This is a genomic window from Massilia sp. Root133, assembly GCF_001426525.1.
Taxonomy (GTDB): Bacteria; Pseudomonadota; Gammaproteobacteria; order Burkholderiales; family Burkholderiaceae_D; genus Telluria; species Telluria orientalis.
Genome location: NZ_LMEW01000014.1, coordinates 57,672 through 103,209 on the forward strand (window position 1 = coordinate 57,672; position 45,538 = coordinate 103,209).

Annotated in this window: 34 protein-coding genes (1 of these 34 running past the window's edge); 14 read left to right on the forward strand and 20 right to left on the reverse strand. The window is 67.2% G+C overall.

Annotation, left to right across the window (positions count from 1 at the left end; genetic code table 11):
- From ASD28_RS14170 to ASD28_RS14185, 4 genes are all read left to right on the forward strand, one after another.
- Window positions 1-514 carry the 3' end of a TonB-dependent receptor gene (locus ASD28_RS14170; RefSeq protein ID WP_056128846.1) on the forward strand. The gene continues 2,513 nt to the left of window position 1, outside the view, so only the last 514 of its 3,027 coding nucleotides appear in the window; its start codon lies off the left edge, out of view; its stop codon occupies window positions 512-514.
- 167 nt (window positions 515-681) lie between these two features.
- Window positions 682-3,012, forward strand: a complete 2,331-nt coding sequence (locus tag ASD28_RS14175) for a sialidase family protein (RefSeq protein WP_056128848.1) — start codon at window positions 682-684, stop codon at window positions 3,010-3,012.
- Between the two features lie 297 nt (window positions 3,013-3,309).
- A complete protein-coding gene (locus ASD28_RS14180; RefSeq protein WP_056128851.1) occupies window positions 3,310-5,652 on the forward strand; it encodes a hypothetical protein in 2,343 nt (780 codons plus the stop codon).
- Window positions 5,653-5,711: 59 nt separating this feature from the next.
- Window positions 5,712-7,622 (forward strand): sialate O-acetylesterase, encoded by a 1,911-nt coding sequence (locus ASD28_RS14185; protein WP_056128853.1) that lies wholly within the window; start codon window positions 5,712-5,714, stop codon window positions 7,620-7,622.
- 13 nt (window positions 7,623-7,635) lie between these two features.
- On the opposite strand, the gene ASD28_RS14190 is transcribed toward ASD28_RS14185, so the two are convergent.
- Both ASD28_RS14190 and ASD28_RS14195 read right to left on the reverse strand, forming a co-directional pair.
- Window positions 7,636-8,436: a LytTR family DNA-binding domain-containing protein gene (locus ASD28_RS14190; protein ID WP_056128949.1), complete on the reverse strand. Its 801-nt coding sequence runs from the start codon at window positions 8,434-8,436 to the stop codon at window positions 7,636-7,638.
- A 2-nt stretch (window positions 8,437-8,438) separates the two neighbouring features.
- Window positions 8,439-9,551: a sensor histidine kinase gene (locus ASD28_RS14195; RefSeq protein ID WP_056128856.1), complete on the reverse strand. Its 1,113-nt coding sequence runs from the start codon at window positions 9,549-9,551 to the stop codon at window positions 8,439-8,441.
- Between the two features lie 114 nt (window positions 9,552-9,665).
- On the opposite strand from ASD28_RS14195, the gene ASD28_RS14200 reads away from it, so the two are divergent.
- From ASD28_RS14200 to ASD28_RS14210, 3 genes are all read left to right on the forward strand, one after another.
- Entirely contained in the window at window positions 9,666-10,631 is a 966-nt protein-coding gene (locus tag ASD28_RS14200) for a ribonuclease Z (RefSeq protein WP_056128860.1), read from the forward strand.
- Window positions 10,632-10,894: 263 nt separating this feature from the next.
- Entirely contained in the window at window positions 10,895-13,237 is a 2,343-nt protein-coding gene (locus ASD28_RS33190) for a family 43 glycosylhydrolase (protein ID WP_056128861.1), read from the forward strand.
- Between the two features lie 11 nt (window positions 13,238-13,248).
- Window positions 13,249-13,803 (forward strand): PEP-CTERM sorting domain-containing protein, encoded by a 555-nt coding sequence (locus ASD28_RS14210; RefSeq protein ID WP_162252937.1) that lies wholly within the window; start codon window positions 13,249-13,251, stop codon window positions 13,801-13,803.
- A gap of 5 nt (window positions 13,804-13,808) precedes the next feature.
- Here ASD28_RS14210 and ASD28_RS14215 read toward each other — a convergent pair whose 3' ends face one another.
- Window positions 13,809-14,534 carry a siderophore-interacting protein gene (locus tag ASD28_RS14215; protein ID WP_056128867.1) on the reverse strand — a complete coding sequence of 242 codons (726 nt, stop codon included), beginning with the start codon at window positions 14,532-14,534 and terminating at the stop codon, window positions 13,809-13,811.
- A gap of 95 nt (window positions 14,535-14,629) precedes the next feature.
- Here ASD28_RS14215 and ASD28_RS14220 point away from each other — a divergent pair, with 95 nt between their 5' ends.
- Complete coding sequence (locus ASD28_RS14220; RefSeq protein ID WP_229412094.1) at window positions 14,630-15,049, forward strand: MarR family transcriptional regulator; 420 nt, start codon at window positions 14,630-14,632, stop codon at window positions 15,047-15,049.
- On the opposite strand, the gene ASD28_RS14225 is transcribed toward ASD28_RS14220, so the two are convergent.
- Both ASD28_RS14225 and ASD28_RS14230 read right to left on the reverse strand, forming a co-directional pair.
- Window positions 15,046-16,110, reverse strand: coding sequence for an oxidoreductase (locus ASD28_RS14225; protein ID WP_056128873.1), 1,065 nt, complete (start codon window positions 16,108-16,110; stop codon window positions 15,046-15,048). The two genes, ASD28_RS14220 and ASD28_RS14225, sit on opposite strands and share 4 nt — an antisense overlap.
- A gap of 22 nt (window positions 16,111-16,132) precedes the next feature.
- Window positions 16,133-17,392 (reverse strand): ROK family transcriptional regulator, encoded by a 1,260-nt coding sequence (locus tag ASD28_RS14230; RefSeq protein ID WP_082577233.1) that lies wholly within the window; start codon window positions 17,390-17,392, stop codon window positions 16,133-16,135.
- Between the two features lie 453 nt (window positions 17,393-17,845).
- Between ASD28_RS14230 and ASD28_RS14235 the strand changes: the two genes are divergently transcribed.
- Complete coding sequence (locus tag ASD28_RS14235) at window positions 17,846-20,878, forward strand: TonB-dependent receptor (protein ID WP_229412093.1); 3,033 nt, start codon at window positions 17,846-17,848, stop codon at window positions 20,876-20,878.
- A 544-nt stretch (window positions 20,879-21,422) separates the two neighbouring features.
- Window positions 21,423-23,765 carry a glycoside hydrolase family 31 protein gene (locus ASD28_RS14240; protein WP_056128878.1) on the forward strand — a complete coding sequence of 781 codons (2,343 nt, stop codon included), beginning with the start codon at window positions 21,423-21,425 and terminating at the stop codon, window positions 23,763-23,765.
- Window positions 23,766-23,822: 57 nt separating this feature from the next.
- Here the strand turns inward: ASD28_RS14240 and ASD28_RS14245 are convergent, their stop codons facing one another.
- The 6 genes from ASD28_RS14245 to ASD28_RS14270 all read right to left on the reverse strand — a co-directional run bounded on the left by ASD28_RS14245 (window position 23,823) and on the right by ASD28_RS14270 (window position 27,270).
- Entirely contained in the window at window positions 23,823-24,269 is a 447-nt protein-coding gene (locus tag ASD28_RS14245; protein ID WP_229412092.1) for a DoxX family protein, read from the reverse strand.
- An 11-nt stretch (window positions 24,270-24,280) separates the two neighbouring features.
- Complete coding sequence (locus ASD28_RS14250) at window positions 24,281-25,039, reverse strand: DNA-binding domain-containing protein (protein WP_056128883.1); 759 nt, start codon at window positions 25,037-25,039, stop codon at window positions 24,281-24,283.
- A complete protein-coding gene (locus tag ASD28_RS14255; protein WP_056128886.1) occupies window positions 25,036-25,872 on the reverse strand; it encodes a DUF692 domain-containing protein in 837 nt (278 codons plus the stop codon). Before ASD28_RS14255 ends, ASD28_RS14250 begins: the two co-directional genes overlap by 4 nt.
- Window positions 25,873-25,933: 61 nt before the next feature.
- Complete coding sequence (locus ASD28_RS14260) at window positions 25,934-26,209, reverse strand: hypothetical protein (RefSeq protein WP_056128887.1); 276 nt, start codon at window positions 26,207-26,209, stop codon at window positions 25,934-25,936.
- Between the two features lie 26 nt (window positions 26,210-26,235).
- Complete coding sequence (locus tag ASD28_RS14265) at window positions 26,236-26,988, reverse strand: alpha/beta hydrolase (protein WP_056128890.1); 753 nt, start codon at window positions 26,986-26,988, stop codon at window positions 26,236-26,238.
- Window positions 26,989-27,003: 15 nt separating this feature from the next.
- A complete protein-coding gene (locus ASD28_RS14270) occupies window positions 27,004-27,270 on the reverse strand; it encodes a DUF2282 domain-containing protein (protein ID WP_056128893.1) in 267 nt (88 codons plus the stop codon).
- Between the two features lie 570 nt (window positions 27,271-27,840).
- Between ASD28_RS14270 and ASD28_RS14275 the strand changes: the two genes are divergently transcribed.
- Complete coding sequence (locus ASD28_RS14275; RefSeq protein ID WP_056128898.1) at window positions 27,841-30,957, forward strand: TonB-dependent receptor; 3,117 nt, start codon at window positions 27,841-27,843, stop codon at window positions 30,955-30,957.
- A 117-nt stretch (window positions 30,958-31,074) separates the two neighbouring features.
- Here ASD28_RS14275 and ASD28_RS14280 read toward each other — a convergent pair whose 3' ends face one another.
- A complete protein-coding gene (locus ASD28_RS14280) occupies window positions 31,075-32,232 on the reverse strand; it encodes an alkene reductase (protein ID WP_056128903.1) in 1,158 nt (385 codons plus the stop codon).
- 86 nt (window positions 32,233-32,318) lie between these two features.
- On the opposite strand from ASD28_RS14280, the gene ASD28_RS14285 reads away from it, so the two are divergent.
- Window positions 32,319-32,696: a helix-turn-helix domain-containing protein gene (locus tag ASD28_RS14285; protein WP_056128905.1), complete on the forward strand. Its 378-nt coding sequence runs from the start codon at window positions 32,319-32,321 to the stop codon at window positions 32,694-32,696.
- A gap of 40 nt (window positions 32,697-32,736) precedes the next feature.
- Here ASD28_RS14285 and ASD28_RS14290 read toward each other — a convergent pair whose 3' ends face one another.
- Entirely contained in the window at window positions 32,737-34,797 is a 2,061-nt protein-coding gene (locus ASD28_RS14290) for a glycoside hydrolase 43 family protein (protein ID WP_082577232.1), read from the reverse strand.
- A 292-nt stretch (window positions 34,798-35,089) separates the two neighbouring features.
- Between ASD28_RS14290 and ASD28_RS14295 the strand changes: the two genes are divergently transcribed.
- Complete coding sequence (locus ASD28_RS14295) at window positions 35,090-36,079, forward strand: GlxA family transcriptional regulator (RefSeq protein WP_056128910.1); 990 nt, start codon at window positions 35,090-35,092, stop codon at window positions 36,077-36,079.
- On the opposite strand, the gene ASD28_RS14300 is transcribed toward ASD28_RS14295, so the two are convergent.
- The 4 genes from ASD28_RS14300 to ASD28_RS14315 all read right to left on the reverse strand — a co-directional run bounded on the left by ASD28_RS14300 (window position 36,052) and on the right by ASD28_RS14315 (window position 39,243).
- Entirely contained in the window at window positions 36,052-36,816 is a 765-nt protein-coding gene (locus tag ASD28_RS14300) for an SDR family oxidoreductase (RefSeq protein WP_056128913.1), read from the reverse strand. The genes ASD28_RS14295 and ASD28_RS14300 overlap by 28 nt on opposite strands.
- Window positions 36,817-36,829: 13 nt before the next feature.
- Window positions 36,830-37,309, reverse strand: coding sequence for a carboxymuconolactone decarboxylase family protein (locus ASD28_RS14305; RefSeq protein WP_056128915.1), 480 nt, complete (start codon window positions 37,307-37,309; stop codon window positions 36,830-36,832).
- A gap of 126 nt (window positions 37,310-37,435) precedes the next feature.
- A complete protein-coding gene (locus ASD28_RS14310; protein WP_056128918.1) occupies window positions 37,436-38,248 on the reverse strand; it encodes a DMT family transporter in 813 nt (270 codons plus the stop codon).
- The gene (locus tag ASD28_RS14315) at window positions 38,245-39,243 is read right to left on the reverse strand and encodes a LysR family transcriptional regulator (RefSeq protein ID WP_056128921.1); all 999 of its coding nucleotides are present in this window, start codon (window positions 39,241-39,243) and stop codon (window positions 38,245-38,247) included. The genes ASD28_RS14310 and ASD28_RS14315 overlap by 4 nt, the downstream gene beginning before the upstream one ends.
- Window positions 39,244-39,444: 201 nt before the next feature.
- On the opposite strand from ASD28_RS14315, the gene ASD28_RS14320 reads away from it, so the two are divergent.
- The gene (locus ASD28_RS14320; RefSeq protein WP_056128923.1) at window positions 39,445-39,840 is read left to right on the forward strand and encodes a cupin domain-containing protein; all 396 of its coding nucleotides are present in this window, start codon (window positions 39,445-39,447) and stop codon (window positions 39,838-39,840) included.
- On the opposite strand, the gene ASD28_RS32275 is transcribed toward ASD28_RS14320, so the two are convergent.
- The 3 genes from ASD28_RS32275 to ASD28_RS14335 form a co-directional block, all read right to left on the reverse strand.
- A complete protein-coding gene (locus tag ASD28_RS32275; RefSeq protein ID WP_056128926.1) occupies window positions 39,818-41,725 on the reverse strand; it encodes a response regulator in 1,908 nt (635 codons plus the stop codon). The two genes, ASD28_RS14320 and ASD28_RS32275, sit on opposite strands and share 23 nt — an antisense overlap.
- Complete coding sequence (locus tag ASD28_RS14330) at window positions 41,722-43,224, reverse strand: ATP-binding protein (RefSeq protein ID WP_056128928.1); 1,503 nt, start codon at window positions 43,222-43,224, stop codon at window positions 41,722-41,724. The genes ASD28_RS32275 and ASD28_RS14330 overlap by 4 nt, the downstream gene beginning before the upstream one ends.
- A gap of 69 nt (window positions 43,225-43,293) precedes the next feature.
- The gene (locus tag ASD28_RS14335) at window positions 43,294-45,087 is read right to left on the reverse strand and encodes an ATP-binding protein (protein WP_056128933.1); all 1,794 of its coding nucleotides are present in this window, start codon (window positions 45,085-45,087) and stop codon (window positions 43,294-43,296) included.
- Window positions 45,088-45,538 lie beyond the last annotated feature (451 nt).

Genomic DNA, 45,538 nt, shown 5'->3' on the forward strand with positions numbered 1-45,538 from the left:
CCAGGACCTGTTCCACCCGGTGTACCAGGCGTACTGCTCGGGCGGCAGCGGCGCGGACAACCTGAACCTGAACCTGAACGGTTGCGACGTGGACGGCAAGACCTTCGGCAACCTGCCGCTCAACGGCCTGTCGAAGAACTCGTACAACCTGGCGCTGCTGTTCGACCGTGGTCCGATCTCGGCCCGCGTGGCGTACAGCTGGCGTTCGAAGTCGCTGCAGGCGATCAACGCCAACGGCACGAACGGCGGCGACGGCACCGACACCAACCCGGCCAGCCCGACGTTCGGCCAGCACAACGTGCAGTACGCGCTGCCGACGTGGTCGGATGCCTACGGCCAGGTGGATGCGTCGATCTTCTACAAGATCACCGAGAACCTGTCGTTCGGCCTCGAGGCGCAGAACCTGAACAACGCCATGTACAAGCAGTTGATGCAGCAGGGCGTCGGCTTCAAGGTCCGCGGCGCGTACGTGACGGGTCCGCGCTACACGGCCCAGATGCGTTATTCGTTCTGACGCGGACCAGGTCTCTCTCCTCTGCTGACGGCAGATGTTTCAGGCGGCTTCGGCCGCCTTTTTTATTTCTGTTGACAGTGGAAAAGTGTGAGTATTAGACTGCGTTAAGGTTTATTAACTCTTTTGTGCAAAGCGTTAATGTACCGTCTAATAACACTGGAGATATCATGAAACGGAAACCGAACATCATCATCATCCCGGCCTTGCTCGCAGCACTCCTCGCCGGCTGCAGCGGCGGCAGCACGACCCCGGGCGCGACGGGCACGGCCGCCCCGGTCCTCGCCGCGACCGTCGGCTCGGCCACCAGCTGGACGAGCGTGAAGTGGGGCGGCGGCGGCTACGTCACCGGCCTGGTCTACCACCCGCGCAATGCGAGCCTGCTGTACGCCCGCACCGACGTGGGCGGCGCCTACCGCTGGGATGCGGCCACGGCGAAGTGGATCCCCATCACCGACGGCATCGGCTGGGGCGGCGGCGAAGGCCGGTTCCACGGCGTCGAAAGCCTGGCCCTCGATCCGAACAACGACCAGCTCGTCTACATGATGACCGGCGACAGCGTGAACAACGACACGCCCGGCCGCATCTACATCTCCAGCGACCGCGGCAACACCTGGACGCACTACGACCTGCCGTTCTCGATCGGCGGAAACGACGACGCCCGGGCCTATGGCGAACGCCTGGCGGTCGACCCGCAGAATCCGACGACGCTGATGTACGGTTCGCGCAAGTCCGGCATCTGGAAGAGCACGGACTCGGGCCATACCTGGAACCAGGTCACGGGGTTTGCGACCAAAATGGTGCTCCAGGGGCCGAACCTGTACGGCGTCGAGCAGATCATCTTCGATACCCCGTTCGTGCAGAGCCAGAACGCGTCGCCGACCCAGATCGTCTGGGCCACCGTCGCCTCCGACTACGCGCAGGCCGCGGGCCTGGGCTCGACCCTGTACAAGTCCACCAACGGCGGCGCCACATGGGCGCCCGTCGCGGTCCCGTCCAACGTGGCCGGCTACGATATTCCCCACGTCGTGCGTTCGGCCGACGGCAACTTCTACATGGCGTTCCGCGCGCACCCGAATACGGCCGCGGGCGCCCAGGCCCAGGGTGCCGGCGGCCCCAGCTATCTCTACAAGTTCGGCGCCAGCAACAATGGCATTTGGAACCAGCTCAAGTTCGACGCCAACGTCGGCTTCGCCGGCCTGTCCGTGTCCGGCACCGGCCCGACGACCCGCATCGCCCTGGGCGTGACCGGCTGGGCCGACTCGAACCAGCTCATCCAGTTGTCCGATAACGACGGCCTCGCCTGGCACGAAGCCGAAGCCAACATGCCGCATACCGGCATCGCCGCGGGCGACTGCGCCGGCTGGGTCGAGGGCGTCGCGATCGACCCCGCCAACCGCGACCACATCATGCACATCCACGGCGGCGGCATCTGCGAAACCACGAATGCCTCGGCCAGCACGCCCACCTGGAGTCCCAAGGTCGCCAACCTCGAGGAGACCGTCACGCTGTCCCTCGTCACGGCGCCGGCCGGCGCGCCTTACAAGTTCATCAATAGTGCGGGCGACATCGGCACCTGGGCGCAGACCGACCTCGCGACGCGGCCGACGCGCGGCCCCATGAACTGGTGGAGCAGCGGTAACGCGGCCGACCTGGCGTGGTCCGACCCGACCTACATCGCCGCCTCCGGCGTCGACAACAAGAACGGCCACGTCGTCAAGGCATTCTGGTCGGGCGACGCCGGCAGCAGCTGGAACCCGTTCGCGTCCCTGCCCACCGGCGCCGCGGCCAGCCAGAGCCACGTGCAGAGCATCGCGGTCACGTCGCGCAACAACCTGGTCTGGGCACCGCCCGATGCGGTGCCGTCGTACAGCACGAACAGCGGCGCAAGCTGGACCGCGACCAACCTGCCGGCATTCACCGCCGTCTGGAACGGCTTCCAGCGCGCCTATCGCGTGGTCGCGGACCGCGTGAATCCGAGCAAGGTCTATGCGTTCGATTCCGGCGGTGCGCCGTGGAGCAGCGAGCCGGGCAAGGTTTATATCTCGTACGACGGCGGCCATAACTTCGGGCTGAGTGGGATGTGGGGTGCGCAGGCCATGGCGCCGAACGCCTGGGGGGACACGGCCATGGTCGTCAACCCGAACGCCGAGGGCGACATCTGGGTGACCGACGGCAATGCCCTGTACCACTCGGTGAATTCGGGCTGGAACTGGGTGCAGGTCGGCTCGTTCGCGTCCGCCAACGGCACGAAGGGCGCCACCAAGGTCGCGCTGGGCAAGGCACTGGCCGGCGCGTCGTACTCGGCCGCGATCTACGTGGAAGGCACGCTGAACGGCCAGTGGGGCATCTTCCACTCCGACGACGGCGGCGCCACCTGGGCGCGCTTCAACGACGACAACCACCAGTTCGGCGACTCCGGCGTGATGGCGGGCGACTGGAACACGTACGGCCGGCTCTACGTCAACGGTGCCGCCCGCGGCATCATCTACAGCAACTGAGCAATACGACCTTGAGGCAAACCAAGACCGCTGCAGAACGGGAACGATCTGTAGCGGTTTTGTCGTTCATTTCCTGTTACGTCTCCTGTAACCGTGAGTTGTGTTGACAGTTGAAAAATACGGGCATTAAACTCTTTAATGTTTGTTAATAAAAACGATACAGCACATTAATGTGTTCCGATCGGGGATGTCCAGGAGAACGACACAGTAGTCACCATAACGAGTGCCGGCACACGCATGCGGGCGCAGCCAGGACGGCGGAGCTACGTTCTCAGCCAATCCAATAGAGGAGATCTCATGCATCGGAAGCACCTGTTCATCATCTCGGCCGCGGTTGCGGCGTTCGTCGCGGGCTGCAGCGGCGGCGACCGCGCCGCCGGCCCATCGGCCACGGCGCAAGGCCCCGTCCTTGCCGCCACCGTCGGCTCGGCCACGAGCTACACGAGCGTGAAGTGGGGCGGCGGCGGCTACGTCACCGGCCTCATCTACCATCCGACCAGCTACAACGTCATGTACGCCCGTACCGACGTCGGCGGCGCCTACCGCTGGAACGGGGGCGGCTCGTGGACGCCCATCACCGACGGCATCGGGTTCGGCGGGGGCGACGGCGCCTACCACGGCGTCGAAAGCATTGCCGTCGATCCGACCAACGACAACAAGGTCTACCTGGTCACGGGCATCACGTCGCACGACTGGCAAGGCACCCCGATCAACGGCCGCATCTATGTCTCGGGCGACCGCGGTGCCAGCTGGACGCATTACGACCTGCCGTTCCCGGTGGGCGGCAACGAGAATGCCCGCGCCATCGGCGAACGCCTGAAGGCCGACCCCACCAACCCGTCGACGCTGTTCTACGCCTCGCGCACGGCCGGCCTGTGGAAGAGCACGAACTCGGGCCAGACCTGGACCCAGACCGGGTTGTCGAGCAAGGTGCTGTCGGCCAGCGAGATCCAGGGGCTGGGTAGTTCTCCGGTGGGCGTCGAGCAGATCATGTTCGACAACTCGAACGTGGGCGGCGGGGCGACGACGTGGATCATGTACGCCGCCATCGCGCCGGACTACGTGCAGAAGGCGGGCCTGGCCTCGACCCTGTACAAATCCGTCAACGGCGGCGCCTCGTGGACGCCGGTGGCGGTGCCGTCCAGCGTGTCCGGCTACTACGTCCCGCACATGGTGCGCACCAGCGACGGCAACTACTACGTGGTGTTCAACCAGAACGCCGGGCAGGGCGCCGGCGGTCCCGGCTACCTCTACCGCTTCGGCGGCGTGAGCTTCAACGAGTCGTGGACCCAGCTCGCCACCACCACGCAGGGCGGCTACGGCGGCGTGTCCGTCTTCGGCACCGGCTCGACGGCCCGCATCGCGCTGGCCGTGACCGGTACCTGGAGCGCCGGCCAGCCGGTCGTCCAGCTGTCCGACAACGGCGGCGCCCCCGGGACCTGGCGCGAAATCGCGGACGGCATGACGCATTGGGGCGGCGGGTACAGGGGCTGGGTGGACGACATCGAGATCGATCCGACCAACAAGGATCACATCCTGCACATCCACGGCGGCGGCGTCTGGGAAACCTGGAACGCGTCGGCCACCAACCCGAGCTGGGACGCTCCGGTCAACAACCTCGAGGAAACCGCGACCCTGGCGCTCGTCACGCCGCCGGCAGGTGCGTCGTACAAGTTCGTCAACAGCGCGGGCGATATCGGCAACTGGGTCCAGACGGACCTCGCGACGACGCCGACCCGGACGCCCAACAGCGCCTGGGGCAACGGCGACGCCGCCGACGTGTTGTGGTCCGATCCGAACTACATCGTCGCTGCCGGCATCGTCTCCGGCTCGCCGACGGTCCCCTACGGCGCCTGGTCCGGCGACAGCGGCAATACGTGGTCGAACTTCGCATCGCTGCCCGCCGGCGCCTCCACCAACTTCGCCGACACGGTGAGCATGGTGACGACCTCGCGCAACAACATCGTCTGGGCGCCCGCCAACTCGATCCCGTCCTGGACCACGAACAACGGTGGCAGCTGGACCCAGGCCAGCGGACTGCCCACGCCGAACGGCGGCCTGAATAACGCCTATCGCCTGGTCGTCGACCGCCAGAGCCCGAACAAGGTCTACGCCTTCGATGGGGGCGGCGCGTCGTGGAACGGCACGACGGGCAAGGTCTACCAGTCGACCGACGGCGGCCATTCGTTCGCGCTGGTCCAGGGTTCGGTCGCGGCGAACTTCGCCCCGAACGACTTCGGGCTCACGACGATGGTGGGCAATCCCAACGCTGCGGGCGACCTGTGGGTGGCAGACGGCAACGCCGTGTACCACTCGACCAATTCGGGCGCGAGCTGGACCAAGCTCTCCGGCTTCGCGACGGTCGCCGCCAGCGGCTCGACGGGGGCGCTGCAAGGCGCCACCAGGATCGCGCTGGGCAAGGCGCAGGCAGGCTCGTCGTACTCGGCCGCGGTCTACGTCGTGGGCACGCGGGGCGGCGTGTGGGGCATCTGGCACTCCGACGATGGTGGCGCAACCTGGGCGCGCTTCAACGATGACGCCCACCAGTACGCGGGCATCGGCGTGATCGCGGGGGACTGGAACACGTACGGACGCGTCTACTTCAGCGGCAACGGCCGTGGCGTGATCTATACTAACTGAGCAGTATCGACCGCCGCGGCTCCGGCCGCGGCGGTTTTTTTTCATCGAAACGACACACCATGAAGCAGACCTTCCTCTTACTCGCACTCGCCGCCTGCGTGCCGGCGCACGCGGCCGACCTCGGCCTCGCCCGTATCTTTTCCGACCACGCCGTGCTGCAGCGCGACCAGCCCATTGCCGTGTGGGGCACGGCGGGCGCGGGCGGCAAGGTCACGGTGACCCTGGGCGGCCGGACGGCGAGCGCCAGCGCCGACGCGCAGGGCAAGTGGAAGGTGCAGCTGCCGCCGCAACCGGCGGGCGGGCCGTACGCGCTGACCGTGGCCTCGGACGGGCGGGAAGTCAGCCGCGCCGACATCCTGCTCGGCGACGTCTACCTGTGCTCGGGCCAGTCGAACATGGAATTCCTCCAGCGCGCGTCGACGAACGCCATCGGCGCCACCTATACCGCGCAGAACGACCGCATCCGCTACCTGAACGTCCCGCGCAACAGCGCGCTGGCGCCGCAGGACGACCTCCTCGCGCCGGCCGCATGGACGCCGATGAACGCGGACACCATCGGCGACGCCTCCGCCGTCTGCTACTACATGGCCCGTTCGCTGCAGGCGGACTACAAGGTGCCGGTCGGCTTCATCCAGGCCAGCTGGGGCGGCACGACGATCCAGGGCTGGATCGGGGCGGAGTCGCTGCGCACCTTCGGCGACTACAAGACCGGTATCGACCTCGTGGCGCAATACGGCACGGATCCCGCGGCCGCGCAGCGCGCCCAGGATGCGCGCACGGAAGCCTGGTGGCGCGCGCACGACCCGGCGACGGCCGCGCAGCGCGCCTTTGTCGCGCCGGACTTCGACGACAGCGCCTGGGAGAGCGCGACGCCGGCGGGCTCCGGTGTCGACGGCGTGACGTGGTACCGCACGACCGTCACGCTGACGGATGCGCAGGCGCGGGCGGCGAACGCGCTGCACCTGGGCCCCGTCGACACGTACGACACCACCTGGGTCAACGGCCAGCGCGTGGGCGGCGCCGGGCTGGCCTGGCTGGGGCGCGACTATACGGTGCCCGCGGGCGTGTTCAAGCCGGGCCGCAACGTGATCGTCCTGCGCGTCCTGGGCAGCGGCGGCATGACGGGCGCGCCGGCCAACCGCACCATCGGTTTGAGCGACGGCCAGACGATCCCGCTGCCGGCCGCGTGGAAGGTCCGGCGCGGCAGCGCGCTGAAGGGGCTCGCCGTGCCGCCGGCGCCATGGGACATGCTGACGAGCTACACGACGCTGTACAACGGCATGATCGCGCCGCTGGTCGGCTACAAATTCAAGCTGGCGGCGTGGTACCAGGGCGAGGCGAATGCCGACGCGGCGGACGAATACCGCAGCCTGCTGCCCATGCTGATGCGCGACTGGCGCCAGCGCTTCGGCCAGCCCGCGCTGCCCTTCCTCGTCGTGCAACTGACGTCGTACGGCGCGACGCCGACGGCGCCGGGCGATTCCACATGGGCCGAGCTGCGCGCGGCGCAGGCCGACACCGTCGCGCACGACCCGCACGCGGGGCTGGCCGTCACGCTCGACGTGGGCGACCGCTTCGACATCCACCCGACCCAGAAGACGGTTGTCGGCGAGCGTCTCGCGCGCGCGGCGCGCGCCGTCGCGTACGGCGCGAAGACGGCGCCCGGCAGCCCCACGGCCGTCGCGGCGGCGCGCGAGGGCAAGGACATCGTCGTGACGTTCCGGGACACGGGCGGCGGCCTCAAGACGTATTCGGCCGACCGCGCGATCGGTTTCGAGGTGTGCGCGGGCAAGGCGTGCCGCTATGCCGACGCGCGCGTGGCCGGCGACCGGATCGTGCTGCCCGGTGCGGGCAGGGCCGGCACGCAGGGCGTCACGCACGTGCGCTACGCGTGGGCCGACGCGCCGTTCGTGAACCTGTTCGGCGGCGACGGCCTGCCGGCCGCGCCGTTCCGGCTCGAAGTTCGCTGACCTTCAGCGCTGATCACATCTGCTTGAACAGGTGCGCGAACAACGGGCTGACGCGGAGCTTGTCGGTCCGGTTGCGCAGGTGCAGCGTCAGCTTGCCGGCGTCGTCGCGGCTGGCGCTCGTCACGTGCCGCATGTTGACGATGGCGCCGCGGCTGATCTGGCGGAACTGGTCCGGATCGAGCTGGGGCAGCAGGTCCTTCAGGCTCAGGCGGATCAGCGCGTCGCCGTCGCTGCTGGCCACGTTCACGTACTTGTCGAGCGCCTGGAAGTACAGCACCTCCTGCACGGGAATCATGCGGATGATGTTGCCGACGGCCGCGCGGATCACCGTCAGGCGCTCGGCCGGCGCCGCGGCGGCCGGGAGCAGCGCGCGCATCTGCTCGACGAGTTGCGCGAGGCCGTCATCGGCCGGCGCGTCCCGCAGCGTGAGCGCCTGCAAACGCTCGACGGTGCGCGCCAGGCGCGTGTCGCTCACCGGCTTCATCACGTAATCGACGGCGGCCTGCTCGAACGCCTGCACCGCGTAATCGTCGTACGCCGTCACGAACACGATGTGCGGGAACGGACGCGCACCCTCCCAGCGCTCGGCCAGTTCCTGCGCCGCTTCCAGGCCTGTCTGGCCCGGCATCTTGATGTCCAAAAACAGGACGTCCGGCTGCAGTTCCAGCGTCTGCTGCACGGCGGCGACGCCGTTCGGCGCGGTGCCGGCGATCTCGAGTTCGGGCCACAGGCGCCGCAGCGTCGCGGCAAGCGTGGCGGCGAGGATCGGTTCGTCCTCGGCGATCAGGGCGCGGACGGTCGCGGGTGTGGTCATGCTCATGCGGTCTCCAGGGGAAGCGTCAATCGGGCCAGCACGCCGTGCGGCTGGGCGGGAATGAGGGTCAGGGCGGCGCGCGCGCCGTACAGCACCTGCAGGCGTTCGCGGGTCGTCGTCACGCCGACGCCGGTGCCCTTGGCCGCGGTCTGCGTGTCGTCCAGGCCGAGGCCCGTGTCGCAGACGCAGATCTCGAGCAGGCCGGCGCGCGCGCTCGCCTCCACGGTCACGGTGCCGCCTTCGATCTTCGGCTCGAGGCCGTGGATGATGGCGTTTTCCACGAGCGGCTGCAGCAGCATCGCCGGCAGCCGCGCATTCCGCAGTTCGGCGGGCAGGATGCAGCGGTACGCGAGGCGCGCACCCATGCGCACGGCCATCAGGCCGAGATAGGCTTCGGCCGCCTCGAATTCCTGGGCCAGCGTCGTCGTCTCGGCGCGGGTGGCGGACAAGGTGGCGCGCAGGTACTGGATCAGGTGATCCAGCATCTGGCTCGCCTGTTGCGGATCGATGGCGATCAGGCCCTGCAGGTTCGCCAGCGTATTGAACAGCATGTGCGGCTCGATCTGGGCCTGCAGCAGCCGCAGTTGCGCCTGCAGGGCCTGGCGTTCGATGGTCTCGGCGCGCGCCTTGGCCTCGGTGCGTTCCAGCTTGATGCGCTCGACCCGTTCGCGGTTCAGGATCAACAGGGCCATCGCGCAGATGGCGAGGAATGTGAGGCCGACCATGCCTTTCTCGCCGTGGTCGTTGGGGTAGTCGGCGAAGTTCGGCAGCGGCCGGCCCAGCATCAGGCTCCCCAGCGAGATGCCGGAAAGATGCGCGACGGGCGCCATCATGACGAGCGCCACGACGCACGGCACCAGCCAGCGCCGGCGCCGCGCGGGATCGTCGAGCAGGGTGAAGCGCAGGCCGTCGAGGACGACCAGCCCCACCAGGCCGACGCAGAGCGAGTACACCATCTGGTCGTACAGCTCGAACGTCCTGCCGTTGACGAGCGTGATCAGGACGGCGATCAGCACGCAGACGATGACGGTCAGGCCGACGTCGTCGGCGATACGGCGCAGGAGCGGCCGGTGCGTGCCCGGCGCCGGCGGGAAGAAGCGGGTGAAAGTATTCATGCCGGAATTGTGCCGCCGGGGGCGGGCGGCGGCAACCCGGCTGCGACGAAACCGCCTTGGGGCCGACCGAAACGGGGCATAATCGGACCGAAACCACTGATTGGCCCATCCAGCATGGAATTCCAGTTTCTCGGCACCTCGTCCGGCACCCCGAGCAAGACCCGCAACGTGAGCGGCCTGGCCCTCCGGGGGCCGGGCGGAGGCTGGTCGCTCGTCGACTGCGGCGAAGGCACGCAGCACCGCATCCTGGATACGCCCCTGTCGCTGCACGACCTGCGCGCCATCTTCATCACCCACCTGCACGGCGACCACTGCTACGGCTTGCCCGGCCTGCTGGCCAGCGCCGGCATGCTGAACCGCACGGCCCCGCTGGCCCTCGTCGGCCCGCCGCTGCTCCGCACCTTCATCGACGGCGTGATGGCGACGAGCGAACTGGGTCTGCCGTATCCGCTCGACTACATCGCCGTCGACAGTCTCGCCGGCACGCCCGTCCTGCCCGACCTGGCCGTGGACGCCATCGCGCTGTCGCACCGGATACCGTCCTGGGCGTACCGCTTCACGGAGCGCACGGTGGAGCGCAAGCTGGATGCGGCCCGCCTGCGCGCGGCCGGCATCGCACCAGGCCCCGTCTGGGGCGCACTGCAGCAGGGCCTCGATGCCGTGCTGGACGACGGCCGCGTGCTGCATGCGGCCGACTGGCTGCTGGCGCCGCGCAAGGCGCGCACGGTCATCGTGGGCGGCGACAACGACGACCCGTCGCTGCTGCTGGAGGCGGCGCGCACGGCCGAGGTGCTGATCCACGAGGCGACCTACACGGAAGAGGTGCTATTGAAAGTGGGGCCGGGGCCGATGCACAGCTCCGCGCTGCGGGTGGCGCGGATGGCGCAGGCGGCCCGGTTGCCGAACCTCGTGCTGACCCATTTCAGTCCCCGCTACCAGGACGGCGCAGGGCCGTTGTCGATGGGCGCGCTGGAGGCGGAGGCGCGCGGGGTGTACGCGGGCAGCCTGTTCCTCGCGCGCGACTTCGACCGGTACGTGCTGGGCCGCGACGGCACGCTGGCCGCAAAATATTTTTTGTAACACGCAAAAAAAACTGCGATATCTTTTTTGGTTTTCGAATCGATTCCATTCCAAAAAAAGTTATCGCGGATTCCCTCATCGATCATCATATTTTTTATTTGCGACCTTAAATCCGTTTTTTTGGAATCGCAGCTGTTTCTCTGCTGAAATCTGTAAATTATCCGGTCGAATCAGTGACTTAGATACGCTGCCGGCCCTGTTGCAAAGCATTTGAAAATGCCGCATTCTCCGTCCGCAACCATAATTATTAGACGGAGACTACAGTGAACAAACCCTTGTCCCTGGCGGGATTGGGCGCGCTATTCGCGTCCTGCTTCATCGCCGCCAATGCATTTGCCCAGGCGGGCGCCACGCTCCCCACGTTCCAGAACGCGTCCGTGCACGACCCGTCGGTGCTCAAGGCCGGCGACACGTTCTACGTGTTCGGCTCGCACCTCGCGTCGGCCAAGTCGAAGGACCTCATGAAGTGGACGCAGATGACGGACGGCGTCAGCGCCACCAATCCGCTGTTCCTGAACGGCTCGAAGAATGTCTACACGGAGCTGGCCGAGACCTTCGCATGGGCGAACACGACGACCCTGTGGGCGCCGGACGTGCGCCAGCTCGCGGACGGCAAGTACTACATGTACTACGACGCCTGCCAGGGCGACGCGCCCCGGTCCGCGCTGGGCATCGCCGTCGCGAACAGTCCGGAAGGCCCGTACGTCAACAAGGGCGTGATCCTGAAGTCGGGCATGTGGGGCCAGGCGAGCTACGACGGCACGGTCTACGACGCGCTGAAGCACCCGAACACCGTCGACCCGAACGTCTTCTTCGACAACGCGGGCAAGCTGTGGATGGTCTACGGCTCGTACTCGGGCGGCATCTTCATCATGCAGATGAACCCCGCCACCGGCTTCCCGTATCCGAACCAGGGCTACGGCAAGCGCCTCACGGGCGGCAACCACTCGCGCATCGAAGGCGCGTACATCATGTACAGCCCGGCCACGTCGTACTACTACCTGTTCACGTCGTTCGGCGGCCTCGATGCCAACGGCGGCTACAACATGCGCGTCGCGCGCTCGACCAATCCGGACGGTCCGTACTACGACGCCCAGGGCAATGCGATGGCGAACGTGAAGTCGGATCCGAGCAAGCCGCTGTTCGACGACGCGTCGATCGCGCCCTACGGCGTCAAGATGATGGGTAACTTCCTGTTCGAGCGCAAGCTGGGCGAGGCGGGTACCGGCATCGGCACGGGCTATGTCTCGGCAGGCCACAACTCGGCCTGGTACGACCCGGCGACCGGCAAGCACTTCCTGATCTTCCACACGCGCTTCCCGGAACGCGGCGAGCAGCACGAGGTGCGCGTGCACCAGATGTTCATGAACGCGGACGGCTGGCCCGTCGTGGCGCCGTACCGCTACGCGAACGAGACGGCGGCGACCGTGCGTCCGGAATTCGTGTTCGGCGATTACCTGTACGTCAACCACGGCAAGGACATCACGGCGACCATCAAGAAGTCGCAGCTGATCACGCTGAACGCCAACGGCAGCATCACCGGCGCAGTGACCGGCACGTGGCGCAGGATGGGTACCAACCAGGTCGAGATCAACCTGCCGGGCGCGTCGACGTACAAGGGCGTGCTGCTGACGCAGTGGGACGAGACGTCGAAGTCGTACGTGACGACGTTCACTGCGTCGTCGCGCGAAGGCGTCGCCATCTTCGGCAGCCGCCTGATCCCGCGCACCGACATGCAGGTCGCGACCGCCATCTACAATGAGCTGAGCCTCGGCGCCACGACGGCCGTCACGGGTAACCTCGCGTTGCCGACGAGCGCGGCCCGCAATGCCGTCATCAGCTGGACGTCGTCGAACCCGGCGGTGGTCAGCAACACGGGCGTCGTGACGACGCCGGCCAGCGGGGCCGTGAACGTCACGCTGACCGCGCGCATCACGAAGGGCACGGCCACCCTGGCGAAGACGTTCACCGTCACCGTGCGCAAGCTGGGCGGTCTCGTCGCGTACTACGCCTTCGACGGCAATCTCGCGGATTCGAACGGCGCCTTCGCGGCCGGCTCGGTCAGCGGCGGCAAGATCGACACGGCGGGCGGCAGCCTGACGTACGGCGCCGGCATGCGCGGCAACGCGGCCGTGTTCGACGGCGCGACCGGCGTGCGCCTGCCGAACGGCCTGATCTCGTCGAACACGTACACCGTCGCGATGTGGCTGAAACCCGCGCAACTGACGGCGTTCACGACGACGTTCTTCGGCGCGCGCACGACGGATTCGTGGGTCAGCTTCCTGCCGATGGGGCATGGCGGCGTGGGCGGCGCGTCGATGCTGTGGTCGGGCGCCGCCTGGTACGACGCGGGACTGGGCATGAACATCCCCGTGAACCAGTGGTCGCACGTGGCGTTCACCGTCAACAACGGCGCTGTCAACGTGTACGTGAACGGCGTCAAGCGCTTCTCCGGCACGAACTTCCCGAACGTGTTCACGACGACGACCGGCACCTTCGCGCTGGGCGTGAATTACTGGGACACGCCGTACAAGGGCGCGATCGACGAACTGCGCATCTATAACGCGGCCCTGAGCGATGCCGAAGTCGCCGGAATCGCACACTGAAAGGGATGGACATGAAGAAGACGATCATCGGCCTGCTGGCCATGGCGACTTGCGCGCTGGCGCATGCGACGGTCATCCATTTCGACGACCTGTCGGGAGACGAGTCGCTGCCCATCGACGCCGGCTACGCGGGCTTCAACTGGGACAACATGGGGACCGTCAGCGCCGCCGCGTATCCGGGCAGCGGCTTCGAGGCGGGCGCCGTGTCGCAGTCGAACGTCGCCTATAACTGGTACGGCAACCCTGCGACGATCACGAAGGCGGACGGCAACGCGTGGGAGTACACGGGCGCGTGGTTCACGTCGGCGTGGGTCGACCAGGAGATCTCGTTCGAAGGCTGGCGCAACGGCCAGCTGCTGTTCGCGTCAAGCGCGTTCACGCTGGACACGACGGCGCCGCGCTGGATCCAGCTCGACTGGGCCGGCATCGATACGCTCGTCGTTTACAACAGCAGCCCGACGGCGTGGGCGATGGACGAGTTCACGGTGCCGGAACCGGGGTCGCTGGCCTTGATGGGCGTGTCGCTGGCCGGGTTGATGACGGCGCGGCGCCGGCGCAAAGCCTGACATCGTTATTCGAGGTTCTCGTGGTGCTCGGCGACGCCCTGTTTCCAGTACGCCGACACCCGCGTCGCCTCGCGCGGCACGCCCTGTTGGTTCAGCACCTGGCGCACCCGCGCCATCAATGACGCTTCGCCGCCGCCCCACGCGAATCCGCGGCCGGGCGGCAGCGCGAGCGCCTGCAGATCGGCGACGAGCGCCTCCGGCGTATCGAACCAGCGCAGGTCCACGTCGGCCGCACCGGCGAACACGCGCCGGTCGGCCGGCGCCGCGTGCACGAGCACGATCGCCCGGCTCCCGCCCGGCAGTTCTTCCAGCCGCCGCGCGATGGCGGGCAGGGCGGTCGCGTCGCCCGTCAACAGGTGCCAGTCGAGTTTCAACGGCACGATCATCGAACCTTTCGGCCCGCCGAGGAGGGCGCGCTGCCCCACCACCGCGTTGCGTGCCCAGTCGGACGCCTTGCCGTCGCCGTGCAGCGCGAACTCGATCGTGAGTTCCAGGGCTTCGCGGCTGAAGCGCCGTGGGGTATAGTCGCGCCTCACCTGCTCTCCCTCCGCGTCCGGGAACATGAACTTGACGTGGTCGTCGAACGACAAGGACGTGAAATCGGCCAGCGCGTCGCCCGTGAAGGTGATGGCGGCGAAGCCGTCGCCCAGGCGTTCGATGCGCGCCACGGTAAGGTCGCGCAGCTTGAGTTCGTGGCGTACGCGGCGTACGAAGTGATCCGCAGTCTGCATCGTTGCTCCAATTAGTTGATAATGTCACCTACCTGCCCATTATGCGAAATATAGTTGATGAAGTCAACCAAAATCCTCCATCGCCCGCGCTCGAGGTGCTGGAACGTGTCCACGCGATCATGCACCTGTACCGTTCGGCCCAGCAGCGCAGCCTGCGCGCGGGGCCGCACGACCTGGCGCACATGGAGATCAAGGTACTGGGTTTCTTCGCGCGCCGGCCCGGTGCGACGCAGAGCGACCTCGCCGCGCATTCGGGACGCGACAAGGCGCAGCTGGCGCGCCTGATCCGCGGCCTGCGCGACCGCGGGCTGCTCGACGCGATCGCGGACGAGACGGACAAGCGCAGCACGCGGCTGTCGCTGTCGGAGGCGGGCAAGGCGATGTTCGCGGCGCTGCACCGCCATGACGGCGCGCTGGCCGAGACGGCGCTGGAGGGGATTGCGGAGGCGGACCGCGCGACCCTGCTCGACTTGCTGGAGCGGGTGCGCGCGAACCTGGAGGCAGGGCAGGCTTAAGCCGGGATGTCGGACAGCAGCACTTCGCGCCGTTCCGCGGCGCTGAGGCGGCCGGCATCCAGCAGGCGCATGACGGTCAGCGCCTGGTGCGCCGGCACGGGATTCGGCGCCTTGCCGAGCAGCGCGTCGCGGATGCCGGCGTAGTACGACGGGTACGCGCCGTTTTCGGTCGGCAGCGGCGCCGGCGCCACCTTGCCGTCGCGCTGGACGGCCAGCACGCCGGTTTCCCCGTCGACGCCCCACGCGGCCGCATCGCCGCTGGGCATGCGGCCCGCGATCAGGTCCGCTTCCTGCGGGTCGAGGCTCTGCTTGACCCAGCTCCCGTTCAATCCATGCAGCGCCACGCGCGGGCGCGCGACGGCGGCCAGCATGCTCGCGCCGAGGTCCACGCGCAGGCCGTCCGCATAGCGCAGGCGCGCCTGGAACTGGTCTTCGCAGCGGCCGCCGGGACGCAGGACCGGCAGGTCGGCCTCGATGGCGAGCGGCTCGCCGAAATACAGCAGGGCTTCGTCGATCAGGTGCGGGCCCAGGTCCATCCAGATACCGCCGCCGGCCTCCACCTCTTCCTTCCAGCGCGCCTGCGGTTGCGGGCGGAAGCGGTCGAAGTGCATCGCGGCATGGCGGACCTGTCCCAGCGTGCCGTCGGCCAGCAGGCGCAGCGCGGTGCGCGTCGTGCTGTCCCAGCGGCGGTTGTGATAGACGCTCAGCAGCAAACCCTGGTCCTCGGCCAGGCGCACGAGTTCCGCGGCCTGTGCGGCGGTATCCGTGAACGGCTTGTCGACGACGACGTGCTTGCCGGCTTCCAGCGCGGCCTTCGCCAGCGGATAGTGCGTCACGTTCGGGCTGGCCAGCACGACGAGGGCGACGTCCGGATCGGCGAGGAGGGCGGCCGGCTCGGCATGGACGGCGACGGCGCCGAGGTCGGCGCGTACCTTGTCCGGATTGCGGCTGGAGACGGCGGCGATGGCGAGGCCCGGGGTCGTGCGCAGCAGCGGCGCGTGGAAGACCTGGCCGGCGAAGCCATAGCCGATGAGTCCAACATTGATCGTGTCAGCGGTCATTCTATTCCTTGTGATGGTGCGGTCAGTGCGACAGCGCGAGTCCGGCCGGACGGGTGGCCGTAGCGCGGCCGGTCTCGCGCTCGATGCGCAGCACGTCGAGCGGACGCGTGACGCGGTAGCGCGCGAGCGCGGCGGCGCCCACGGCGACGGCCTGGGCGCCGAAGTGCGAGGTGCGGATGTCGGGCGGCGACAGCATGGCGGCGTGCGCATAAGCGGCCAGCACGTGCCGCGCGGGTTCGATGAAGGTGTCGCCCAGTTGCAGCGCGGGGCCGCCGATGACGATCGCCATCGGGTCGAAGCCGGCCCACAGGTTGTTCAGCAGGATGCCGAGCTGGCGGCCGGCCGCGTCCACGGCGGCGCAGGTCGCCGGGTCGCCGTCGGCCACGCGCCGGAACAGGTTTTCCAGCGCCGGATGGCTGGGACGTTCGCGGCCCAGCAGCGAGCCGAGGCCGATCAGCGCGTCGGCGCAGCCGCGCCGGCCGCACTGGCACAGCGGGCCGCCGGCCTGCAGGATCGCGTGGCCCACCTCGCCGGCATAGCCGTGCAGGCCCGTCAGCAGGCGGTCGTTGACGATCACGCCGGCGCCCACGCCATACCCGATCGACAGGTAGATCAGGGGATCGGTGCCCGACTGGTCGGCGAATTCGAATTCGCCCAGCGCCGCCACGTTCGCCTCGTTCTGCATGTACAGCGGCAGCCCGTCCAGCGGCGAGCCGGCGACGTGCGTCTGCACGATGCCGGCCACGTCGATGTCGCGCCAGCCCAGGTGCGGCGCGTGGCGCAGCAGGCCCAGGGCCTCGTCGACTGCCCCGTGCAGGCCGATGCCCACGCCGAGCACGCGCCGCGGCTTGCCGTGGCCGGCAGGGCGGGCGAGCCGTTTCGCCAGTTTCACGAGCGCGAGCGCAACGAGGCGGATGCAGGAGGCGGGATCGGCCGGGTCTTCGTACGTGAGGATGCGCGTGTCGAGCACTTCACCCAGCAGGTTCGTCGCGACGACGCGGGCCTCGTCCACGCCCAGGTCGGCACCCAGCAGGGCGAGCCGCGACGGGTCCAGGTGCAGGGGCGTGGCGCGCCGGCCCACTTCGCCCGTCACGAGCAGTTCGCTTTCCGTGAGCCAGCCTTCGTCGACCAGTTCGCGCACGAGGAGGCTGATCGTGGATTTCGTCAAACCCAGCACGTCGGCCAGCGCCGCGCGCGACAGTCCCGGCTGGATGCTGACCTGGCGAACCAGTGCCATGCGGTTCAGTTGCTTGAGGAGTTGCTGGTCACCGGTAACGGGCATGGGTGGGAAAAATCAAGTGGGTTGTGATGATTATGCAACAGATTGGAAAATTTTGTTGGTCATGCATTATGCATAATCATAACCCCCGCGCTGTCGGCTGGTGAAAAGTATAACGGGATGGGCTTTGTAGCGGTTCCGAACGAAGTGATTGATTTATCTATGAAATCGATTTCTTGAACAAAAACCGGGCATGGTCGTACGTATGTTACGTAATACATCATTCTCACGAATAACCACCGTCCAAACCGGTGCGCGGACGCCTCCGAAGCGTGCAAACTTTGGTTCGACCGATTGACCAATGGAAGTAATGTTCTTAATCTTAAACAAATGATGTCCGCTATCAGTGACCAAAGAGTCAATCCATGAAGCGGATACGCCAGGAGTAGTACCACCACCACGGACGTCGCCGCCCGGCGGGCGCGGCGTTTTTTTCGAGAGACGAGAGGAGACACAGTGCTGCACACCAAGAAGGTCTTTACCCACCACCTGAACACCAGGCACCGCCTGATCAGCCTCGCCGTTGCGAGCGCCTGCGCCGCCCTGGTCGCACCGGCATTCGCACAGGACGCGAGCAATGGTGCTTCCAATGGCATCGCATCGCCCAACGACCCGGCCGTCACCGCGCCGGTGCAGGGCGTCGCGACGAACACAGTCGTCGTGAAGGGTATCCGCGCCAGCATGCAGTCCACGCTGAACCTGAAGCGTAACTCCGATGGTATCGTCGACGGCATCGTCGCCGACGACATCGGCAAATTCCCCGACACCAACCTCGCCGAATCGCTGCAGCGCATTTCCGGCGTGTCCATCGACCGTTCGCGCGGCGAGGGCGCCAACGTCACCGTGCGCGGCGTCGGCCCCGACCTGAACGTCGTGCTGCTGAACGGCCGCCAGATGCCGACCGCCAGCCTGGCCGACCAGGCCGGCCGCGCATTCGACTTTTCGAACCTCGCTTCGGAAGCCGTGTCGCAGATCCAGGTGTACAAGAGCGCACGCGCCGACACGCCCCCGGGCGGCATCGGCGCCACGCTGAACATCATGACCGGCCGTCCGCTCGACCTGGGCAACCAGGCCAGCATCGGCGTCAAGGCCGTGTACGACAAGTCGAACAACAACCTGCCGTCCATCGACGCCGGCAAGAAGGTCACGCCGGAAGTCTCGGGCCTGTACAGCACCACGTGGAACGACGGCATGTTCGGCCTCGCCGTCACCGGCAGCTACCAGTCGCGCAACCTGGGCGTGAACCAGGCGGCCATCACCAACGGCTGGCTCGGCCCGTACAAGGGCAACACCGTCAGCGACGACCCGGGTCCGATCCCCGCGAACGGCGCCGGCGTGACGAATCCGCCGAAGGCGTCCGACATCTACCTGACGCCGCAGAACCTGTCGTACTTCGTGCGCGGCTCGCAGCGCCAGCGTACCAACGGCCAGCTGACGTTCCAGTTCCGCCCGGTCAAGGAACTGACGACCACGCTGGACTACACGTACGCGCAGAACAAGATCCAGACCAAGTACCACGAACTGTCGGTCTGGTTCAATCACCCGCTGAACGCCCAGACCAGCAGCTGGACCAACGGCCCGCTCGCATCGCCGATCTATTATGAAGAGCAGGTGAAGAACCAGGACTTGGCGATGAACGGCGGTAACTTCGCCACCAAGTCGACCCTGGACTCGATCGGCTTCAACACGCAGTGGCGCGCCTCGCCGGCCCTGCGCCTGTCGCTGGACATGCACCACTCGCAGGCCAAGGCCGAGAAGGACAGCCCGTTCGGTTCGAACAACGACCTCGCGACCGTCACCTTCAGCCGCAACACGACCGGCGTCGACTTCTCGCAGGAGATGCCGATCCTCGTCATCCCGGGCGGCGCCAACTACCAGGCCTCGCCGAACCAGGTGTCCGGTTCGTGGTTCCAGGATGGCCTGAACAAGATGAAGATCGACCAGATCCAGGCCGGCGGCAGCCTGAAGCTGTTCCAATCGTCGAACCTGAACTTCGGCCTGTCGCACACGAAGGTCAACAACCACTCCGTGTTCCAGCAGGTGCAGCGCGACACGTGGGCGGGCGGTACGTCGAACAACGCGGGCGTCGACTATGACCAGAGCCTGTGGCATGCCGACTCCATCAGCCAGTACTTCAGCAAGCTGGGTGGTTCGGGCGATCCGCGCATGTACAACCAGTTCATGCTGTTCGACTTCGCCAAGGTGCGCGACAACGCGATCAAGGTCACGGGCGACCAGGCCGGCTACACCCCGAGCCTCGCGAACCCGAGTTTCGACCGCACCACGATCGAGAAGACCAAGGCGTTGTACATGCAGTTCAACACCGACTGGGATACCGCGCTGCCGATGCACACCGGTATCGGCTTCCGCTACGAGAAGACCGACGTCGCCTCGACCGGCCTCGCCAAGCTGCCGGTCGGCGTGCGCTGGATCTCGCAGAACGAACTGCCGGTGGACTTCGGCAGCCAGGTCTTCCAGACCCAGCACGGCAACTACAGCAACTTCCTGCCGACCGTGGACTGGGACATGGACCTGCGTTCCGACCTGAAGGTGCGCGCGAGCTACGGCGTGTCGATCGGCCGTCCGCGCTACGACCAGATCCAGGGCGGTACCACGTACAGCTCGACGGCGGGCGTGACGGGCGTGACGGGCAGCAGCGGCAACCCGGCGCTGACGCCGGTGAAGTCGAAGAACCTGGACCTGTCGGCCGAGTGGTACTACACGAAGCAGAGCATGGTGTCGCTGGGCCTGTTCCACAAGGACCTGTCCGACTACGCAGGCCAGACCGTCGTCACGTCGCCGTCGCCGACGGCGCTGACGCCGGTGGGCGGCGCCTACTGGAAGTCCGCGATCGCGTCGGGCTGCGTGGCGACCGACACGACGTGCATGCGCGACTACATCCTGAAGAACTTCAACGGCCAGCCGGGCGTGACGTCGACGGGCATCAACGGCGAAGGGCACTACACCGGCACGATCACCGGCGTGCAGGGCGACCCGGCGCTGCCGTACCAGATCACGACGTACATCAACCAGAAGAAGGCCTCGCTGAAGGGTGCGGAAGTCAACTGGCAGCACATGTTCAGCAACGGCCTCGGCTTCCAGGCGAACTACACGTACGTGAAGTCGGACCTCAAGTACGACAACCTGGGCACGGGTAACCAGTTCGCGCTGGTCGGCCTGTCGAACTCCGCCAACCTGGTCGGTATCTACGAGGACGACAAGTGGTCGGTGCGCCTGGCCTACAACTGGCGCGGCGAGTTCCTGGCGAACGTGGCCGACAACGGCAAGCCGAACCCGCAATACGTCGAGCCGTACGGCCAGACCGACCTGTCGATCGGCTACAACGTCAACAAGAACCTGTCCGTGTCGCTCGAGGCGATCAACCTGACCGACTCGACCCAGCGCACGCACGGCCGCAGCGACCAGCAGGTGCTGCAGGTCACGACCGGCGGCCCGCGCTACATGCTGGGCGCGCGCTACAAGTTCTGATGAAGTGATGACGGCGCGGCACTGCCGCGTCGCCTGATCGAAGGGCCGTCCCAAGGGGCGGCCCTTTTTTGTCGCTCGAAATCGGGGTCAGCGAAATCGGGGTCAGAGCACATTTCGGATCAATATCTCGGCATGTAATAACGGAACCACGAGATGTGCCATCTTGCCGGCATGTGGTGCCGTCGCCCCCCGTCGGCGCCGCGGATATGTTCGTGCAAGACCTTGCTCCAAAAAGGGCTCTGACCCTGAATTTGCGCCGAAATGTGCTCTGACCCCGAATTGTCGGATGGTAGCGTATAGCAACGCATTATTTTCCTCCCTTCGGCGTTTTTAGCGATTGCGTATGTGATCGCTAACAGCGACAATAACAGTTCAACTATAACGCGCACGCCGCCGCTTCCGGCAGTACTGTGCCGAGGAGACGTCCGAAACCGCCCGCCGCGCGCGGGCCACGGGTCATACGGCCCGTAATGACAGCCTCTCCGGCCCATCGCCGCCACCCGCGAACGCGTCGCCCGATTTACCCCCTGCGATAGAGGACTGGATGAGACTTACCCTGCACCGCACGCTGATTGCGCTAACATCGGCGCTCGCCATCGTACCCGCGGCCTTCGCCGCTCCGCTGACCACCCTGGACCGCAACGGCGCCTGGGTGTCGGTGGAAGCGTATGGCCCGAACATCGTCCACGTGACGATCGCCGTCGACAAGGACGAAGTCCTCAAGGGCCCGGGCTACGGCATCCTGAAGAAGAACGCGGACAACGGCGCGTTCCGCCACGCCGCGGGCCAGGACGGCGACACGTTCACCTCCAATGGCATGACCGTGCACGTGAACGCGGCACCGCCGGCGCGCACGCCGAGCCAGCCGGAGAAATACTTCGCGCCGTCGCTGGCGCCGGTGGGCCTGCAGGTCAAGAACGCCAAGGGCGAGCAGATCCTCGAGATGCAGGGCTGGGAGATGTCGCCGCAGACCGTCTCCGGCGAGAAGACGTACCAGGTCGGCGCATCGTTTGCCGCCGCCCGCGACGAGCATTATTACGGCATGGGCCAGAACCAGGAATCGACGGGTCCCCTGGACCTGCGCGGCCGCACGCTCGAGTGCAAGCACTGGTACGACGCGCCGACCGGCGAATCCGTGTGCGTGCCGTTCATGGTGTCGTCGAAGGGCTACGGTATCGTGTGGGACAACCCGTCGGCGACGCGCTTCAACGCGGGCATCCACGGACGCACGAGCTTCCAGTCGAACGTCGGCGAGCGCGTGTCGTTCTTCGTCATCACGGGCAAGACCACCGACGAGATCTACTCGGGCTACGCGCGCCTGACTGGCAAGACGCCGATCCCGCCGAAGGCCGCGTTCGGCCTGATCCAGTCGAAGGCGCGCTACGACAGCCAGCAGGAAGTGCTGCGCGTCGCGAACACCTATCGCCAGAAAAAATACCCGCTCGACGTGATGGTCGTCGACTGGTTCTACTGGACCCGCATGGGCCAGATGGACATCAACCCGGCCGAGTTCCCGGACCCGGACGGCATGAACAAGCAGCTGCACGACATGGGCATGCAGTCGATCGTCTCGATCTGGCCGCGCTATGAAACGGCGGGCCGCTACTTCAACGAGCTGGATGCGAAGGGCTATCTGCTGAAGGACAAGGACGGCAAGACCGTCGACGGCCTGCCGTTCCGTTCGGACCGCACCGGTGGCCTGATCGACGCGACCAATCCGAAAGCGCGCCAGTGGTTCTGGGAGAAATCGCGCGACAACATCCTGTCGCACGGCTTCGACTACCCGTGGCTGGACGAGACCGAACCGGACCTCGTCCCGGACGGCTACTTCTACTCGATCGGCTCGGGCGACCGTTACCACAACCTGTTCCCGCTGCTGCACGTGGAAGGCTTCGCCGACAATATGCGCACGTGGAAGCCGAACAAGCGCGTGCTGATCCTGTCGCGCGCCGCCTACCTCGGCTCGCAGCGCACGGGCGCGCTGTTCTGGTCGTCGGACGTGAACGCGACGTGGGAAGCGCTGCAGCGCCAGATCCCGACGGGCCTGAACATGACGGCGTCCGGCATCGCGCTGTGGGGTAACGACATCGGCGGCTGGCAGGCGATTCCGGGCAAGAGCGACGGCACCAAGCCGCCGCTGCTCGATCCGTCGGATGCGCGCGACGTCGTCGGCCAGAACGACGACTATCCGGAGCTGCTGACCCGCTGGTTCCAGTACGGTACGTTCCTGCCCACGCTGCGCCTGCACGGCCAGCACAAGCACACGGACATCTGGTCCTTCGGCAAGCAGGCGGAAACCATCCTGGCCCGCTACGATACGCTGCGCTACCAGCTGATCCCGTACATCTACAGCCAGGCCAAGTTCACGCACGACACGGGCGCACCGTTCATGCGCGCCCTGTGGATGGACTTCCCGAACGACCCGAACGTCGCCAACATCGGCACGCAATACATGTTCGGCCCGGCGTTCCTGGTGGCGCCGGTGACGGAGCAGGGCCAGACGGAGAAGAACGTCTATCTGCCGGCCGGCACCGACTGGTACAACTTCTGGACCGACGAGAAGCTCGCCGGCGGCCAGTGGGTCAAGGTCGCCGCACCGATCTCGCAGATCCCGGTGTTCGTGAAGGCCGGTTCGATCGTCCCGTTCGGCACCGAGATCCAGTCGACCGCGACGAAGCAAGGCATCGCTTCGGTCAAGGTCTACCCGGGCCGCGACGCGTCCTTCGACCTGTATGACGACGACGGCGTGTCGTACGACTACGAGAAGGGCAAGGGCACGACGACCCGTCTGCAGTGGAACGACGGTGCCGGCAAGCTCGAGGCCCGCGGCGGCGATGCGAACCTGGCGAAGAACCTGCCGTCGCTCATGAAAGTCGTCGGCAAGTAATCGCGGTACCCATGGTGGGCACGTTTCATTCGAGGCCCTCGGCCTCGAATGCCCACCCTACGGCCGCGTCGGATGCGTAGGGTGGGCTCCCCGAGCCCGCCAATTCCCTGTTACCCGGTCCAGCGACCAATTCCCACCTCCCTTCGCCACCAGCGGCAACAGCAGCGCCGCCCAGCTCAAATGCGTCGGCCACGCATCCGGATACACGAAGATCTCGATCACGGCCGTCATCCCCAGCAGCGCCAGCGCCGCGCCCCGCGTGCCCAGTCCCAGCACGAGCAGCAGCGGGAACACGTGTTCCGCCGCCGCCGCCATCTGCGCCGCCAGTTCGGGCGGAATCAGCGGCAGCGCATACTCGGACCGGAACAATTCGTACGTCGACGCCTTGATCGTGAACAGGCCCTGCACCTTCGTGCGCCCGGACAGGAAGAAGATCGCGGCGACGGCCACGCGGTCGAGCAGCAGCAGCGTGGCGTCGGGCAGCAGGCGGGCAGTATTCAGCATGGTGGTTCCTTTCATGATTGACGGATGCCGCTCACGCGCGTGAGCAGCTCGTTGCCGATCCAGTCGGCGAGCAGCGCGCCGGCCCTGGCGATGCCGTCGTCCGCGCCGAGGCGGTCGACGAGCCACGTGCACAGCGCGCCGAAGCTCCCTTCGGCGCGGGCGAACTGCAGCGCTTCGAAATCCGCAGCCGCGAGCACGCGCAGGCGCGCGACGTGGCCGCGGCGCCAGACGATCGCGCCTGCGGGCGCGGGCAGCATCGCCGCCTCGGGCGCCTCGATGCCGTCCTGCAGCGCGGACCAGATGTCGGCCGCGTTGGTCGTCAGCCGCGCCATGTGCAGCGACGGCGCGAAGCCCAGGCGCGCGCGGTCCCAGTCGGCGTGCGCGAGGCGGGCCGGATCCAGCGGCGCGGCGTCGCGCGCGACGAAAGCCGTCGCCAGAGACCACTCGATCCACGCCAGTTCGTGCAGGTCCGGATTGTCCGGGAAGACGGTGCGCAGCGTCGCCTCGACACCGGCGCCGTAGGCATCCAGCGTCCACGCGCGCGGCGGGTTGCGCTGGATGTGCACGGCCGCCGCGTGGTGGAACGCGGCGTCGCCGATGAACGAGCGGAGAATCGGATAGGTCGCTTCCAGGCAGCCCATCAGCTGGACGCGGTAGTTGTTCTGGTAGACGTCGAGGCCGCGCCGATCGGCGGCCAGGCGGTGTGCGCTGGCCATGTCGGCCGTCGTCAGCCAGCGGCGGAAGTCGCGCTGCATCATGTTCAAATTCATGCCGCCTCCCTGAGCCCGAGGCGCCGCGCGAGCGCCAGTTCGGCCAGCAGCCCGGACAGCGGCGGGATGTCGGCATCGCGCTCGATCATCGTCGCGACGGGGCCGCAGCGCGCGACGGCGTGCGCGTAGAGGGCCCACACGCCATCGGGCACAGGCTGGTCGTGCGTGTCGATCAGCATCCCGTCGCCCTGGCTGTGGCCCGCGAGGTGGACCTGGCGCACGTGCTGCGCGGGGATGCCGTCGAGATAAGCGAACGGATCGAAACCGTGGTTCGCGGCGCTGACGTACACATTGTTCACGTCCAGCAGCAGGCCGCAACCCGTGCGCTCGCACATGCGCGCGAGGAACGCCCATTCCGTCATGGGCGCGCCGGCAAAGGCGAGATAACTGGACGGATTCTCGAACAGCAGCGCGCGGCCCAGCGCGTCCTGGGCGCGGGCGATGTTCGTGCAGACGACGTCGAGGGCTTCGTCCGTGTACGGCAGCGGCAGCAGGTCGTGCGAGTTGAAGCGGCCGATGCGCGACCACGCGAGGTGATCCGACACATACAGGGGATCGACCGCGGCGACGAGCGCCTTCAGGCGCACGAGGTAGTCGCGGCGCAGGCCGTCGGCGGAACCGATCGACATCGACACGCCGTGCAGCGCCACCGGATGCCGTTCGCGCACGCGGCGCAGGATGTCGAGCGGCTGGCCGCCGGCCACCATGAAGTTTTCGGAGATGACTTCGACGAAGTCGACGGGGACGTGCGTCTCGAGGAAGTCGCGGTAGTGTTCGCGCCGCAGGCCGAGGCCGTAGCCGGCGAACGTCGGTGGGGAGGGATGGGCTGGCATGGCTCGCTCATTGTCGAAAGTGATACGTCGCCCCCGCCTGCGCGGGGGCGACGTCGTGCTGTCATTCCTTCTCGGTCAGCGTGCCGCCGAGCGCCTTGCATTCCGTCGGCGTCTTGACGATCACGCCCTGGCCCTTGCACTGGTTCAGGCCCTTGCAATCGTTCTTCGCCGTGGCGCACAGGCTTTCGCCCTTGCAGCCGTTGACGCCGTAGCAGCGGCCCGGCTGTTCCTTGCCGTTGTCCGCTGCGTGCGACGGATTGGCGATGCCGAGAGTGGCGATGGCGAGGAGGGCGGCGGCGCCGGCCAGGCCGACGCGGTTCGTACGTTGTGCTTTCATGGTGTTCTCCTTGTGGTGTGGGTAAATCAAAGGGTGTCGCGGGCGGCCCGTTCGATGACCTGGGCCACGTCCTCGGGACGCGACATGTGGACGGCGTGGCTGCCCCGGATCTCGACGATCTGCGCCCTGGCGCGGCGGTACATCATGCGTTGCGTGTCCGGTGCGAGGATGCGGTCTTCCGTCGCGACGACGGCGTAGCTGGGCTTCGCGTGCCACACCGCCGCGGAACTGGGCGTGCCGAGGAACGCGAGGCCGACGGGCGTCTGCGACGCAGCCAGGAAGTTGGCGCGGTTGGGCGTCAGGTCGGCCGCGAAGTCGTCGTGGAAGCGTGCGCGGTCGGCCCAGTGGTAGCCGGCGAAATCGGCCTCGATCGGCGCCGGCATGCCGTCCGGGCCGCGCAGCAGCTGCAGGGGACTTTCGCCCACTTCGGGCGCCAGCGCCGCAACGTACACGAGGGCCTTCACCTTCGCGCCGCCGCCGGCGTTGCCGATCACGGCGCCGCCGATCCCGTTGCCGACGAGGACCACGTTGCCGAACTGCTGGAACAGCACGCGGCGGGCAAGGGCGACGTCGCCCTCGAACGTCGCGTGCGCGGCCGGCACGACGGTCACGTGGTAACCCTTCTGGCTCAGGATGTCGTGGACGACGTGCCAGCCGGAGGCATCGATGAACTCGCCGGGCACGATCACGATGTTCTTCGTGGCTGCGGCAGCCGGATTGGCGGCCAGCGCGGGCAGGGCGAACGCACCGGCGGCAATGGCGGCAACGAGCGTTTTCATGGTCGCGTTCATCGCTTACTTGCGCGGCGTGAGGGAGCCGTAGCCCTGCGGCGTCTTGATGCTCGTGCACGTGCCTTTCTCGACGAGCATCCAGGCATCGCCCTGGTAATCCTTCTTCGCCGTGCCGGCGCACGAGGTGCCGGCGCCGGCCGCGCATTCGTTCTGGCCGGCCAGCGCCACGCCATAGCATTTCTCGGTCGGCTTCTTCGCTTCGGCGGCCTGGGCGCCGGCGCACAGGGTCAGGGCCAGCGTGGCGGCCAGCGCGGTGTGGGTCGTCTTCATCGGTCTCTCCTTCGGTTATTCGACGCGGCGCGTCGGTGAACGTCATGAGACCAGTCCGGTGTGTCGGGGGATTGTCCGTTGCATGTCCGGAAACCCCGGCAATGTGTCGACGGGGAATTACGACACATTCGGACACAAACCCGATGATGCATGCAGCTCGAATAAGGTCAGACATCCTATGTGTTGTTATCGCATAACACCGCTAACACGATTTTTATGGTAGCGGATAGCAAATCTCAGAGGGAGCGCCCTCGTCTATGAATCGAGGGATATGAATTCGAGTATCGATAGCGAAAAAAAATTTATTGGTTCGATGATATTTACTCAAGTATGGTACTTACATGTCAGACGTCGTACTTGAACAACAAGCTTTTCGGGTGTTTTCATCGATAGTCCGGCGCAGTTCGTGCCGTGGCCAAAAATGTTAGCGTTTAACATTTTGTGTTAGGGCGAGCGCAAAAAAATACCGAACAAGGAGAACCGTTACCGGAAAATGAACGCAGCACCGACCATCTCACTGCAAGACCAAAAAGGCCACAAGGCCGCTAGAGAAGAAGAGAGAGGAGACAAATGATGCACCACTGGAACAGCGCCGCTCGGCGCAAGGCGCCGTATTGCCGCAACGCGTTTGCACTGACCGTCCTGGCCGGCCTCGTGTCCAGCGCCTGGGCGCAGGACAACACCGAACTGAAGGCGCAGGGCAGCGCCCCGACCGTTACCGTGACGGGCTACCGCAGCTCGCTGGCATTGTCCGCGCTGGAGAAGCGCGAGAACAACGGCCTCACCGACACCGTGTTCTCCGAGGACATGGGCAAATTCCCCGACCCGAACATTGCCGACGCGCTGTCGCGCGTGCCGGGCGTCACCGTGACCCGCGCGTCGATCGACGGCGAAGGCATGAACATCTCGATCCGCGGCATGGGGCCGGCGTTCACCCGCGTGCTGCTGAACGGCGCCCCGATGGCGTCCGCTTCGGCCGGCAGCTGGGGCGGCAACATCAGCGCCAACCGCGAAGTGGACATGGACTTCCTGCCGTCCGAACTGTTCCGCAGCGCGACCGTGTACAAGAGCCAGCAGGCGGACATCAGCGAAGGCGGCGTGGCCGGTACCGTCAACATGCGCAGCGTGCGCCCGTTCGACAAGAACGGCTTCCGTTCGGCCTTCACGGCCAGCGGCAACTACCGCGACAAGGACGGCAAGTGGGGCAACACGGGCTCGGCCCTCGTCAGCAACACGTGGAACACGCGCTTCGGCAAGGTCGGTGCGCTGTTCGGCTTCGCCTGGGGTAACACGAAATACCATACCGACGTGTTCCAGACCGTCGACATGCGCACGTTCCGCCTGAATGCGGACCAGCGCAACGCCTCCGACCCGGCTTCGATCGGCGGCGACTACTTCAACAGCCCGACCACCGTCCCCAGCGGCATGGACCTGTCGTCCCTGCCGGCGTACGCGCAGGCCGTGCTGAAGCCGGGCGCGCCGATCGACCGCGCGATGCTGCTGGCGCTGAACCCGGGCGCGACGATCCAGCAGATCGACAACGGCCTGATGGGCCGCCTGCCGCGCTACCTGGTGTACGACGGCGAGCGCCGCCGCCGCGGCGAGACGCTGAGCTTCCAGTGGCAGCCGAACGAGGACTGGATGGTCTACACGGACCTGATCTTCGCCCAGAAGGGCAACAAGATGCAGCAGGAAGACATGGCTGCCGGCATGCGCGCGAACACCCCGATCCCGATCGGCCTGACGTTCGACCGCAGCGACTGCTCGGCCTACTGCACGATCACGGGCGGCACGCTGGCGAATACCTTCTGGGGCCTGGAATTCCGCCCGATGAAGGAAAACACCCACTTCCGCAGCATCAATCCGGGCTTCGAGTGGCACGCGTCCGACCGCCTGACCATCGACGGCCACGTCAACTACACGGACAGCGAGTTCTACCGCGACATGCCGACCGTGCTGGTGGCGACGCAGTCGGCGCCGACCGTCGTCAAGTACGACAACACGACGCCCGGACAGATTCCGGTCATGTCCAGCAACATCGACATCAACGATCCGACCAAGTTCGGCTGGTACCAGCCGGGCCAGGGCCTGTCCGGCCTGCGCGGCGACATCTACCAGCGCCGCAACACGACCAAGGGCTCGCGCCTGAACCTGAACTGGGGCGACGACACGTTCGCGATCAAGGTGGGCGGCTCGTTCGACGACATCACGCGCCGCTACACGGACTACGGCAACGCCGACGCGTGGATGAACTACACCTGCGGCAACCAGACCAGCTACCAGTTCATCCAGCCGGACCGGGCGCTGCAAGGCCAGTGCGACGGCCGCTTCGCGCCGGGCCCGATCCCGGCCGGCACCTACCCCGGCTACGGCACCGGCTACACGCAGGGCCAGACGGCGCCGCTGACCTACCTGGGCTCCGCCGTCACGAACGGCGACCTGGCGAAGTATGTCCACAAGAGCGATCACGGCTTCATCACGATCGACTGGGACAAGTTTGCCCAGGACACCAACTACCAGCACTACCGTAACCTGTTCTTCGCCGCGCCGACGACCAACGGCGGCTACCTGCGCGAGAAGGTGTCGGCGTTCTACCTCTCGACCAATGGCCGCTTCCCCGTGTTCGGCCGCACGCTGCGCTACAACGCCGGCGTGCGCTACGCGACGACGGAGCAGACGATCGGCGCCCCGGTCAACACGCCCGACCCGCGCAACGCCGCCCAGGGCCTGCAACAGGGCGGCCGTTACCCGGACTTGCAGACCTGGGTGTACGAATCGACGAAGTACCACAACATCCTGCCGTCGTTTAACCTGTCGTACAACCTGACGAAGAATGTGATCGCGCGCCTGTCCGGCTCCAAGTCGCTCACCCGCGCCAACCCGGCCGACCTGCACCAGACCCAGCTCTCGATCGGCGACCAGGGCGTGAACCAGGGTAACGTGACGAACCCGAACCTGAAGCCGTTCAAGGCCAACAACCTGGACGCGGGCGTGGAATGGTATTTCAGCCGCGAAGGCTATGTCGCGCTGTCCGGCTTCGCCAAGGACATCGTGAGCCGCCCGGGCCAGCGCCAGATCGACTACACGTTGTCCGACCTGGACAAGATCTACGGCACGGTGGGCCTGACGGACGCGCAGCAGGCGGCCGTGGACGCCGCCGGCGGTCGCGACAAGAAGCACGTGATCATCACCGAGCCGTACATGATCGACTCCAAGCTGAAGGTACGCGGCCTGGAATTCACGTGGCAGCAGCCGCTGGACATGCTCCCGGTGAAAGGCTTCGGCTTCACGGGCAACTTCACGTACACGAAGCAGAAGGATGAAGCCGCGGGCGCACCGCCGGTGGCCGGCGTCCCGCCGCGCACCAATAACCTGACCGTGTATTACGAGAAGGACGGCCTGAACCTGCGCGTGTCGCGCCAGTACCAGTCCAGCCTGATCAGCAACACGAACACGGGTCTGGGCAATGGCGTGTATGCGTATTCGACGGGGCGTTCGCAGGTCGACATGTCGGCCGGCATGAACCTGCAGAAGGTGTTCGGCTTCGGCTACAACGCGGACCTGACGGTCAGCGTCTGGAACCTGAACAACGCGAAGAGCCAGAACTACACGGCGTTCTCCAACGCGATCTTCGACGAGAACAAGCCGGGCCGCAGCTACACCATGTCCCTGCGCACCTCGTTCTGATCACTTAGTTGCGTCTCCCCGGACCGTTTTGCTGGCGGTCCGGTATTCATGGAGCGGTCGTGTTTCCGGCCGCTCCTTTTTTTTGTCGCCGTTTGCGGCCCGCGGCCGGCGCGCCCGTCAGGCCGCGCGAGCGTCGCCGTCGGGCGTCGAGTAGACCGGGAAGTCCGTATATCCGGCGTCGCCACGGCGCGTGTAATAGACCGAGGGGTCCGCTTCGACCAGTGGCCAGCCGTGCCGCAGCCGTTCGGCCAGGTCGGGGTTCGCGATATAAGGCCGGCCGAAGGCGATCAGGTCGACGAGGCCGGTGTCGAGCGCACGTTGCGTCCTGTCGCGGCCGTTGAAGCCGCCACACCAGATAATCGCACCGCTGAACTTCGTTCGCACTTCTGCAAGCACGGCGTGATCGATGTGGCTGGCCTTGAACTCGGCGGTTTCCATATTCCCTTCAGGCATCAGCTCGTACACGAGATGCAGATAGGCGACGCCGCGTCGCCCCAGCTGCTCGGCAACATGGATCAGGGTTTCCACCGCAAGAGGGTCCGTCGGCATGGCGTTGAACGTTCCGAACGGGGACAGGCGCACGCCGACGCGTCCGGGGCCAAGCTCCCGTACCGCCGCCTCGACGACCTCCATCAGGAAACGGGTACGGTTGGCCACGCTTCCGCCACCATAGCGATCCGTACGGGTATTCAGTACCGAGTTCATGAATTGATCGAACAGGTACCCGTTCGCACCATGGATTTCGACGCCATCGAAGCCGGCGTCGCGGGCATGGGCGCATGCCTGGGCGAAGGTCGTCACCAGTTCCGCGATTTCATGGGTATGAAGCGCCCTGGGCGCGCCGGCCGGGACATGCCCCAGCCTTCCGTCCGGGCCGTGTGCGAAGACAGTCGCCTCCGCCCTTTCATCGGAGACGCCCAACGGCGCCTGCCCGTCCGGCATCAGCGACGGGTGCGCCATCCTGCCTACGTGCCATAACTGCAGGAAGATCGTGCCCGCTGCGCGGTGCACTTGTTCCGTCACCTTGCGCCAGCCCGCTCGCTGGGCTTCCGTGTAGATGCCAGGCGTCAGCGCGTAGCCGTTGCTCGATGGCGCAACGTCGGTCGCCTCGGTCACGAGCAGGCCGCCGCTTGCCCGTTGCGCGTAGTAAGTCGCCATGAGGTCGTTGGGAACATCGCCTTCGGACGCCCGCGTACGTGTCATGGGCGCCATCACGATCCGGTTCTTCAGCTGAACAGATCCGCCAAGCATAAAAGAGTCGAACAGGTTTATCATGGATTTCCTTCGGGTTGGTTCGGTCGAAAGAAAATCTTAATGTTCGATGGCCCCCGCGATCTACACACCAATCGGTCAGCAGAGAAATGAAGATCATGAAGCGATTGCCGGGCTTGCCGGTCGAGCGTGCGCTGGGTGTCCTCGCCGGACGCTGGAAAGCGGTGCTCTTGTATGTATTGTTGGACGGGCCGCAACGGACCCGTGATCTGGAGCGGCGTATCGTCGGGATATCGCAAAAGGTGCTGATCGAGCAGTTGCGCGCGCTGGAAGAACATGGGACGGTGACGCGACGGTCAAGTGCCGGGGACCCCCAGGGCGTCGAGTACCAGCTCACCCCGCTCGGCGCGAGCCTGAAGCCCGTCCTGGAATCGCTCATCGATTGGGGGACGTTTCACGCCACCGAGCTCGACGAAGCGGACAGGCTGCTGCCCTGCGCTGCCGTCGTGCGCCATCGCGCTGCCTGAAAGCCGTTCGCGACCGGAATGCGCCGCTTGCGCGCGGCGTTTAGCGCTGGATGGACGACCAGGTGAACCGCACCCCGTCGCTCCCATCCGGCACCGGCCCCGGACTGTCCGCCCGCACCGCATGCGTGACCGGATCGACCCGCACGAACCGGTTCGTCACCAGCGACATCAGCACCAGTTCCCCGGTCGGCGTCTCGATCCACTGGAAGCTCTCCGCCTTGCCGGGCGACCCTTTGCGCACACCCACGTTACCCTTCGCGTCGACGCTGACCCAGGCCGCGCCGGACTGCAGGGCGACACGTCCGAGACCCATGTCCTTCACCCGATACGGCGCCACCTTGCGGCCGGTCTTGAACTCCGCGAGCTGGATGTGCTGCCCGAACGGGATCGCGCGCATCAGGCCGTGCGGATTCGGCTGGTAGACGTCGATGCTGTCGAAATCCGCGTGCCCGCCCGTCTTCCCTGACTGGTTGTAGTTGAAGAGGGCATAGCGCACGCCCTGGAAGGTCTTCAGCTGGAACACCATCGTGAACGGCTCGCCGATGGGCGCGAAGTCCTTGCCGTCGACGGACCAGGAAAAGCGCGCCTGCTCGGTGAGGAAGTCGCAATCCGCGCGCAGCTGGACGCGCGTGGCGCCGGCCGGGAGCGGCACGCGCACGGTGCGGTTGGTGATCTGGTCGTACAGGGCGACTTGCAGGCCGGTCGCCGTCTTTTCCACACCCAGCGTCGCATACGGCAGGTTCAGCAGGGCGAGGCCGGCGACGTCGCCGGCAGCCAGTCCGGACGCATCCAGCGTCACCGTCGGCGACGAGCGCGGGCCGATGGCGCGCTGGGTCAGGCTGTTGCGGGCCTGCCAGAACGACGTCGCCGGCAGCGCGTGCAGGCGCAGGAAGCCGGGGCGCTCCGTCAGCGACCACTGGCCGTCGACCGGCACGTGGTTCCACTGCCAGAGCGGCTGCAAGGTCGTGCCCGAAAAATCGTCGCTGCGCGCAAACGGTACCGCGATCGGGGAGGGCGCGGCCGTCTTCGGCTTGACCCACGTGCGCGGATTGCGGCCCAGGTTGCCCGGCAGGCCGAAGTACGGCCAGCCATCTTTCCACGTGATCGGGGAAAGACTGAGCAGGCGGCCGACCGAATTAAAATCCATCATCGAGAAGCCCCACCATTCGCCGGCCGGCGTCAGCACGATGCCGCCCTGGTGCAGCGAGTTGCTGTTGCGGGCCGACGGGTCCGGCGGCTCGATCGCGGGCGGGGTATTGTTGTCCTTCAGGCGGTAGCCCTTGGCCATGCCGAAGTCCTCGTCCTTGCTGATGGCCTGGTTCACTTCATACGGACCGTCGACCTTGTCCGCGCGCGCGGCGGGCATGCGGAAGCCGCCCGCGTAGTTGGCGGAGAGGATGTAGTACTTGCCCTGGATCTTGTAGAGGTGCGCGCCTTCGCCCATGCCGGCGTCCTGCGCGAACAGCACTTTCTCGGTGCCGGGCACGATGTCCGTCAGGTCGTCCGTCAGCTGCGCGATGTGCATGCGCTGGTGGTCCCACACGACCCACGCCTTGCCGTCGTCGTCGAACAGGACGGACAGGTCGTGCAGGCTGCGCTTCATCTCGCGGTGCGTCCAGGGGCCGCGCGGATCGGTGGCGGAGAAGATCTGCGTGGCGCGGCCGTTCACGTTGCTAAAGATATAGAACGTGCCGTTCCGGTAGCGCAGGCTCGGGGCCCAGATGCCTTGGCCATAGATGCTCTTGCCGTCCTCCAGGCGGTAGGCCGGGCCGAAGTCCAGCTTGTCGACGGCATAGCCGAGGAATTCCCAATTCACGAGATCGCGCGAGCGCAGGATCGGCAGGCCGGGCATCGCGTGCATCGTCGTGCCGGTAAGGTAGAACCAGTCGCCCACGCGGATCATGTCGGGGTCGGAGAACTCGTCGTAGAACAGCGGGTTCGTGAACGTGCCGTTGCCGTTGTCCGGCGTCCAGGTGGACGTCGACAGGCCGGTGGCGGGACGCGGTTCTTCCTGCGCGTGTGCGCCCATGCAGGCGATGGCGGCGCAGAGGGCGAGGACCGTCGCGGCAAGGCGCGGCGGGCGGGGGCGGTGTACGGTCATGTGCGGTCCGGTGGATTCAGGGCATCCGGCAATGTAGGGCATGCATGGTAGCGATGTCAAAGCCGCGGTCCCGCGCCGCCGCGGGCAGCGCCCGCGTAGGCACGCCGGCCAAGTCATTGTTATTGCAGGGGTTTTGTAAGGATCGCGAGACAATTGCAACTAACCGACGAATGCGATACCGAACCCGGTATCGGTCGCCAGGAAAAAATCATCGCAGGACGCAGGCGTCGCGGGCCCTTGACACCGTTTTCACGCGCAGTAAGATCGCACGATTCACTCAGCCGTACGTACGATGACATCCACGCCCGCCGCACCGCTCGTCCTGTTCGTCGCCTTCCCGGGCATGGGTCTGCTCGACCTGACCGGGCCGCAGACCGTGTTCTGGTGCGCCGCCAAGCGGATGGCGGAGCGCGGCCTCGTGCCGTACGAGCGGCACACGGTCAGCGCGGACGGCGGCCTCGTGGTGACGGCGGAAGGCGTCGCGCTCGACACGCTGCCGGCCGCGCAGTTCGCCGGGCGCGCGATCGACACGATCCTCGTGCCCGGTGCGCCGGGGATCTCGGCCGTGCTCGCGGACGTGGGCACGACGGTCGACTGGATCGCCGGCGCCGCGCCGCACGCGCGCCGCGTCACGTCCGTGTGCACGGGCGCGTTCCTGCTCGCGCAGGGTGGGCTGCTGGACGGCCGGCGCGTGGCGACGCACTGGAACATGGCGGACGTGCTGGAGCAACGCTTCCCCGCGCTCGAAGTCGACCGCGAAGCGATCTTCGTGCGCCAGGACCCCGTGTGGACGTCGGCCGGCGTCACGGCCGGCATCGACCTCGCGCTGGCCCTCGTCGAAGAAGACTGCGGGCGCGCGCTCGCGATGGACGTCGCGCGCGAACTGGTCGTGTTCATGAAGCGTGCCGGCGGCCAGGCGCAGGAGAGCGAACTGCTGCGCGCCCAGGTGCGCGACGACGCGGCGTTCGATGCGCTGCACGGCTGGATCCTCGACAACCTGCACGACGCCGGTCTCACCGTGGAACGCCTGGCCGCGCGGGTCCATATGAGCGCCCGCAACTTCGCCCGCGTCTACAAGCAGAAGACCGGCCGCCCGCCGGCGAAGGCGGTGGAACTGTTCCGCATCGGCGCGGCGAAGCGCATGCTGGAACAGTCGGAAGCGAATCTCGCCCAGGTCGCCCGCCAGTGCGGCTTCGGCGACGAGGACCGCATGTGCACCGCGTTCCGGCGCAACCTGGGCGAGACGCCGTCGGCCTACCGCAAGCGGCTCGCCGGCGCCTGAGCCTGCAGCCAGTTGCCGATGCGGCTGGCGCCGAGGCGCGCGGCACCCTGCGGCACCAGCGTGTCCTCCTTCAGCTCCGCGCCGAAATAGCGTGCGTGGACGTCGGCGCGCACCGTGCGCGTGTCGCCCTTGACCGCGAGGTAGTCGCGCACGAGGTCGGACAGGCGGAAACGGTCCGGCCCCGCGATCTCGACGATGCCGTTCACGGGCGCACCGAGGACCACGTCCGCCAGCGCCGCCGCCACGTCGTCCGAGGCGATGGGCTGGATGTACGCGGGCGACAGGGCGATCGTGTCGTCCTGGCCTGCCGATGCAGCGATCCCGCTGAGGAATTCGAAGAACTGCGTCGAATGCACGATGGTGTAAGGCAGGCCTGATGCGCGAATGAGCTCTTCCTGCGCGATCTTGGCGCGGAAGTAACCGCTCTCCGCGAGGCGCTGCGTGCCCACGACGGACAAGGCCACGTGGTGCCGCACGCCCGCCCGGCGTGCGGCGGCCAGCAGGTTGCGGCCCGAGGTCGTGAAGAAGTCGAGGACGGCGTCGTCCGCGAACGACGGCGAGTTCGCCACGTCCACGACGACGTCGCAGCCTTCCAGCGCCGCGTCCAGGCCTTCGCCCGTCAGCGTGTTCACGCCCGAGTTGGGAGATGCGGCCAGCGCTTCATGGCCGCGCGCACGCAGCAGGGTCACGAGCTTGCTGCCGATGAGGCCCGTGCCGCCGATGACGACGATGTTCATGGATGTCTTCTTGTCAAGCGAGGTTGGCGCGGTCCAGGCCGAAGTCCTTGTCGTACGAGCCCGGCACGGTCTGGAACGCGACGTTGATGCGGTTCCACGCATTGGTCGCCATGATCTCGTAGGTCAGGTCGACGAGTTCCTGCTCGGTCAGCTGGCTGCGCACGCGTTCGTAGATCTCGTTCGGCACGCCTTGGCGCGACAGCGTCGTCAGCGCTTCCGTCCACGCCAGCGCGGCCCGTTCGCGCGGGGCGAACAGGGTCGATTCGCGCCACGCGGCCAGGTGATGCAGGCGCAGCGCGCGTTCGCCGTGGATCGTGGCCTGCTTCACGTGCATGTCGATGCAGAACGTGCAGCCGTTGATCTGCGACGTGCGGATGGCGACGAGGTCGCGGATGCTTTCCTCGATGCTGCCGTCGTTGATCAGGGTGCCCAGTTCGACGAGCTTCTTGAAGAGGGCGGGGGACTGCTTGAGGTAGTTGATACGCTGGGTCATCTCGTTCTCCTTGGTGGTTGTGGTACGAAAGGAGTGTAGGCAGCGCGCCGCGCGGCCGGTAGGCGGCTGGCCGGCCGCACGGTGGTGCCAGAAACGCACCAATGAGCGCACCAATGAGCGCACCAGTCAGCGCGCCAGCCGCACCCCGGCGGCGACGAGCAGCAGCGCGGGGCCGAGGCGCCACCAGCTGCCTGCGGCCACGGCGCCCGTGACGGCCAGCGCGAGCGTGGACAGCACGGGCGTCAGGTAGGACAGCGACCCGATCGTCGCTGCGCGGCCCGTGCGCATGGCGCGGTCCCACAGGACGAACGACAGGCCGAGCGGCCCGATGCCGATGGCGGCCATGCCCGCGAGCTCCGTGCCGGACGGCCGGTACGGCGTTTCGAACAGCGCGTGCGCCGCCAGCGCGAGCAGGCCGGCGCCGAGGCAGAAACCGCCCGTGGCCCAGGACGAATAGGCGGGCAGGCGGGCCGGCGCCAGCGAATACACGGCCCACGTGAACGCGGCGAGCACGGCGAGCGCGTAGCCGGCGAGATGCGTGACGGTGGGCGCGGACGGTGCGATGACGAGCGCGCCGCCCGCGAAGGCGATGACACAGCCGGCCAGTTGGCTGCGCCGCAGCGGCACGGCGCGCCGGGCCAGCACGACGATCAACAGCGGCCACAGATAATTCAGCAGGTTCGCCTCGGCGATGGGCGCGAGCCGGAACGCGGCCACGAGGCACGCGTGGTACAGGAACAGGCTGGCGATGCCGAAGCCCAGGATGGCGGCCGGCACCCTCCATTCGCGCCACCGGTGGACGGACGCGAGGCCGCCGCAGCACAGCGCGACGCCGGTCAGCAGCAGCGGCGGCGCGTCGCCCGCCAGCCGCACGAGGGTCGCGAACAGCGCCCACAACAGGATGGCGCCGAGCGCGCACGCCCAGGCGGTCCGGCTCATGGCCGGCCTCCGCCCGCCAGGTCGGGATCGTCGAGGCCGAGGGCGCGTACGCGCAGCGAGATGTCGTCGACGAAGACGCGCACGCGCATCGGCATGTGGTGCCGGCTCAGGTAGCAGAGGAAGTGGCCGCGGTCGTCCGGCGCATATTCCGCCAGGCAGGCGACGAGGCGCCCGGCGCGCAGGTGCTCGCGGATCTGGTAGCCGGCCATCTGGGCGATGCCGTCGCCGTCGAGGACCGCCTGCAGCACGAGGTCGGCGTCGTTGAAACAGAGCCACCCCTGCGGCGTGTGCTTGCGCACCGCGCCGTCGACCTTGAATTCCCAGTCGAACAGCCGGCCCGACGCGAAGCGGAAGTTGACGCCGCAGTGGCCCGCCAGTTCGTCCGGCGTGCGCGGCAGGCCGTGGCGCTGTGCGTATGCCGGCGACGCACACACGAGCATGGGCATCGGGACAAGCTTCTTGGCGACGATCTGGCTGTCGTCCATGCGGCCGTTGCGGAAGGCGACGTCGATGCGGTCGGACGTGAAATCGGTGGGGCGGTCGTCGAGGATCAGGTCGACCGTGATGTCCGGGTAGCGCGCATGAAAATCCTTCAGCAGCGGCGCGACGATCTTGCGCCCGAAGCCCACGGTGGACGAGATGCGCAGGTGCCCGCGCGGGATGCCGGTACGCAGCTCGCGCATCTCGTCGAGCGCCTGGAAGATGCGGTCGACGCCGGGCCGGCAGCCCTCGAAGAAGCGCTGGCCCTCGGCCGTGAGGGACGTGCTGCGCGTCGTGCGCAGGAACAGCCGCGTGTCGAGCTGGGTCTCCAGTTTCAGCACGCTGCGGCTGACGGCGGAGCGCCCGATGCCGAGCCGCTCGGCCGCCCGGGCGAAGCTGCCTTCGTGGACGACGGCCATGAACGCGACCACGCCTGCATACGTTGTCGCGAAGCTGGATGCCAGCGCGTCGTTGCAATCGGGGCTGGGAAGAACGGAAGTGAGGCTGCGTGGCACGGCGGTCCTGTCGGTACGTAAGTACGCCGATGGTAGGCCTGCTCCCCTTCGGCGGCAATGACAAGAATCCCCGATTTCCTGCCAGCGTCGCGCGCGCCGATTGGTGTTTTTGCGGCACCGCCGCGCGTCCCCGCCGGCGCCTGTCGCAGGGCAGGCGCCCTGTCTACACTGGCGTTTTCACGCACAACGAGGACCTCGATCATGTTCCGCTACCTTCCCCTTGCCCTGGCCGCCTGCGCCACGCTCGCCCACGCGGCCCCGCCCGAACCCGTCGTCACGACGCTGATGCACCAGGCGCTGGCCGACGCGCCGGGCAAGGAAGTCATGATGCTCACCGTCGACTACGCGCCCGGCGCGGCCGATCCCGTGCACCGCCACGACGCGCACGGCTTCGTCTACGTGCTCGAAGGGACCATCGTCATGGGCGTGGAGGGCGGCAAGGAAAAGACGCTGCGCGCCGGCGAGACTTTTTACGAAGGGCCGCGCGACGTGCACACGGTCGGCCGCAATGCGAGCCGGACGAAGCCGGCGCGCTTCGTCGTGTTCCTGCTGAAGGACAAGGACAAGCCGGCGCTCATTCCGGTGGGGAGCCATTGACGGCAGCGAGCAGATGCGCCATGTCGACGGGCTTCACGAGCCGCACGTCGAAGCCCGCGTCCAGCGCCTGGCCGCCGTCGTGCTCGATGCCCCAGCCGGTCACGGCGACGAGCCGCACGGCCGCGCCCCACGCCTGTGCGCGTACCCAGCGCGCGACCTCGTAGCCGTTCGCGCCTGGCATGCCGATGTCCAGCACCATCACATCCGGACGGTGCGCGTCGGCTAGGGCCATCGCGGTGATGCCGTCGAAGCCCGTGTGGACCGTGTGTCCCTCGGCTTGCAGCAGCAGCGCCAGCAGGTTCGCCGCGTCGGCATTGTCGTCCGCGAGCAGCACGCGCAGGCCGCGGGCGCCGCCGTCCGTCGCCGGCGCGTCGGATGCGGCGGCAGGCGCGTGTTGCGCCAGGGCGGGCAAGGTCACGCGGATGCGCGTGCCCTGGCCCGCGCCCGCGCTGAACGCGCGCACGGTGCCGCCATGCAGGCCGACGAGCGAGCGCACGACCGCGAGGCCGATGCCCAGCCCGGGCGTGCCGCCGTGCGCCTTCGTCTCGCCCTGCGAGAACATCTCGAAGACGCCGTCCAGCCGGTGCGGCGCGATGCCGATGCCGTCGTCGGCGACCTCGATCACGGCGTCCATGGCGTCGCGCGCCACGCGCACCTCGATGTGCCCCGGCGTCGGCGTGAACTTGGCGGCATTGACGAGCAGGTTGGCGACGACTTGCGTGAGGCGGACCTCGTCGCCGACGACCATGACCGGTTCCTGCGGCAGCGACAGGCGCAGGTCGTGGCCCTTGCCCTCGAGCGTGGGCAGGGCGTTCTCGCACGCGAGTTCGGCGATCCCGCGCAGGTCGAGCGGCGCCCGGTGGAGTTCGATGCGGTTGTGGGCGATGCGGCTCAGGTCCAGCAGCTCGTCCAGCATCTTCGCCATGTGGCCGATCTGGCGGTCGATCACGTCGGTGGCGCGGGCGCGCACGGCGGCGTCGTCCGGAGCCTGGCGCAGCAGCGCGATCGAATAGCGCGCGGCGCCCAGCGGGTTGCGCAGCTCGTGCGCGAGGATCGCCAGGAATTCGTTCTTCTGGCGGTCGGCCCGTTCCAGTTCCTCGGTCTTGCGTTCCAGGTTCTGGCGCGTCTCGATGTCGGCCGTGACTTCGCGTGCCGTGCCGATCACCATGGACGGCTTGCCGTCCGTGCCGCGCAGCACGCGCGCGCTCGACGCGATCCAGCGCACGATGCCGTCGGCGCCGCGGAACCGGTATTGCATGCGGTAGTGGTCCGCACCCGCGAACGCGGCCTTCCACGCGTCGATCACGCGGGGCCGGTCTTCGTCGTGGATGTCGGCCAGCCAGGCATCCACGGTCGCCGGCGCATGGCCGGGCGGCCGGCCCAGCATCGGCCCGAGGTCGCTGGAGGCGGCGATCGAGCGGTCGCGCGGATCGTACTGCCACGTCGCCATCCCGGCCGACCGCAGCGCGATCTCGAGGCGCGCCTGCGCCTGTTCGGCCCGCGCGCGCTGCGCCACGTTGTCGAGGCAGGCGCGCACCGCATAGCCGATGCGCGGGTAGTGCTTGGGCGTCTTGGTGATGTAGTCGTCGAGGCCTTCCTTCATGGCCTCGACGGCGATTTCCTCGTTGCCGCTCGCGGTGAACATGATCACGGGACGCGCGGGGAAGCGGCGTTTCAGCTCGCGCAGGACCGTGATGCCGTCCGTGAAGCGCAGGCGGTAGTCCGTGATGGCGATGTCGAAGCGGCCGTCGGCGAGCGCCGCGGCCAGCGTCTCCGGGCTGCCTGCCTCGGTGATGCGCACGTCGGGAAAATGCCGCCCCAGCTCGCGCGCGACGAGCGCCCGGTCGTCCGGGCTGTCGTCGACGAGGAGGGCGGCGAACGTCACACCGGCTCCGGCGGCGCGGGCAGGTCGACCACGAACGTGGCGCCGCCGCCCGGCGCCGACTCCACGGCGACGCGGCCGCCCATGCGCTCGACGCCCTTCTTGACGATCGCGAGGCCGATGCCCGTGCCCGGGTATTCCTCCTCGCTGTGCAGGCGTTCGAACACGTTGAAGATGCGGGCCTGGGCCGCCGGTGCGATGCCGATGCCGTCGTCGCTGACCGTGACGCGCACCATCGATCCCGCTTCGCTTGCCGCGATGCGCACGACCGGCGCTGCGCCGGGCCGCACGAACTTGACGGCGTTCGACACGAGGTTCGTCAGCGCCTGCACGACGGTCTGGCGGTGCGCGCGCACGGTGAGAGCGTCCGGCACCTCGATCTGCAGCCGCGCCTTCGCCTGCTGGATCTCGGCGTGCAGCGCGGCCGTCACTTCGTGCAGCGCGTCGTTGACGACGACGTTTTCGGTGGCGATCTCGGTGCGCGACAGGCGCGCGAATTCCAGCAGGTCGGTCACCATCGTGTCGACCCGGTGCGCGACGGCCTCGATACGGCCGATGTACAGGCTGGCCTTGTCGAGGTGGCCCTCGGCGAAATCCTGCTTGAGGACGTTGGCATAGCCCTGGATCGTGCGCAGCGGCTCGCGCATGTCGTGCGAGACGGAGAAGCCGAACGTCTCCAGCGCCTCGTTCGCATCCTGCAGCTGGCGCGTGCGCGTGGCGATGCGCTGTTCCAGGTCGGCGTTCAGGCGCAGGATCTCCAGTTCGGCGCGGCGCAGCGACGTCACGTCGTCGACGATGCCGTCGACCGCGTCGTGCCCGTTTACGCGCACGCGCACCAGCCTCACCTTGAAGGCGCGGCCGCCGGTGTCCAGGTCGCCCGCGTCGAGCTGCAGGTCGGCCGCTTCCAGGGTCGCCTTCAGTTCCGGGATGTGCTGCCGCACGTCCTCGATCAGCGGGTGGTGCGCCGCCTTCGTGAATTCGCCCGACCCGAGACCCAGCATGCTCCAGAACGCGCGGTTGCCTTCCTCGATCTCGCCTTCGAGCGACATGCGGAACACGCCCACCTGGATGTTCTCGAGCAGCGATGCGAGCCGCGTTTCGCTGCGGATGGCGCGCGAGCGGATCTCGGTGCGGTCGAGGCACGTGCGCACGGCGACGGGCAGCCGCGCGTAGTGGCGCGGGCTCTTGATGACGTAGTCGTCCAGGCCGTGCTTCATGGCTTCGACCGCGATTTCCTGGGTGCCCGTCGCGGTGAACATGATGACGGACAGTTGCGGAACGTGCGCCTTGATCAGCTTGAGCACGTCCAGGCCGGTCGTCCAGCGCATCTGGTAGTCGGTGATGACGAGGTCGAACGGGAAGCCGGCTGCGGCGACCTGTTCGAAGCCTGCGCGGTCGCCCACTTCCGCCGACCGGCAGCCTGGAAAATGGCGTTCGAGTTCGCGGCGGGCGAGCAGGCGGTCGTCGGGATTGTCGTCGAGGAGGAGGAAGCGCAGGGGCATGGTGGGTAAGCGGACGAGGCTTGGCGTGGTGCAGGGACTCGTATTGTAGCCGTAATATGACAGGCCCCGTCAGGCCACCGGCGGCGCATCCGCCGGCGCGGCGGCAGGCAGGGGCTGCGGACGCGGTCGTTGCAGGCACAATCGGAACACGGTGCCGGCCGGCGCCGGTTCGACCCGGATCGTGCCGCCCAGGCGCTCCACGCCCTTTTTCACGATCGCGAGGCCGATGCCCGTGCCCTGGTACTGGTCTTCGCCGTGCAGGCGCTCGAACACGTCGAACACGCGTTCGCGCTTGTCTTCCGGAATGCCGATGCCATTGTCCGCGATGCGCACCCAGGCCGCGTCGGCATTGACGTGGGCATCGATGCGCACGTGCGGCGTCACGTCCGGCGCGACGAACTTGATCGCGTTGCCGATCAGGTTCTCGAATACCTGCACGAGCACCGCTTCGTTGCCGAGCACCGCCGGCAGCTGGGAGGCGGCCTCGATGCGGGCGCCGGCGGCCGCGATCTGCATCTCCATGTCGCCCAGCGCGAGCTGCACGACGCGGTCCAGTTCGACGGGCTGCAGGCGCAGCTCCGCACGCGCAAGCTGGCTGTAGGCGAGCAGGTCGGTCACGAGCCGGTCCATGTGCTGGCTGACGGCGAGGATGCGGCGCAGGAACCGTTCGCCCGCGGCGCTCAGCGTGGCCGCCTCGTCTTCCAGCAGCGCGGCCGCGTAGCCCTGCACGTTGCGCAGCGGCGCGCGCAGGTCGTGCGCGATCGTGTGGGCGAAGGCGCGCAACTCGATGTTGGCCTCCGCCAGCTGCTCCGTACGGTCCTGGATGCGGTGTTCGAGCAACAGGTTGGCGTCGGCGAGTTCGCGCTGGGCGTGCTTCAGCGCCGTCACGTCCAGCATGCTCATCACGGCCCCGCGGACCTCGCCGTCGACGAGGAGGGGCTGGCAGTTGAGCTGCCACGCGCGCATCCGCTCCGGTTGCGCGGAGCTGCTGCCGGTAATCGGAATGCCGGTCACGGCCTGCTTCTCGCGCAGCGCCGCCCGCAGCGCGGCGGCCAGTGTGTCGTCGTCGCTGCTCGAGCCGGCGATGCGGAATACCGTCGTCAGCAACTGGTCGCGCGCTTGCGCCTCTTCGCAGCCGAGCAATTGTTCCGCCACGGGGTTCATGAACCGCACGCGGCCGAACGCGTCGACCGCGATCACGGCTTCGCCGATGCTGCGCAGGGTCGCGTCGAGGTTGGCCCGCTGATCGGCAAGGAAGTCGGCGTCGCGGCGCGCCATCGCCCGGACGAAGAACAGCAGCGCGACCGACAGCACGGACACGGCGCCGGCGGCTGCGATCGTGCGCGCGCGGTCGGTGCCCGCGGCGGCGTCGCGCAGCACGAGCAGCCGCTCTTCCTCGGCCAGCAACGCGGCGATGCGCATGGTGATTGCCTGGCGCAAGGCCCGCTCGCCTTCCTTGCTGGGATAAGCCATGGCGCGCTCCATGCCGGTGCGCAGGTTGCGCACGTACTCGTCCAGCAGGCCGCGCAGGTCGGCCAGAGTGCGCTGCTGGGTTGGATTGTCGCTGGTCAGTTGCGTCAGCGTTTGGAGTGCGCGGGGCAGGGCGGTCAGGCGCTCCTGGAAATCCGCATCGTCGCGCCGGCTGTATTCGAGCCGCAGCGATTTCTGCAGCGCATCGGCCTCGTTGATCAGGCTTTGCGTGCCCTGCACGTGCTGCAGCACCTCGCGCGTGTGGTTGACCCAGCGCCAGGACGCGGCCGTGCGCTGGATGCTGACGGCAAGCGTGGAGATGCCTGCGAGCAGTACAGCAATGCTGATGGCCGCTGCGATATTGACGTACCGATGTGTTCTTTGGATGAGCATTGTGTCGGCGCCGGGCTTCATGTTTAACTATTCTACCCATGTGGGGGGCGATTGCGGGCTCGACGACGTGTGTGTCACCTGTGTTTCGGGATGGCCATCCCCATCTGCCGGGCCGGAACTAATTCGGGGTCAGAGCACATTTTCCGAAAAATTCGGGGTCAGAGCACTTTTTGGTGCAAAGTCTTTCAGGCAAACCTGTTGGTCGGAAGGACCGCGTTTCGCTCGTACGCGCACCGGTACGACGCTGCTGATGGGTAAGCAATGGCTTAGTGAACATTGATCGAAAATGTGCTCTGACCCCGAATCCGGCAAAAAATGGGGTCTGACCCTGACCCTTCCCCTCAAATTTTCACAACCTGCACCAAATTGATCAGTGTAAGTAGGGCGAGCTGGAAGGCGTGGTGATCCAACTGAGGTCGTACGCAATCGGTCAAATAATGACGTGCCAGGG

Coding starts and splice junctions, on each gene's coding strand:
- ASD28_RS14175 (WP_056128848.1), top strand. CDS start 682: ATGAAACGGAAACCGAACATCATCATCATCCCGGCCTTGCTCGCAGCA.
- ASD28_RS14180 (WP_056128851.1), top strand. CDS start 3,310: ATGCATCGGAAGCACCTGTTCATCATCTCGGCCGCGGTTGCGGCGTTC.
- ASD28_RS14185 (WP_056128853.1), top strand. CDS start 5,712: ATGAAGCAGACCTTCCTCTTACTCGCACTCGCCGCCTGCGTGCCGGCG.
- ASD28_RS14190 (WP_056128949.1), bottom strand. CDS start 8,436: ATGACCACACCCGCGACCGTCCGCGCCCTGATCGCCGAGGACGAACCG.
- ASD28_RS14195 (WP_056128856.1), bottom strand. CDS start 9,551: ATGAATACTTTCACCCGCTTCTTCCCGCCGGCGCCGGGCACGCACCGG.
- ASD28_RS14200 (WP_056128860.1), top strand. CDS start 9,666: ATGGAATTCCAGTTTCTCGGCACCTCGTCCGGCACCCCGAGCAAGACC.
- ASD28_RS14210 (WP_162252937.1), top strand. CDS start 13,249: ATGAAGAAGACGATCATCGGCCTGCTGGCCATGGCGACTTGCGCGCTG.
- ASD28_RS14215 (WP_056128867.1), bottom strand. CDS start 14,534: ATGCAGACTGCGGATCACTTCGTACGCCGCGTACGCCACGAACTCAAG.
- ASD28_RS14225 (WP_056128873.1), bottom strand. CDS start 16,110: ATGACCGCTGACACGATCAATGTTGGACTCATCGGCTATGGCTTCGCC.
- ASD28_RS14230 (WP_082577233.1), bottom strand. CDS start 17,392: ATGCCCGTTACCGGTGACCAGCAACTCCTCAAGCAACTGAACCGCATG.
- ASD28_RS14240 (WP_056128878.1), top strand. CDS start 21,423: ATGAGACTTACCCTGCACCGCACGCTGATTGCGCTAACATCGGCGCTC.
- ASD28_RS14245 (WP_229412092.1), bottom strand. CDS start 24,269: ATGCTGAATACTGCCCGCCTGCTGCCCGACGCCACGCTGCTGCTGCTC.
- ASD28_RS14250 (WP_056128883.1), bottom strand. CDS start 25,039: ATGAATTTGAACATGATGCAGCGCGACTTCCGCCGCTGGCTGACGACG.
- ASD28_RS14255 (WP_056128886.1), bottom strand. CDS start 25,872: ATGCCAGCCCATCCCTCCCCACCGACGTTCGCCGGCTACGGCCTCGGC.
- ASD28_RS14260 (WP_056128887.1), bottom strand. CDS start 26,209: ATGAAAGCACAACGTACGAACCGCGTCGGCCTGGCCGGCGCCGCCGCC.
- ASD28_RS14265 (WP_056128890.1), bottom strand. CDS start 26,988: ATGAAAACGCTCGTTGCCGCCATTGCCGCCGGTGCGTTCGCCCTGCCC.
- ASD28_RS14270 (WP_056128893.1), bottom strand. CDS start 27,270: ATGAAGACGACCCACACCGCGCTGGCCGCCACGCTGGCCCTGACCCTG.
- ASD28_RS14275 (WP_056128898.1), top strand. CDS start 27,841: ATGATGCACCACTGGAACAGCGCCGCTCGGCGCAAGGCGCCGTATTGC.
- ASD28_RS14280 (WP_056128903.1), bottom strand. CDS start 32,232: ATGATAAACCTGTTCGACTCTTTTATGCTTGGCGGATCTGTTCAGCTG.
- ASD28_RS14285 (WP_056128905.1), top strand. CDS start 32,319: ATGAAGATCATGAAGCGATTGCCGGGCTTGCCGGTCGAGCGTGCGCTG.
- ASD28_RS14290 (WP_082577232.1), bottom strand. CDS start 34,797: ATGACCGTACACCGCCCCCGCCCGCCGCGCCTTGCCGCGACGGTCCTC.
- ASD28_RS14295 (WP_056128910.1), top strand. CDS start 35,090: ATGACATCCACGCCCGCCGCACCGCTCGTCCTGTTCGTCGCCTTCCCG.
- ASD28_RS14300 (WP_056128913.1), bottom strand. CDS start 36,816: ATGAACATCGTCGTCATCGGCGGCACGGGCCTCATCGGCAGCAAGCTC.
- ASD28_RS14305 (WP_056128915.1), bottom strand. CDS start 37,309: ATGACCCAGCGTATCAACTACCTCAAGCAGTCCCCCGCCCTCTTCAAG.
- ASD28_RS14310 (WP_056128918.1), bottom strand. CDS start 38,248: ATGAGCCGGACCGCCTGGGCGTGCGCGCTCGGCGCCATCCTGTTGTGG.
- ASD28_RS14320 (WP_056128923.1), top strand. CDS start 39,445: ATGTTCCGCTACCTTCCCCTTGCCCTGGCCGCCTGCGCCACGCTCGCC.
- ASD28_RS14330 (WP_056128928.1), bottom strand. CDS start 43,224: ATGCCCCTGCGCTTCCTCCTCCTCGACGACAATCCCGACGACCGCCTG.
- ASD28_RS14335 (WP_056128933.1), bottom strand. CDS start 45,087: ATGCTCATCCAAAGAACACATCGGTACGTCAATATCGCAGCGGCCATC.